The sequence below is a fragment of the uncultured Gemella sp. genome, from assembly GCF_963525165.1.
Lineage (GTDB): Bacteria > Bacillota > Bacilli > Staphylococcales > Gemellaceae > Gemella.
The window spans coordinates 1-41,366 of sequence record NZ_CAURJN010000014.1 but is presented as its reverse complement, the minus strand read 5'-3'; the positions used below and the strand labels follow the sequence as shown (position 1 = coordinate 41,366).

Annotated in this window: 30 protein-coding genes, 1 pseudogene and 1 riboswitch; of the genes and pseudogenes, 22 read left to right on the top strand and 9 right to left on the bottom strand. The window is 28.8% G+C overall.

The window, feature by feature from the left end; translation table 11 throughout:
• Positions 1-182 precede the first annotated feature (182 nt).
• The 7 genes and pseudogenes from RWQ74_RS04215 to RWQ74_RS04185 form a co-directional block, all read right to left on the bottom strand.
• Positions 183-412 (bottom strand): annotated as a pseudogene (locus tag RWQ74_RS04215) (transposase); the annotation flags it as partial.
• Between the two features lie 445 nt (positions 413-857).
• A complete protein-coding gene (locus tag RWQ74_RS04210) occupies positions 858-1,622 on the bottom strand; it encodes an ABC transporter ATP-binding protein (protein ID WP_314397044.1) in 765 nt (254 codons plus the stop codon).
• On the bottom strand, positions 1,622-2,596 hold the full coding sequence (locus RWQ74_RS04205) for an iron ABC transporter permease (RefSeq protein WP_314397043.1): 975 nt from the start codon (positions 2,594-2,596) through the stop codon (positions 1,622-1,624). The genes RWQ74_RS04210 and RWQ74_RS04205 overlap by 1 nt, the downstream gene beginning before the upstream one ends.
• 105 nt (positions 2,597-2,701) lie before the next feature.
• Positions 2,702-3,661 carry a heme ABC transporter substrate-binding protein IsdE gene (gene isdE / locus RWQ74_RS04200; RefSeq protein WP_314397042.1) on the bottom strand — a complete coding sequence of 320 codons (960 nt, stop codon included), beginning with the start codon at positions 3,659-3,661 and terminating at the stop codon, positions 2,702-2,704.
• A gap of 10 nt (positions 3,662-3,671) precedes the next feature.
• The gene (locus RWQ74_RS04195) at positions 3,672-4,991 is read right to left on the bottom strand and encodes a heme-binding Shp domain-containing protein (RefSeq protein ID WP_314397041.1); all 1,320 of its coding nucleotides are present in this window, start codon (positions 4,989-4,991) and stop codon (positions 3,672-3,674) included.
• A 117-nt stretch (positions 4,992-5,108) separates the two neighbouring features.
• Entirely contained in the window at positions 5,109-7,073 is a 1,965-nt protein-coding gene (locus RWQ74_RS04190) for an NEAT domain-containing protein (RefSeq protein WP_314397040.1), read from the bottom strand.
• 85 nt (positions 7,074-7,158) lie between these two features.
• Complete coding sequence (locus RWQ74_RS04185; RefSeq protein ID WP_314397039.1) at positions 7,159-11,409, bottom strand: NEAT domain-containing protein; 4,251 nt, start codon at positions 11,407-11,409, stop codon at positions 7,159-7,161.
• Positions 11,410-11,754: 345 nt separating this feature from the next.
• Positions 11,755-11,852: riboswitch (TPP riboswitch) on the top strand.
• 143 nt (positions 11,853-11,995) lie between these two features.
• Between RWQ74_RS04185 and tenA the strand changes: the two genes are divergently transcribed.
• The 6 genes from tenA (at position 11,996) to RWQ74_RS04155 (ending at position 17,223) form a co-directional block, all read left to right on the top strand.
• A complete protein-coding gene (gene tenA / locus RWQ74_RS04180) occupies positions 11,996-12,676 on the top strand; it encodes a thiaminase II (RefSeq protein ID WP_314397038.1) in 681 nt (226 codons plus the stop codon).
• Positions 12,677-12,679: 3 nt separating this feature from the next.
• The gene (gene thiD / locus RWQ74_RS04175) at positions 12,680-13,477 is read left to right on the top strand and encodes a bifunctional hydroxymethylpyrimidine kinase/phosphomethylpyrimidine kinase (protein ID WP_314397037.1); all 798 of its coding nucleotides are present in this window, start codon (positions 12,680-12,682) and stop codon (positions 13,475-13,477) included.
• A gap of 2 nt (positions 13,478-13,479) precedes the next feature.
• Positions 13,480-14,262 (top strand): hydroxyethylthiazole kinase, encoded by a 783-nt coding sequence (thiM, locus tag RWQ74_RS04170; protein ID WP_314397036.1) that lies wholly within the window; start codon positions 13,480-13,482, stop codon positions 14,260-14,262.
• 1 nt (position 14,263) lies between these two features.
• Positions 14,264-14,896, top strand: coding sequence for a thiamine phosphate synthase (thiE, locus tag RWQ74_RS04165; protein WP_314397035.1), 633 nt, complete (start codon positions 14,264-14,266; stop codon positions 14,894-14,896).
• 220 nt (positions 14,897-15,116) lie between these two features.
• Positions 15,117-15,881 carry an alpha/beta hydrolase gene (locus RWQ74_RS04160; protein ID WP_314397034.1) on the top strand — a complete coding sequence of 255 codons (765 nt, stop codon included), beginning with the start codon at positions 15,117-15,119 and terminating at the stop codon, positions 15,879-15,881.
• 484 nt (positions 15,882-16,365) lie between these two features.
• Positions 16,366-17,223 (top strand): MetQ/NlpA family ABC transporter substrate-binding protein, encoded by an 858-nt coding sequence (locus RWQ74_RS04155; RefSeq protein ID WP_314397033.1) that lies wholly within the window; start codon positions 16,366-16,368, stop codon positions 17,221-17,223.
• 138 nt (positions 17,224-17,361) lie between these two features.
• Here RWQ74_RS04155 and RWQ74_RS04150 read toward each other — a convergent pair whose 3' ends face one another.
• Positions 17,362-18,723, bottom strand: coding sequence for an Nramp family divalent metal transporter (locus RWQ74_RS04150; protein ID WP_060914464.1), 1,362 nt, complete (start codon positions 18,721-18,723; stop codon positions 17,362-17,364).
• A 372-nt stretch (positions 18,724-19,095) separates the two neighbouring features.
• Here RWQ74_RS04150 and RWQ74_RS04145 point away from each other — a divergent pair, with 372 nt between their 5' ends.
• The 4 genes from RWQ74_RS04145 to RWQ74_RS04130 all read left to right on the top strand — a co-directional run bounded on the left by RWQ74_RS04145 (position 19,096) and on the right by RWQ74_RS04130 (position 23,362).
• Positions 19,096-19,815, top strand: a complete 720-nt coding sequence (locus tag RWQ74_RS04145; RefSeq protein ID WP_060914463.1) for an A24 family peptidase — start codon at positions 19,096-19,098, stop codon at positions 19,813-19,815.
• The gene (radC, locus tag RWQ74_RS04140; RefSeq protein WP_314397032.1) at positions 19,809-20,582 is read left to right on the top strand and encodes a DNA repair protein RadC; all 774 of its coding nucleotides are present in this window, start codon (positions 19,809-19,811) and stop codon (positions 20,580-20,582) included. Before RWQ74_RS04145 ends, radC begins: the two co-directional genes overlap by 7 nt.
• A 533-nt stretch (positions 20,583-21,115) precedes the next feature.
• A complete protein-coding gene (locus tag RWQ74_RS04135; RefSeq protein WP_314397031.1) occupies positions 21,116-22,693 on the top strand; it encodes an ABC transporter ATP-binding protein in 1,578 nt (525 codons plus the stop codon).
• Between the two features lie 279 nt (positions 22,694-22,972).
• The gene (locus RWQ74_RS04130) at positions 22,973-23,362 is read left to right on the top strand and encodes a hypothetical protein (protein ID WP_314397030.1); all 390 of its coding nucleotides are present in this window, start codon (positions 22,973-22,975) and stop codon (positions 23,360-23,362) included.
• A gap of 210 nt (positions 23,363-23,572) precedes the next feature.
• Here the strand turns inward: RWQ74_RS04130 and RWQ74_RS04125 are convergent, their stop codons facing one another.
• A complete protein-coding gene (locus RWQ74_RS04125) occupies positions 23,573-25,171 on the bottom strand; it encodes an ABC transporter ATP-binding protein (protein WP_314397029.1) in 1,599 nt (532 codons plus the stop codon).
• Positions 25,172-25,847: 676 nt separating this feature from the next.
• Between RWQ74_RS04125 and RWQ74_RS04120 the strand changes: the two genes are divergently transcribed.
• The 12 genes from RWQ74_RS04120 to RWQ74_RS04065 all read left to right on the top strand — a co-directional run bounded on the left by RWQ74_RS04120 (position 25,848) and on the right by RWQ74_RS04065 (position 41,309).
• Positions 25,848-26,591, top strand: coding sequence for an ABC transporter ATP-binding protein (locus RWQ74_RS04120; protein WP_314397028.1), 744 nt, complete (start codon positions 25,848-25,850; stop codon positions 26,589-26,591).
• 17 nt (positions 26,592-26,608) lie between these two features.
• Complete coding sequence (locus tag RWQ74_RS04115) at positions 26,609-29,017, top strand: FtsX-like permease family protein (protein WP_314397027.1); 2,409 nt, start codon at positions 26,609-26,611, stop codon at positions 29,015-29,017.
• A 602-nt stretch (positions 29,018-29,619) separates the two neighbouring features.
• Positions 29,620-31,200 carry an ABC transporter ATP-binding protein gene (locus RWQ74_RS04110; RefSeq protein ID WP_314397026.1) on the top strand — a complete coding sequence of 527 codons (1,581 nt, stop codon included), beginning with the start codon at positions 29,620-29,622 and terminating at the stop codon, positions 31,198-31,200.
• Positions 31,201-31,324: 124 nt separating this feature from the next.
• Positions 31,325-32,140, top strand: coding sequence for an AAC(3) family N-acetyltransferase (locus tag RWQ74_RS04105; RefSeq protein ID WP_314397025.1), 816 nt, complete (start codon positions 31,325-31,327; stop codon positions 32,138-32,140).
• Between the two features lie 198 nt (positions 32,141-32,338).
• Positions 32,339-33,544 (top strand): MFS transporter, encoded by a 1,206-nt coding sequence (locus tag RWQ74_RS04100; protein WP_314397024.1) that lies wholly within the window; start codon positions 32,339-32,341, stop codon positions 33,542-33,544.
• 168 nt (positions 33,545-33,712) lie between these two features.
• Positions 33,713-34,885 carry an Abi family protein gene (locus RWQ74_RS04095; RefSeq protein ID WP_314397023.1) on the top strand — a complete coding sequence of 391 codons (1,173 nt, stop codon included), beginning with the start codon at positions 33,713-33,715 and terminating at the stop codon, positions 34,883-34,885.
• A gap of 309 nt (positions 34,886-35,194) precedes the next feature.
• Complete coding sequence (locus RWQ74_RS04090; protein WP_314397022.1) at positions 35,195-36,151, top strand: ATP-binding cassette domain-containing protein; 957 nt, start codon at positions 35,195-35,197, stop codon at positions 36,149-36,151.
• Positions 36,144-36,932, top strand: coding sequence for an ABC transporter permease (locus RWQ74_RS04085; protein WP_314397021.1), 789 nt, complete (start codon positions 36,144-36,146; stop codon positions 36,930-36,932). The genes RWQ74_RS04090 and RWQ74_RS04085 overlap by 8 nt, the downstream gene beginning before the upstream one ends.
• Position 36,933: 1 nt before the next feature.
• A complete protein-coding gene (locus RWQ74_RS04080) occupies positions 36,934-37,725 on the top strand; it encodes an ABC-2 family transporter protein (RefSeq protein WP_314397020.1) in 792 nt (263 codons plus the stop codon).
• 467 nt (positions 37,726-38,192) lie between these two features.
• Positions 38,193-38,891 (top strand): hypothetical protein, encoded by a 699-nt coding sequence (locus RWQ74_RS04075; RefSeq protein ID WP_314397019.1) that lies wholly within the window; start codon positions 38,193-38,195, stop codon positions 38,889-38,891.
• A 758-nt stretch (positions 38,892-39,649) separates the two neighbouring features.
• On the top strand, positions 39,650-40,534 hold the full coding sequence (locus RWQ74_RS04070) for an ABC transporter ATP-binding protein (protein WP_314397018.1): 885 nt from the start codon (positions 39,650-39,652) through the stop codon (positions 40,532-40,534).
• Positions 40,535-40,538: 4 nt separating this feature from the next.
• Positions 40,539-41,309: an ABC transporter permease gene (locus tag RWQ74_RS04065; RefSeq protein ID WP_314397017.1), complete on the top strand. Its 771-nt coding sequence runs from the start codon at positions 40,539-40,541 to the stop codon at positions 41,307-41,309.
• Positions 41,310-41,366 lie beyond the last annotated feature (57 nt).

Below are 41,366 nucleotides of genomic sequence, written 5' to 3'. Positions count from 1 at the left end.
GAGGAAATCAGAGATTTTTTTAATCAACTAGGATAACAACTATTTTTACTACTTTACCATGATTATATATAGGACTTATCTATGAAATTTTTTGATGAAATTTATTCACAAGAAATACCTACTTGTATCATGTTGATGCTGTCAATAAGTATGTGAAAACACTCAAGTAGAGTTACGGAGTATTAATCAAATAAGCTTTCGAGTGTGTCATAACATTGGCCAAACCCTTTATGGATTCGTTGACTTTGCTTGAAATTATAATCTTCAAACAAAGTAACTAAGTAACGTTCCAGAGACTTCTCGTTAGGAAAAAAACCTTCTTTTTCGTTTGACGTTTGATTTCTTTATTAAGAGACTCAATGAAGTTTGTCGAATAAATGCTGTGCCAAATCTGGTAATGAAACTGATAATATGCACTATTATAACCTATTTGTACATTCTTATTTTATCATTTTCAATTAGTAAGTCTAGGATTACCAGATTATGGTTTTCATTTGTTCCGACACACTCATGATTCAATGTTGCTTAATGCAGGCACAAATTGGAAAGAACTCCAAGTCAGAATGAGGTATAAGTCAATGTCAACTACTGTGGATACTTACGCAGAGTTAGCACCTCAAAGAAAGCTAGAAACAGTCAGCATTTATTTAGATAAGATTGCTGAATTAACTTATTAACTACTCTAGTTTTTGCTCTACCTTTTAAAGGGTAAATTCTCATAAACGTTGATATAACAGTATTTAAAGATTTCTGAAATAACATTAACAACCTTTACAGATATAAAATTATCGCTATATCAAAATATTAATATTCTGATATAGCGATTGATTTAATTTTTTCATATATTGTCAGTAAAGTTACCAACTAATTACTTTTCCATCTTCTATTTTAATATCAGCATCATAAAGTTTATTTAGCAGCTCTTCATCAAAGAAGTTCTCAGCTTTATCATTTTTAATTACTTTTCCATCAAGAAGAGCAATAATATTATCACTATAAGCTAGAGCTTGATTAATATCATGCAATACCATGATAATAGTAATTCCTAGAGATTTATTAAGCTCTCTTACAAGCTGCATTATAGATTTTTGATATTTTATATCAAGGAAAGTTGTAGGCTCGTCTAGTATAATAATATCAGTACTTTGTGCTAATGCCATTGCGATGTAAACACGTTGAAGCTGACCTCCCGATAACTCATCCACACGCTTATCTCTATATGTTTGTAAATTAGTTTTTTCAAGAGCAAATTCAATTTTTTCAATATCACTAGCGTTAGGTTTGTAAAAGAAAATATTTTGATAAGGAAGTCTAGCGAAACTAACCATATCATAGACGGTAATTTCTCTTGGAGTTTCATTTTTTTGATAAACAATCGCAAGAATACTCGCAAGCTCTTTTAATGAATATGAATTTAATTCCTTATTTTCGATTTTTATGCTTCCAGAATTATAGTTTAAATTTTTTGCTAATATTTTTATAAGAGTACTTTTACCACAACCATTTTTACCAAGTAGGGTAGTAATTTTACCTTTTTCAATGCTAACATTTAGACCTTCAAAAAGTGCATTTTTATTATCATACTTAAACGTAAGGTTATTAATTTCTATTATATTTTCCATTAACTTACTCCTTTCTTAACTAAAATAATAAATGCAGGTCCACCTATAATCATCATTATTAAATCAGCAGGTATTTCTATTGGTGCGAAAATAACACGACCTATCGTATCGAATAAAAGAAGTATAAATGCTCCTAGTAGAGCACTAAATGGGATAGTGTAAATATGATTTCGTCCAATTATAATCTTAGCGATATGAGGTGTAATAAGAGCTAAGAACACCATTACTCCTGCCACTGCTGTAGAAACAGATGCAAGAGCTACTGCAACAAATGAAATTAGCAGGCGAATCATATTAATATTAATACCAAGTGAACTAATAATATTATCATCTAAAGCGAAGATATTACATAGTTTAGCTAAGAAGAAACTAATAACTAGTAGTATAGGAATCCAACTTAGTAATAATGCAACATCATCCCAGTTTTTAGTACCTAAACCAACAGTTTTGAATGCAGATGACGTTGTAGAGTTAGCTGCATTGAAGTACTGCATAGAACTTAGTATCCCTGTGAAGAAATAACTTATCGCAATACCGATTAAAATAATTTTAACATTATTTTTTGTTCTACCAGCTAGGTAATAAATGATTAAGAAACCAAGGACACCACCGATGATAGAAAATACAGACTTAAATATCATAAATTGTGGGAATATTCCTAATCCTAGGTATAAAAATAGGTTGGCTCCACTAGAAACACCAATAATACTAGGATCGACAAGCGGGTTCTTTAATACTGTTTGTAATAATAAACCACTAACTCCAAGAGCAGCACCAACCAAAATAGTGATGATAATTCTTGGAAAACGAACGTCGATAATTGCATTTACATTGGCATATTCTCCGGTAAAGATACCAACAGCTAATTGCCCGACGCTAGCTTTTATACTACCACTGTTTGCTGCAAAAAATATTGTACTTAATAAGAGTAAAATAAGAACAGAAAAAGTGATTATTTTTTTGTCTTTAAACATCAAGAACCTCCTTATATAGTTTTTATATTTAGTATATCACATTGTTTTAAAATTGTATCATTTAAAAAACCAGAGGTAGCAATTTGCTACTTCTGGTTTTAAGTATTAGTTACTATAGAAAATGCTGTACAGACTTTCTAATCCTTTTTGGTAATCATATGTAGCCGTCATACCAAATATAGAGCTGTCTAAATCGATAACTTTATTATTTTTTACCGCATCAAAGTGTGACCAACTCTTATTATTTTCAAATTCTTTTTTAAACATTTCAGTCACTGTCTCTGGCATAGCATGAGCAGTACGTAAAATGAAATCTGGTTTATCGTTTAAAGCAGTTTCTAAGTTTAGATTTTTAAACTCCTCATTACCTTTAACGATATTTTCACCACCGGCTAATTTAACAAGGTTACCTACATAAGATTTTTCAGTAGCTGCCATATAACTTCCAGGTAGTCCCATTAGAACTAAAACTTTTGGTTTCTTTTTATTTGCGATTTTTTCGTTGAATTTAGCGAAGAATTCATCGTGTTCTTTCTTTAACTCTTTGAATTTTTCAGTTTTACCAAATTCTTTTGCAAGATCTTCTGTAATAGCGTATAATCCATTAACACTACGAATATCTACAAATTTGTAAGGTATTTTATTCTTCTCGAAACCTTCTTTTATCCAGTCTTGCAAACTATCTGGAGCATAGACGATAGAAGGATTAATCGACTTGATAACTTCCATATTTGGATTCATAGGAAGTCCGATTTGAACAGTATTGTTATACTTTTTAGGCATACGTCCTAATTTTGTAGTAGGGACACCTGCTAATTTAATATCAAGAACATTAGCGACTTGAGCAAGAGCTACAGAATCCATTATTACACGTTTACCATTTTCTTCTTCAGATTTTTTATCTTTATTTACACCTGTTAAATCTATAGTCTCATTAAAAGCTTTATCAGCTAGATTAGGATCAGCTCCAGTTGTGTTACCGGCTTTGTTTTGTGATGAACAAGCAGTAAGTACTAAAATACTAGCTAGAAGTAGTGTAAATAGTAGGGATAGTTTTCTTTTCATGAATTATCTCCTAGTTATTTTTTCTTTTTTTACGAGGAAAGTAAAGTCCAGCAGCTATAGCAAGAACTCCAATACCACCAAAATAGTATGGTTGGTAGTTTGTTTCTTTGATAGTTTCCATATCTAAGCCATCATTTCCGTTTTTAATAGTATCAGTATTAACTTCCACGAAATAACGAACAGGACGATTCATAGGCTCTACATACATTTGCACCATAGCTAAGAAGTTTTCATTTGGTACTTCAAAACGATAGTCAACATAACTATCTTTATATTGTTCGATGTTAACTTTTGTTTCAGTAGCTTCCACTTGTTTGAACTCTCCATCTTTTTGAAGAACTTTAATGAAAGGACCTTGTTCTTTACTACGTTGAACCCAGTTCATAAGGTGAATACGGACAGTTGCGTATAATTTACCATCTTTTGTACGTTGAAGCATAGCTTTAGACCAACGTTTTTCACCATTAGATTTTTGATTTTTAAGAGCTTCATTAAGGTCTCCACCTGCATTAATAGGTGAGATTACACCTTGAACCATACCTTCACCGATAGCAGTGTTTTTAGTCCCACCATCAGCTGTAACTCCAGTAAGGGGATTTAGGTATGAACCTGTGATATCAAGATTATAAAGACCAGGATTTTTTGTTTTTTGATCATCTTTGAAGTAATCTTCTAATTTTTTAGCAACAAATCCTTCTGGTGCCTTATTTTCATCTTTTTTGTCTTTGTTTTCTTCTTCTTTTTTCTTATCGTCTTCTTTTTTATCTTTATCTTTGTCTTTAGAAGAATCTTCAGAACCAGATACTAGATTAGCAGCAGCCCAGTTAAATTTAATAATAGCATTTTGAGATGCATCTCCCCCCATAATTTGGTTCATAGCATCAACAGCAACTCTAACACCGACTTTATCAGGTTTAGCCTCACCAAAGTTAAAGCTTAGTGTTCCAGGGTAAGTACTAGTACCACCATCTAAGTTAGTATCATTATAAGTGCTTGTTACTGAAGCGGCAGTAAGACTTCCTGAGAAAATAGGAGATGAGTAGATGCTAAGTGATAATAAGTGACCGTGCATATTACTGAAATCCATCGGGGTGAATTGAACAGTAATAGTAGAAGTGTTATTATCATGAACATTTACTGTAGCATGTGTAGCTAATGCATTATTCCCCATAGAAAGACGACCACTATTTTCAGCATGCCATAGTTCCACAGGAACACTGTATACCTTATCAGCTGCATGTACATTTTTAACGAATGGTACATTACTAGATGTAACTATAAACGTCAATGTAGCGATAACTATTGTTAACAGTTTTAAAATTCGTTTCATTGTATAAACTCACTTTCTTTTATATTATTTAATTTTTAATTAAGAAAGACGGGAAATATTCCCGCCTTTCAGAGTAGATAATATTATAGTTATTTAGCGAGATATTATCTTACTATTTTATTTCTGTTTTCTTCTACCAACCATGAAGGCACTCATTAGAGTAAGAGCTCCTGCAAGAATAGATGATGATGTTTCTAATCCAGTGTTAGATAGGCGACCATTGTTTAGACGTCCACCTTTTGGAGTTAAAGCACCAGCGCCATTACCAGCAGCACTTGCTCCTGGTTGACCACCATCAATAACTGCAGTTCCTTGTCTTTCAGTAGCATTAGACCAGTTAAGGCTAAGGATTGCATCTTTTTTACCAGCACCTGGCATAATGCTTTCCATTGTTGGAACGAATACTGAAACAGGAATATTAGTTAATTTTTCAGGCGATGTAAAGTGGATTTCCACTTGGTTCATAGCGCCACCTGTTTTTACAACAGGATATTCAGTTCCATTAACCCAGAAACGAGTAATACCGTCTGTAAGAGTTCCTACTTTGATATCGTGGAAACGAACTTTGTAGTGATAAGTATCACCATGTTTGAATACAGTGATTCCATCTAATGCGGCATTCCCCATAGACGCACGACCTGATTCATAAGCATTTAATAGAGAAGCAGTTACGTTATCGTAGAATGTAACTGGCACTTCTACACCTTGCCCTTGTGAAGCAGCAGGAAGAGGTGTAGTTGGTGTAATAGGTGAAGTAGGTCGCTCTCCTTGATTTTCTCCTGGATTAGACGGTCCTGGAGTATAACCACTGTTACCTGGTTTTCCACCAGCTATAGGTATCCCTTGTTTCTCAGTTACATTAGACCAATCAAATGATAAAGTAGCATTTTGTTTTCCACCACCTGTCATAATAGTTTCCATAGCTTGAACAAATACAGAAACAGGAACTGATAACAGTTTTTGAGAAGAAGTGAAGTGGACTTCTACTTGGTTATTAGCACCGCGAGTTGGGTTAACAGGGTACTCTGTACCATTTACCCAGAATTTAGAGATTCCACCAGTGAAACCATAAATAGATAAATCGTGGAATCTTACGATGTAGTGATAAGTACTTCCTTCTTTAAATACAGTAACATTACTATTTTCTAAAGCTGCATCTCCCATAGATTTTCTACCAGGCTGGTAAGCATTTAGTAATGTTGCTTTCACTCCTTGATAGAAAGTAGCAGTAGCTGAAGATGTAGGTTTAGGAGTTTCTACAGGTTTAACAGGTTTAGCTGGTTCTGTAGATTTAGGAGTTTCTGCTGGTTTAACAGTTCCTGAATCAGTTGGTTTATCTGCAGGCTCAGTATTTTCAGGTGTTTCAGGTTTTGGTGTAGGTTGAGTTACAGTAGTCGTAGTTTCAGCAGGTTTAGCTGGAGTTGGTTGAGTATTCGCTACCACTTTTAATGCATTACTTAAATCGAACTTTAGAATCATATTTTGTGTTCCAGAACCAGCTGATCCTGACTCCATAACAGGAACGAAAACTTGTGTATATGTCTCTAGCATATTTTCTGAGTCAATTTTATTTTTATCTACTCTATAAGAGAGTGTTTTTGGATATGCAGTACGTTCAGGGAATTTCTCTTTATATATTTTTACAAAATTATCTGTTTCATTAGTGCCGTAATTTTCAACTATAGTAGTATCTTTAAATTCACTGTTTTCGATTTCAAAACGATTTTTATGAGTTTTATTACCGTCATAATATTTTAAATCACCTAAGTAACCATTTAAACCACCTAATGCAATTGGTTTAAAAGATACATTTACAAAATATTGACCATCTCTCACGATTAATTTAGTTTTAGTTGTATCTAAACCAGCGGCAGCCATAGAAGGATTTTTCCCATTACCGAAGTTAATAGCTTCAGCAGTAATTTTATATTCTCCATCAGGAAGATTTTTTATATCTTTTGCTCCAATGGCATTATTTTCTACAGCAAAGGTAGAGGTACTTTGTGTAGTATTTTCTACCACAGCAACTGTAGAGATAATCGTTGCTGCTGATAGAACTTTTAATAATTTATTAGTTTTCATGTTTTTGTTAATCCTCCTTAAAAATTCTCTATACATGACTTTATACAAAGAGGTAATTTACCCCTTTGTATAAAGATTTTAATATTTATTTATTAAATTTTCTACGTAATACTAAAGCAGATAGTAGTGCTAATACACCTAATCCAGCAGTAGTAGTAGTAGCTAATCCAGTATTAGCAAGTCCTTTTTTAACAGTACTTACAGGAGTTGCAGATGTTACTTGATTATTAGTTTTAACTACATCAAGGCTACCTTTATCTTTACTATTGTTGTTATCATTTTGTCCAAAGATATTTAGAGGGTCTTTTTGAGTAGTTTCATTTAAAACTTTATTTAAATCAAAAGCAGGTAGTTCTTCTTGAACTAAAGCTTCACCGTTTTTATTTGTAGGAGCAGGTGCTACAGGAGTGTTTTGATTCGAAGGTACTGTTTTCCCTTCTTTTACGATAGTGTATTTACTGAAGTGACTAGTGAAGAATGTAAGTTTTCCATCTTTATAAACACTAGGAACTTTTTCTAACTTGTCTCCATTTACTTTGTCTTCATTTACGTAGTAAACTTCTAGTTGTTCACCTTCATTAGCTACTACAGCAACAGTAACTGTACGAGTTTCACCTTGTTTGTTAATTTTATTTCCATTAGCATCTGTGAAGTAAAGATCGATTGTTTTAACAACATTTAGATTTTCATCAGCTTTTTTAGCTAGTTCTTCTACTTTTGCAACTGTTTCTGTATCAGCTTTTTTAACAACTAAGTTAGACGCTTTTACAGCTGTATTGTCGAATGAAACTTTGATTTCTTCTGTAGTTCCTTCTACTTTGGCTACTAGAGTATCTTTAAGAGATGCAGTTTTTACAATTGCTTCTAATTGTTTAGCTTCTTCTTTAGTTAAAGATTTATCATTAGCAATGTCTTTTACAGCTTCTTCTTTAACTTCTTCTAATTTTTTGATTTCTTCAACTTTGTTTTCAAGTTTAGCTGCTTTTTCAGTTTCAGTTTTTAATTCAGTTACTTTTGCTGTAAGTTCTTTTTCAGCTGTAGCTTTTTCTGTAGCTAATTTTTCTTTTTCAGCTTCAGTTGTAGCGTTGTTTATAGCTTCTTCTTTCTCTTTAACTAGTTTTTCTAATTGAGCTTTAGAAGTTTCTAAATTAGTTACTGTATCTTTAGCAGCTTTAGCTTGTTCTTCAGTTTTTTTGTTTTCAGCTTGAACTTTTTCAATAGCTTCTTTCAGAGCTTTTTCTCTTTCAGCTTTTTCTTTAGCTAGTCTGTCAGCTTCGGCTTTTTCTCTTTCAGCTTTTTCTTTAGCTAGTCTGTCAGCTTCAGCTTTTTCTCTTTCAGCTTTTTCTTTAGCTAGTCTGTCAGCTTCAGCTTTTTCTCTTTCAGCTTTCTCTTTAGCTAGTCTGTCGGCTTCGGCTTTTTCTTTTTCAAGTTTTTCTTTTTCAGCTTGAGCTTTAGCAGCAGCCTCTTTCTCTAATCTTTCTTTTTCAAGACGATCAGCTTCAGCTTTTTCTTTTTCAAGACGAGCAGTTTCGGCTTGAGCCTTTTTAGTTTCTTCTTGGTGTGCTACAGTAACTTGATCTGTTGTTAATGGTGTAGCAGCATTCCAATTAAAGTTTAATGTGGCAGGAACATTTGAATGTCCTACTAATGGTTTGCCATTAGCTAATACAGCGAAATTGATAGTTTTTTCTGTTAATTTTTCAGCACTTGTGAAGTGGAATAGTTTTTCATTACCTTCACCACCAAGATCTGTTCTTTCAGCAGTTTTACCATCAACGCTTATTGAATCAACAGTTCCAACAAGTGCTCCGAATTGTAAGTTTTTAAATGTTAAGTAGTAGTGATAAGTATCGTTTACTTTTTCTACACGAGTTTTTTCGTGAACTAGTGCACCGTCAGCCATTGATAACTTATTAGCAACATGAGCATCATAAATTTTAGCTGAAACTAGATTATTAGCAGCTTCCTCTTTTGCTTTTTCTACAGTAGGGAAGTCCAAAGCTATTGTACTTTCAGCAGCACGTTCTTCAAATCTAGGTTTAGCTCCGCCTTTAGTTTGGACGCTAATTACAGTATCAACTTGGATTTTATCTAGAAGAGAATCAGTTAAGATTTTACCTTCTTTTAGTTTAGTTGCTGCATCAACTTCAGTAAAGTTAACTTCATTTCCTTTATATGTAAGTTTAGAAACTGTAAATGGTTTATTACGTAGTAAGTAAGTAGAAGATTTTCCTTCTTTAACTTGAATAGTGTATTGGTATTTATCTCCAACTTTTTCTACTTTTACATCTTTAACAAACGCATTTTCGTAGATTGAACTTGAATTTGTTGTTCTACCATTTAATTCAGCTTTCACTGTAGTAGGGAAAGTAGCTGGTACTTTATTAGCTTCTACTTCATGATCTGGTACAGTAGGTTTAGCAGGGACAACTTCTTTAGGTTTTTCAACTTTAGGGAAGTTTACTGCTATTGTGCTTTCAGCAGCTCTTTCTTCATATCTTGGTTTAGCTCCACCTTTTGTTTGCACGCTCATAACAGCATCTACTTGAATTTTGTCTAATAAAGAATCAGTTAAGATTTTACCTTCTTTTAGTTTAGTAGCTGCATCAACTTCAGTAAAGTTGATTTCAGTTCCTTTGTATGTAAGTTTAGAAACTGTGAATGGCTTGTTACGTAGTAAGAAGTTAGAAGTAGATTTACCTTCTTTAACACGGATAGTGTATTGATATTTATCGCCAATTTTTTCAACTTTTACATCTTTAACAAATGAGTCTTCATAGATTGAAGCAGTACCAGTTGTTCTACCATTTAATTCAGCTTTCACTGTAGCAGGGAAAGTATTTGGAACTCTATCTGCATCAGCTACATGATCTGAAGCTGTTGGTGTAGCAGGTTTAGGCTCTTCTTTAGGTTTCACCGGTGCAGGTTTAGGTGTAACTGGTTTTGGTTTAGCAGGAGCTACTACTTCTTCAATTTTAGCAGGTCTTTCTTTATATGGGGTTGCAGTTATATAGTATAGTTGCAATGTAACAAAGTGCGACATTAAAGCACCGTTAGGATATGGAGCAGTACCATCTAATTGAATTTTTTCTAAAAGTTTATCAGTAGTGATAGATCCTTCTTTTACAGAAGAATTTCCATTTGATGCTAGAGTAGTTAATGGAATATCTTTACCTTGGTATGCTACTTTATGTAATTCGAATGGATAGAATTCTCCACCTACATCAGCAAGACCTTTTTTGAATCTAAGAGTATATTTGTATTTATCTCCAACTTTTTCAACTTTAACGTAGCTATCTAATGCAGAACCGTATAATGATTCTTCATCATTGTTATTAGCATTTCTAAAATGTCCTTGAACGTGAATAGGGAATGGTTTACTAATAGTACCTTTATATTCTACATCTTTATTAGGATTGTCATAAGTAGCAGCTTGATAGTTATCTGCAGTTACTTTTTTTCTAGAAAGTGAAGTTAAGTCAAATTTTAAAGTCATTTTTTGAGTTCCGAAAGCTGGATTAATTGAAGCCATAACAGGAACAAACACTTCAGTATATGTTTCTAGTTTATTATTTGAATCGATTTTATTTTTATCTACATTATAGTTAACTGTTTTTGGATAAACAGTACGATTTGGGAATTGTTTTTTGTATGCATCTACAAAATTGTCAGTTTCATTAGCACTATAATTCTCAACTATAGTTGAGTCTTTAAACTCATTTTTTTGAATATCTTTACGATTTTCATGAGTTTTATCACCATCATAGTATTTTAAGTCTCCTAAGTAACCTGTAAGACCGCCAAATGTGATAGGTTTAAATGAAACATTTACAGAATATTGACCATTTTTTACAATTAATTTTGTTTTATCATTGTCGATTGCAGCTGCAGCCATAGAAGGTTGACCTTCTTCATAGAATTTTAAGGCTTCAGCAGTAATCTTATATTCACCATCTTTTAATGCTTTAACATCTTGTGCTACAGTAGCTGGTTCTTCAGCGTTATGAGCTGGAGTAGTTGGAGCAACTGAAGTTGTAGGTGCAGTTGTAGATTTTTCTCTTTCAAGTTTTTCTTTTTCGGCTTTTTCAGCTTCAAGTTTTTCTCTTTCAGCTTTTTCGGCTTCAAGTTTTTCTCTTTCAGCTTTTTCGGCTTCAAGTTTTTCTCTTTCAGCTTTTTCAGCTTCATCTGTAGAAGCAGTAGCTGTTGCCGGATTGCTTGCAACAACAGGTGTTTCTGCTGCAAAAGCGAAGTTATCTTGATCATAAGATTCAATAGCTGCAATTGCTGAGAATATAGCAGTCGCAGACAAAACTTTTAATAATGTTGTATTTTTCATATTAGGAAATTTCTCCTTTATTTTGTATTTAAATTAGATTTTATTATTTTGATTAGATATTAAATCGTTATCACTATTATATTACAAAAAAAAAAGAAAATAAAGATAAAAGTGATAATCACCATCGGTTACAACCTAAAATAGGCAAAATTTACAATAAACTTTCAAATTTAGTTCACAAATTGGACATATTCCCTAAGTTGGTTATTTTGAAGAATGTAAAAATATTACTATTAAAAATAAAAGTGTTTTATTACAATATCATTTATATTAATCTTGTAAACCTTTAAACTAAATTGTTGACATTTTATTTTTTCTATGCTACGATTTAAAAAGTAAATAGAGTAAAATCACTGGGGGAGCCTTTAGGCTGAGATAACATAGTTAGACCCTTTGACCTGATCTAGATAATGCTAGCGTAGGAAACGTGAATATTTTCAAAATAGAATTAATCCAACATTATTGGAAAATATACTATGAGTAATATATGTTTCAGAGTTCTCTTACGTTAGTAAGGGGACTTTTTTATTTATCATAAGTGATATTATTTTATACTAAAATTAAATATACTGAGGGGGATATACCTATGAAGCTTATTACTGAAATTATGGAAGAGAAGGCATTGCCAATTGTAGATAAAATATATAATGATGGCTTTATTCAAGGATTAATTCATGCCGATTTATCAGAGAAAGCAGTAGAGCACTATCTGAAAGCTGATGCACTTTATTTAGAGAATTTTAGTGATATTTATGCCATTCTTTTAGCAAAAAGTAATGATAAGGTTGAAAAAAACTTTTTCTTAGGTCAGATTAATTTTGTATTAAACGAAGAAATTGCTGCTCACAAGAACTTAGCAGATTATATAGGGAGAGACTATCAAGATATAATTAAAGGTGGGGAATGGTATCCATCGGCAGACCATTATATAAAACATATGTATTATAATGTATTTGCTTTTGGTATGGCAGAAGCGTTAAGTGCAATGGCACCATGTCCATGGATTTATAAAATGGTAGCTAGAAAAATTCTTGCTAATCATAATTTAGCAGATGATCATCCTTTAAAATTCTGGGTAGAGTTTTATGCAGATGGATTGGTTGATGAAGTACTTACTGAGTACTATAAAATTATTAATCGTGAAGCTAAGTTTATGAGTGAAGAAGGTAAACAAAGACTTATTAAAAACTTCTTAGAAAGTTGTGAACATGAACGTCGTTTCTTCAATATGGCTTATACACAAGAACGTTGGGATTTAGAGGTATAGAGTATGAGTAAACTAAATATTGCATTAACTATTGCAGGAACTGATCCAACTGGTGGAGCAGGAATTATGGCTGACCTGAAAAGCTTCCAGGCACGTGAAGTGTATGGAATGGCTGTAGTTACTAGTGTCGTTGCACAAAATACGTTAGGTGTTCAAATGATAAGAAACTTGGATCTAGATATATTAGAAGCACAATTAAAAAGTGTGTTTGATGATATAACACCTGATAGTATAAAAACTGGAATGATAGCAAATGCTGACATGATGAAATTAATTAAGAGATATTTGCCTAAAGATGTTCCTTATGTTGTTGATCCAGTTATGGTCGCGACAAGTGGTGATAAATTAATAGATGATATTGCAAGAAAACATCTAAAAGAAGAAATATTACCACTAGCAACTATTATTACACCAAATGTACCAGAAGCAGAAGAAATTGTTAATTTTAAAATATTAACAGAGGACGATGTTAATCGTGCAGGAAAGTTCATTATCGATGAAGTTGGATGTAAATCAGTAGTTATAAAAGGTGGACATCTAACTGGAGAAGCAAAAGATTATTTATTTTTAAATGATGGTACTAAAAAAGTATGGACTAGTGAAAGATTTAAGACTAATCATACACATGGAACAGGCTGTACATTCTCAGCTGTTATTGCTGCAGAATTAGCAAAAGGTAAAAGTATAATTGAAGCTGTAGATATTGGGAAAAAATTCATAACAGCAGCGATAAAACACACACCAGAGCTAGGTCATGGTAACGGACCTGTAAATCATATTGCGTTTAAAGGAGATTTATAAATATGACAAGTTTAAAATTATTAAAAGAGAAGGCACCACTAGTGATTTGTATCACGAATGATGTAGTTAAAAATTTCACAGCAAACGGATTAGTAGCGTTGGGAGCATCACCAGCGATGAGTGAATATCCAGAAGACCTAGAAGATTTATTAAAATATGCTGGAGGATTATTAATTAATATCGGTACATTAACAGATGAAACTTGGAAGTTATACCAAGAGGCACTTAAAATAGCTGAAAAATATAATGTACCTGCAGTATTAGATCCTGTAGCCTGTGGAGCGGGAGCGTATAGAAAAAAAGTATCAGAAGATTTAATTAATAATTACAAACTATCGGCTATTAGAGGAAATGCTGGCGAGATTGCATCTTTAGTTGGCATAAATGTAGCTTCTAAGGGAGTAGACAGTGCTGGAGTAGATAATATTGATGAAATCGCCTTAGCGGCAAATGCTAAGTTTAATATTCCAATAGTAGTAACTGGGGAAGTTGATGCTATTGCAGTTAATGGACAAGTAATAACTATACATAACGGAAGTGCAATGATGCCTAAAGTTATTGGAACAGGATGCTTATTAGGAGCAGTTCTAGCAAGCTTTATTGGACTAGAGAAAGGTGAAGAATTAAAATCACTAGAGACAGCTATGTTAGCATATAATATTGCCGGGGAAATGGCAGAAAAACGTCCTAATGGACATTTACCAGGAACATTTAAAGTTGAATTTATTAATGCATTATATGAAATTACAGATCAAGATATAAAAGCATTTAAAAAGGTGAAATAAGATGTTTAATAAAGAACTATTAAAATTATATTTTATTTGTGGAACTACTACTTGCTTAGGTAAGGACTTATATACAGTAGTTGAAGATGCTTTAAAAGGTGGAATAACTTTATTTCAATTTCGTGAAAAAGGTGAAGGAGCCTTAGAAGGTAGAGAAAAAGTAGAATTAGCAATAAAACTACAGGATCTTTGTAAAAAATACAGTGTTCCATTTATTGTTAATGATGATATAGAATTGGCATTAGAAATCGATGCTGATGGGGTACATGTAGGGCAAGATGACCTTGGTGTTGATGAAATAAGAAAATTAATGCCAGATAAAATAATAGGTCTCTCTATAGGAAATGAAGAAGAATTTAAACAATCCAAAGTTGAATATGTAGATTATGTTGGTGTAGGACCTGTATATGTCACACAATCAAAAGATGATGCTGGTGGTGCTATAGGTTATGAAGGTCTAGAATTAATGAGAAGATTTTTACCACAAATGCCATTAGTCGCAATCGGCGGTATTCAGACACAACATATTAAAGATGTTATGAAAACAAATGTCGATGGTGTGTCTATTATATCAGCAATCTCATATTCAGATAATATTGAAAAAACAGTTCGCGAAATGATCGAACAATTCTAAAATTAGCCTCCAAAGTTTAATTCACCTTTTGATAACTTTCAAGTGGTGATGTAAAGAGTAGAGCAAAAATCCTTACCAGTTTTTGAGTCTACTCTTTTTTGTTTGGCTTTTATAATAAATATTATGGAGCATTTTCACGTGATTATTTGATTAATAAGAGATTTAAGTGTATAATTAGTGTAGAAAAAATAATACTAATAGTGTGGTAGGAGGAATTTTTATGACGAATATAGTATTGATACATGGTACGTGGTGTGATGGAACTGTTTGGGGAGAGTTTGTTGATGAACTAGAAAAATTAGGTTTAAAAGTATATACTCCAACTTTAAGATATCATGATTTACCTTACGAAGAAGTTGAAAAAAAGGTAGCAGAAGTTAGTTTAGATGAGTTTACGGATGATATTGTAGAGTTAATAGAAACTTTAGATGAAACTCCAATAGTACTAGGACATTCATTAGGAGGGCTTCTTGCTCAGAAGGTTGCTATGAGAACAAAAGTCAAAGGTTTGGTATTAATGGGAACTGCCCCAGCAGCAGGAATTTTTGCTTTTTATCCAAGTATGGTAATTTGTTTCTATAAACATTTTCTACGTTGGGGATTTTGGAAAAAATCTATGCCACCGTATAAACATGCATTCTATGATTATTGTATGAATAATCAAGAAGAAGCGGATAAAGAAAGAGAATTTTCTAAACTAGTTCCGGAATCAGGTTTTACTTATTTTCAAATGGCACTTCCGTTTTTAGACAAACAAAAAGGAGCATATATCAATTTTGAGAAAGTAAGTGAACCTGTGCTTGTTATAACAGGTAGCGAGGATAAAATGGTACATCCAAATATAGCCAAAGCAACAGCTAAGAAATATAAAAATTCGACATTAAGTATTATAGAAGGATCAGATCACATGTATGAGGCTCCGAAATATAGAGATAAAACTGTAGAAGTAATAGAGCAATGGTTAAAAAATAATAATCTTAACTAGCGGTTTTTTTAAAAAAATAGTATTTTATGTAAACGAAAAAGTAAATATTCGTGAATTTTCAAAAAACTTTTTAAAAAAATTCAAAAAAAGTGTTGACAATTTTATCTGCTAATGATAATATAGAGTCAAGTTAAAAATTACCGATATTCAAATAAGTACTTTATAGTAACTTTTACAGAGAGTGTGAGTAGGTGAAAGCACACAATGCAGATGATAAAGGAAAATGGTTTGAATGGTAAAAAAAGTGAGTTTTAAAACACAAGCTTTTTTCGTAGGCGTTACGTTACAAACGCACACTATATCAGATATATTCTAGATGCATAAATGATGTAGTGAGAAAGTTCGTAGTATACGAAAAAGTAAGGTGGTACCGTGAAATTAGTTTTCGCCCTTATTCTCTTAGGAGAGTAAGGGTGATTTTTTTTGCATAAAATTCATAAAACCTAAATATTAATAATAAAAAATCAAAAGGAGAAAATTATAAATGAAAAAACTATTATTTTTAGTAACAAGTTTCATACTTGGAATCGTATTAATTGGATGCTCAAGTGCATCAAAAACTGAGAAAAAGGGTATCGAAGTTGATAAACTAGATCCTAGTAAACCTGTAACAGTTAAAGTTGGGGCTACTAACGTACCTCACGCTGTATTATTAGAGCACGTTGCTCCTCAACTTGAAAAAGAAGGAATCAAATTAGACATCGTTACATACCAAGACTACTATGTACCAAACAAAACGTTAAACGATAAAGAAATCGACATTAACTACTTCCAACACGTACCATTCTTAAAAAATGCTATTAAAGAAAATGGATACAAAATTGAAGACGCTGGTGCAATTCACTTAGAGCCAATCGGATTATACTCTAAAAAAGTTAAAAACGTTAAAGATCTTAAAGAAGGTGCTAAAGTATTAGTAAGTAACAACAAATCTGAATGGGGACGCGTAATTAAATTACTAGCTTCTGAAGGATTAGTAAAAGTTAAAGATGGTGTAGATCCAGTAACAGCTACTTTCGATGATATCGCTGAAAACCCTAAAAAATTACAATTCAGCTACGAAAATGATCCAGCTTTAATGGTTAAATTCTACCAAAATGGTGAAGGTGACCTAGTTTCAATCAACGCTAACTTCGCTGTTGACGCAGGATTAAATGCAGCAACTGAACCAGTTTTAGTTGAAAAAGCTACAGATGACAACCCATACGCTAACATTATCGTTGTTCGTGAAGGTGACAAAGACAAACCTGTTGTTAAAAAACTTGTTGCAGCTTTAAAATCTGAAGATACTCAAAAATTCATTAAAGAAAAATGGAATGGAGCAGTATTACCTGTTAAATAATTTCATTAAAAAGGCAGTTCATAAGAGCTGTCTTTTTGTTGTTTAAGTACAATTTAAATATATTAAGAAATGAAAAAAGGGGTGACTCTATAAAATCGATTTTTTAGTAATCACGATTTTTGAGTCACTCCTATTATTTTATATGAATGTTGATATTATTAACCAGAAATTTAAGATTATCAATACGACTGTACAGATCCATGCAACAATTTTCATCCATGTTTTAATAACAAACTCTCCCATAAGTTTTTTATCTGATGTATAGAGTGTTAATGGGATAATGGATATTGGTAGAGCAATACTTAAAAATACTTGTGTATAAATCAGTAAGCTTTCAATTGCTTGTTCACTATCACCAAAAATTATTAAACAAATGACAACAGGCATTACCGCAATTACACGAGTCAGCATTCTTCTAATCCACATAGGAAGTCTCATGTGGATGAAACCTTCCATAACTATTTGTCCTGATAATGTTCCGGTAATAGTAGAATTTTGACCAGAGGCCAATAGAGCTACGGCGAATAGTGTACTAAGGAGTGGTGAAGCAATAACTCCAACAATGCTGCTATCTTGTAAAGCGTTATAAAGGTCTGTAAAGCGTCCAAGACTATCACCATGACCATAAAACAAAGAAGCACCTAGAACTAATAGTAAGCAGTTAATAACAAATGCGATTGAAAGTTGAATATTAGAATCTATAGTAGAAAATCTAATAGCTTCTTTTTTAACTTTGTTGTCCTTTCTATCGTATCTTCTTGCTTGAACAATAGAAGAATGTAGGTACAGATTGTGAGGCATAACTGTAGCTCCCACGATACCTAAGGCAATAAATAATGCACCTTTATTATTAATTACATCCTTGTTCGGAATAAAACCTTTAATTAATTCGCCGGTATTAGGGTTAGCTAATAAAACTTCATAGAAGAATATTATTAGAATTGTAAATATCAAGGTAGCTACAATAGCTTCGATTTTTCTAAATCCAAAATGTGCTAATAATAGGAGTAAGAATACATCAAAGATAGTTATTATAACCCCTATTAGTAAAGGAATACCGAATAATAATTTTAAAGCTACAGCACTACCAATAATTTCTGCAATATCGGTAGCCATAATAGCTAGTTCGGTAATTATCCAGAGAACAAATCCCATTTTTTTACCAGTATGCTTTCTAGTTGCTTGAGCTAGGTCCATACCAGTTACAATACCTAATCTTACAGACATTGATTGAAGCAACATCGCGATAAGATTCGATATAAGTATAACGAATAGTAAGCTATACGCATATTGAGCACCACCAGCGATAGAGGTAATCCAGTTACCAGGATCCATATAACCGACTGCTACTAATGCTCCCGGTCCACTATAAGCCAGGACTTTCTTTAAAAAGCTTCCTTCTTTTGGAACATCAACTGTATTGTTAATTTCTTGAAGAGAAAGCTGATTCGCAGCTTCTAACTCTTCTTGACTTTTTCTCAAAAATTTTTTAAAAATCATTTAATCACCTTCTATAAAAATAATAGTGTAGAATAAGAATATAAAACTACTTTCCTTAAGGCGGAAATCTTGCCTTCGGAAAACTATAAACAATATTATACTACAAAAATGAAAAAATGTAAATTTTTTTGAAAATAGATATTACTATGAGTGGACTAGAATGATAATAGAAATTGAAAATGAGTATGATTTCTTGTGAAAATCTATTCAAGAGGAAAAGTTGTATACAGAATTCCGAAGAGATTTTTAAAAAATATTACGAATAAAAAAATATTATTTAATAGCTAAAACATCAGTAAGGATAAAGTTGGTTAGGTAAATATACTTATGATAAAATATAATTGAAGGGTTATAAAGTGAGGGGAGATATTTATGGAAAGATACATATTTATTGTTATTGTAAGTCTTATATTTGCTAGTGCAATCAAATGTTTAGTAGATAGTGAAAATAAAAAAGAGTTCCTATTTAGACGAAGTCGTTGTTCAAGTTGCCATAAAGAATTAAGGGGGAGCGACTTAATTCCAATCTTTAGCTATTTGTTTAAAAAAGGACGATGTAGTTACTGTAATCAAAAAATTCCATTAGATGTATTTTTATACGAAATTTTTACTTTTATTACTATTGTATTATTTATTATTTTCCAAAATCATTTTATTTTTATTAGTTATCTTGAAGTCAGTATATTTATTATTCTCATTTTTTTAGGAATAGAAGATATAAAATCATTTGAAGTTAATGATGAGTTGTTTTATCTTCTAATTATATTAAATTTTTCTTCTATATATATTCACTATTATTTATTCAATTTTTTAGATTTTATTTATCTTGTTATTATTTTTCATATATTATATATTTTCACAAGAGGTGGTTTAGGTTATGGCGACATAAAAGTATTTTGTGTATTAGCTTTAAATTTAAATTTATTTGAGGGAGTGTATTTGTTAATTTTCACATTTTTATATGCAGGATTCTTCGCTATTGGATTAATTATTTTGAAAAAAGTTAAAAGAAAAACGAAACTACCACTAGTACCATTCATAGCACTCAGCTATTTAACAATAATATTAATAAGGGAGGGATTATTATGGTAGCATACACTATTAAAGAGTTTAGTGAAGAAGATCGTCCGAGGGAGAAATTCAAAAAATTAGGTGCTTTAGCTCTCAGTGATAAAGAGATTCTAGCAATATTATTAAGAACAGGTACAAAAAATCAAAATGTAATTGAGCTTTCCGACATGATTCTAAAAGATATGGGTGGCATTACAAAGTTAAGAGATGCAACTTTAACAGAACTTATGAAACATAAAGGGATAGGTCAGGAGAAGGCGATACATATTCTAGCGAATATAGAGTTTGCAAGAAGAATATATGCGACGAATGTTTTAGATGTGAAGTGTGATAGCCCGCAGTCAATAGCCAATTATTTAAAATCATCTTTAGAGAATTTAACGCAAGAAGTTTTCGTAGTATTAGATATTGATACGAAAGGTAAAATAATCGAAAAAAGAGAAGTATTCAAAGGTAGTTTATCTATGTCAGTAGTGCATCCAAGAGAAGTATTTAAACTAGCAATAAAAAATAGTGCTTCGAGCATCGTCTGTGTACATAACCACCCGAGTGGAGACGCAACTCCTTCTATAGAAGATATTAAAACAACGATAAATCTAATGGAAGTTGGTGAAATAGTTGGTATTGAAATGCTAGATCATATCGTGGTTGCAAAAAAAGGATATGTTAGCATTAGGAAAGTATTGAACTATCTAGCAGTAGAAAATATAGATTATAAATACGAAGATGTTACGGATGAACAATTAAAATATATACTGAGAAAATACAAAGTTGTAGGAGAGTATTAAAGAAGTAAAAGGTCTAAAACGAAATAAAAAAATTGATTTTCTAGTAGAAATATAGTAGTATAAAGGAAGGTGATTCACTACCTATATTTCAAGTGTGAATGTTAAGCTAGGAATTTTTCCTAGCTTTTTTGTATGGAATATTTTTTAATTTACTAGAAAAGAGAAGACATGTATTTTTTTAGTTTCAGTTAAAAGATTAGTTTTAGGTTAAATTCCTATTTATTATTTGAATTGAAATTTAATTTGCGAATTGACAAATTCTAAAAACTATCTTGAATTTTCAGAAATAACATTGACTAGCAATTTTTTATTTGATATAATTTCTATAATTTAACAAACGTTAATTGGATTTTATGTTGAGTGGAAAGTTAATCTATAGATTGAATTATTTTAGAATATCAAATATTAAGAAAGAAATTGATTAGCTTCTATGAGCAATTGATTTCTTTTTATTGTATTTAGATTTTAAAAGGATATTTATAAAATAAAAACTGTACTTTTAAATAGAAGAACTCAAATTAGGAGTGAGAAATATGAGGAAATTATTATTTGCGGTAGTTTTATTTCTTATTACAGTAGTTTCAGGAATTAATATTTATTTTTCATATCAAATTAAATATGTTGTCGATGCCCTTACTACTAATAATGAGCAATTATTCTACAATCAAATTATCTATTTATCTGTAATTATTATACTAATGCTTATATGTGAATATTCACGTCAGATTTTAGATACTATTTATCTAAATAAAGTTGGGTTTAATATTCATAGAACCCTTGTGGGAAGCTTACTTAGGAATAAACTAGATACAAAGAGTAAAAATTTATTATCTACTATAAATAATGATATTGAAATGGTAAAAGATCAATATTATAATACGATTTTTTCTTTGTATCAGGGAATGGTTTATTTTATTTTTGCTACTATAGCGTTGTTCAAATTAGATGTAACAACAGCTTTTTGGGTTATAGGATTGTCACTATTTCCGATTGTAATTCCTAATATATTTAAAGCATATTTGAAAAATGTTCAAAATAGTATTTCAAAACAAAAGGCTAGATATAATGATAAACTTGAAGATTTCTTAGAGGGATTATTAGTTATTAAGAACAGCGATTCGGCTAATATATTTTATGAAAAATTACTTAATGAATATAAAAAAATTAATAAACTTGTTAATAGAAAAAATGTTTTAGTATCACTTGTAAATGTCTTAACTGGATTAGTATTTTACGCTACTATTATTGCTATTTTATACATAGGGGGTCGTCAAGCTCTATTAGGAAATACGAGTGTAGGGGATATAGTATCTATTTTTACTATTTCTACAGAGTTAGTAATGCCTGTTAATTTGATAACAGCTTCTATAGCTAATATAACATCGGTAAAAGATATAAAGAGAGAATTAGATTCTAAAGAGAAGTTTGAATATCTAGATAGTTATGATATTATCGATTTTGAAAACATAGAAGTTCGAAATGAAAGTTATAAATTTAATAATAGAGAAATTTTTAGTGATTTTTCAGCTAGTTTTGAAAAAGGTAAAAAGTATTTAATTCAAGGAGATAGTGGCAGTGGAAAATCGACATTAGCATTACTATTAACGAAAAACCTTGAAGGATGTAATATATTTTTAAACGGAAAAAATATTAACAGTTGTGAATACAACACAATTCAGAAAATAATAACTTATGTTCCTCAAGATAGCTTTATATTTGTAGGTAAGGTTATCGATAATCTTACTTTTTATAAAAACATAGAAGCGGATAAAATAATGACTTTAATAAAAGAAACTAAATTAGATGAAAAATTTAAAGAAGCTTCAGATTTAATTAATATTAAGTACGATAAGAGCAAATCTAATTTATCTGGTGGACAAAAACAAAGATTAGCGTTAATCAGGGCTATATTACAGGAAAAACAGGTTATAGTTTTAGATGAAACATTATCAGGATTGGATAAAGATACATACATCTTGGTTGAAAAATTATTATTAAGTATGAAAGATAAGACTGTAATTCATATTTCACACAGATCTTATCCAGAAACTTTGAAAATGTATGATGAGGTATATGTAATGGGGAGTAACTCAAAAAGCACGATTTCGTAGAAATCGATTTTGACGAGTCGCTCCTGTAAAGTTTATTAGATATCTAAAAAGCTTTTATAAAGCAAATTTAGATATCAATAAACAACTGTGTCTATGAGTTTTTATATAAACTTCGTTAAATTTTAGGATTTCTTAGTCACTCTCATAAAAAAATACACGTAACATTTCATCACAAATATTTTAAATACGTTTTATAAAGTGGTATAATAAAATCGAATAAGTATAAGTAATTATATTGTATTAGTTAATAAAATAATTTTAAAAGGGAGGAGGAGAAAAATGAATAAGCTTAAAGATTTAGGTTTGTTGGTATTGCAAGTTGAAATAGTAGGTTTCTTATTTATAGCAATGAATAAATATTTAACAAACACTACAAGCTTTTTACCTGAGGCTTTTACTCAGGATAAAACAGACATTAAGGCATATAGTTTAGCTGCATTGGCGTTTATGATATTAGGTATTACTCAATATTATGTGGTTGACTTATATGACAAAATCAACTGGAAAAAAGCGAGTGTAATTGAATACTTGGTAGAGGTAGCAGGAGTTTTACTAGTATTTATCTATTTACAATTTATAGATAATCTAGTTAAGTTTGCATTTCTATTCGTGTTAGTTTCATTTCTATTTATAATGAGATATTTATACTTTTATAAGAAATTCTCATAAGTTCATACTTTTGAACAAAGTCTGGAGGAAAACACTGTTCAAAGTGTAGAAATTTTTAGTTTAAAATTTTAATTTGGAATGTAGGTATTCAATATAATTATTATACTGCTGTTGCTAGATTATATAGGGGAAAATAAAAAAACGGGAGTGACTCAAAAATCGTGATTTTTGAGTCACTCCCATTTTGTTTAAACCATTTAATAAATAATATTACTGTGCTTTTAATTCTACACATTCCGTTAGTTGTTTTTTGATTTCTTCTTGTATATGGTGAGAAATCATTATTAAAGTTAACTTATCGTCTGCTAAGATATTGTTTTCTATATGTACTGCTGTTTTTTCATCTAATGCTGAGGTTGCTTCATCAAGAATTAAAATTGGATAATTTCTAATTAAAACTCTCGCAAGAACTAACCTTTGTTTTTCTCCTCCTGATAGGATTTCTCCCATATTAGATAAGTTATGATCTAAGCCATCAGGTAAAGCTCTAACTCTATCAGCTAAACAAACTTTTTCTAGCGTATTCCATATTTCTTTATCTGAATAACTATCATCTAAAGTGATGTTATATCGGATTGAACCGCTAAAAATAGATGTTTGTTGACTTACATATCCAATTTCTTTAGAGAAGTTAATATCATCCTGTATTTCAAGGGGATTTCCATCGATTAATACTTTATCTTGGTTGGATTGTAATTTCCCTAGTAGCAACTTGATTATAGTAGATTTTCCAGAACCACTTTTACCGATTACGGCATATTTTCCACCTTTATTTATATTAAAGTTGAAATTTTTAATGACATGGTTATCTCCGAAACTATAATTAAAGTCTTTAAATTCAATGTTTTCTTCAACATGTGGATAAATAGTTTCTTTAGAGGTTGCTTTAGTTATAACGCTATTTAATATTTCTTTTGTACCGATTACCTTAATATACAAATCAACCAATTGATTGATAGAAGTAAGGTAAATTCCTAGTATAGTAGATACAGAAGCTATTGTACCTATAGTTAATTCATTTTTTAAAACTAAGTAAATCGCAAAGATGAAAATTAATAATTCAAGTAGCTTCTCAATACTTTGTAAAGTTAATTCACCGAATGCCATTAATTTAGAAATACTATACTGTTGATCTTCTTTTTGAATCTGACTAGCCTTAACATTTTTTGAGAATAAATTTATCTTACCGATATTTTTCAAATCTTCATAACCTGTTAAATATTCCTTTAAAACTCCAGAGAATTTCCCTGATAAAATTGATAAATTTGTATATCCTACACTAATTTTATTACCAAACTTACCGCTTATTAAAAACATAGCGACTGATGATAATAGGGCGAATACAACAAATTTCCAATTAATAAGCCATAAAAATACTATTGATGAGATAAATAATACAATAGCACTAAGTAAACCAGTTAATGGTGAGAATAAATACGCAGATAATAATTCAAGTTGATAAGTATATTTAGTCATATGCTCACCAGAATCAACCTTATTAAATTCTGATTGAGACATAGTTTCTATGTTTTTACTAATTCTATCACCTAGATATATTTTCCATTGTTTAACTAATTGTGCAATTATAATTTTTAACCACGCTCTAAGTAATTCCACTATTATTAAAATACAAATAATAACGCCAACTTTTGTCCAAAGAGATCCTGTTTTGTATATTACAGAATCAACAATATCAACACGAGCGTATACAACATAAACAGTCCCTATTGATACTATTAGTGTCAAAATAAACATAATGCATAACTTTAATTTGTTCAATGTTATAACTTCTAAAATATTTTTAATCATATTGCTCTCCTTTGTATAGATTATATTTCTATAGAAGTCACTCAAAAATAGCGACTTCCGAGACATCGATTCGTCAATTTCTCCATGAAGTTTCTTAGATCTCTAAAAAGCTTTTATAAGATGATTTTAGACTATGAATATAAGTTCTCATATAAACTTTTTTAAGATTTAGTTATTTTTGAATCCCCTATAGTATTTATGTAACTTTAATTATACTGACTTTTTTTTTCGTGTCAAGATAATTAGAAGAAGTTTTCTGAAAATTATAATTAACTAAAACACAAAAAAGATAAAAAATTTATTGCTAATATAGAAAAAAATAATATAGAGGAGAAAGAGAGGAGAAATATTATTGTATTTAAATCAATTTTTAAATAAAAAAATGTTGATTCTATTATGCGTAAATATGAGTTGTTAATTCTTTAAATAAGATAAATATTTTTATTTGAAGAAACTAAGTTTTATATGTTGAAATATTCACTTTCTATGCTCATTGTGATAAAATACAATTAAAGTAAACGATTACTTTCTATTTTTAAAAAATTCAAATATTAAAGATAAAACAAAAGTACGGTTACATAAATAGTTTAATAAAGGGAAGACTGATATATTTTATAAAATTTAGTTTATTTTTATGTGATATGAAATATATTGGAGTAATGAATGGGTGAAAAATATGATAAATTTATTAAATATTAATAAAGAAATTAAAAACAGAAAAATCATAGATAACTTAAATTTATTCGTGGAAAAAGGTGAATTTATTGTTATTATGGGTAAGAGTGGATCAGGGAAAAGTACCTTATTAAAAATCATTGCAGGTTTGTTAAAGTTAGATAGTGGTAAAGTAGTAATTGATAATAAAAATATTACTAGTCTTAACAATGAGAAACTTGCAGAATATAGATTAAAGAATATAGGGATAGTATTCCAAGATTATCAACTCCTAGATATCTTTACTGCGTATGAAAATATTATTTTTCCTGCTAGAGTGTTAAAAAAGGAAGACATAAAAACAATTAGAAATAAAGCAAATTATTTTATAGAAATGGCGAATTTGGAGAATGAAAAGGATAAAAATATAACTGAATTATCAGGAGGAGAAAAACAAAGAGTAGCATTTGCTAGGGCATTTATGAATACCCCTAAAGTTATCTTAGCGGATGAACCTACAGGAGCATTAGATTCTAAAAACGCAGCTAATTTGATAAAATTTATTCGTGAATCTATAAAAAAATTAGGGCAGACGATGATAATGGTTAGTCATGATTCTTATGTTGCTGCATATGCGGATAAAGTATATTTTTTAAAAGATGGCAACATCATTTCAAATTTATCTTTTGACAGGGATAATGTAGATATTGATTTAAGTAATCGAGTAGATCTGATACAAAGAGAGTTATTAAAAATTAATATTTAGTTTATGGGGGAGAAGATATGATAAAGAAATATATTTTAAATTCAATAAAATTTAATAGAAATAAAAGCAAAATTCTATTAATATCTTCATGTATAAGTCTAGTATTATTGCTAGTTTTTACTCTTATATTTTTTAGTGTAAGTACTGGATTAAAAAATAAAAATAATCAGAAATTTGGAGAATATGATCTACAATTTGGATACATCGAAAAAAATGTGTTTTTTGATAATGATAAGATAGGGGAGATTCCTATTCCTTACGAAAAGCTTAATAAATTATTAGTTTTAGAACTAGAGGACAAAACAACAATTTATGGGCTTGAAAATAATTCTATGGAACTTGCAAAATACCAAACATTAAATGGAAATAAAGAGTTGAAGACTGGCGAAACTGTTATTAATAAAAATTATGCTGATAGGTATAAATTAGAAGTAGGAGATACTATGACTATATATAATAATAGTTATAAAATATCTGCAATTGTTTCTAGTAATATTCAGGATAGTTTATCGTTGAAAATATTTATTAATTTATCTGATTTACAGAAAAATAATAAATATAAAGACAAAGTTAATTTGCTTCAGCTGAAAACAAAAGCAAATAAAGAAGCTATAAAACAAATGTTAGAACAATATTTTAATGATAAAAAATTAAAATATGATAGTATGAAAAATAAAGAATTAGATTATAAAAAAATAAGAATATATACTCCTTTATTTTATATTATGGTAACAGGTATGCTTCTGACATATATAATATCATTGTTTGGAATTTTTAAAATGAGAATAAGATCTCGTTTTTTTGAAATGACAGTTTTAAAGAGAATAGGAATTAGTCATAAGCATCTGAATAAAATATTTATAGGTGAAAATTTAATCTTAGCAATGGTAGGATCTGTATTAGGAATATTTTTATCAGGTGGTGTATATTTACTTTCTAATAGTATTTTTAAGAAGTTAGATGTATCTTTTGAAATACTTTCATTTTCAACATTTATTTTTTATGCAGTTGTATATTTACTGTTAAATCAACTAATAGTTTTATTAGTAACATATCTGTTGCTTAGAAAAGAGAAAGATAAATATGTAGATGATATTGAGGTTATTCATAAAAAAGATAGTATTATCAATACAAGATTAAGGGGAAAAACTTTATCCTTATTAATAATAAATTTATTATTTTTTGCATTGTCTAATGTATTAGATAATGAAAATTTCAAATATTTAACTGTAGCTATTTCAATAGTATCATTTTTTATAGTGTTTAAGTACTGTTTTGTTGGATTGTATAAGTTGTCTGAAAGAGAAAAGTTCTTTGATATTTCATATCCAGTTAAATCATTTGCTAATAATTATAAGAAATATGCTATGATAATGAAATTGATGGTCTTATCAATTGTCTTATTATTATTTAGTTTTAATTTTTTATCTATATTTTCTAATAAGGTTAAAGAAAATACTTTAAATCAGCTACCTGCTGATTATATAATAACAAATGCTGATCAGAATAAAAGTGAGAATTTTGTTAATAATAATGATTTAAAATATATAGAGGAAAAAATACGAAGCAATGATATAGTAGAAATATTATATACAAAAGACTATAGAATAGCTTCAAATGTTCCTTATAGTGATGATTGGAAAAGATTAAGTGAAAAATCAAAGGTTGATATAAATGAAATAGAAATTATTAAATTAGACATAGAAAAAAGAGATAAACTGAGAACTTTTAATGTGATTTCAGGGAAAAAATTAAATAATAATTTTTTAGATAATGAATTGATTCTGAATGAAAAGCTTAGGGGATTATTGAATTTACAGTTAGGTGATACTTTAGATTTAAAAGATTCTAGGACAGGAAAATTGGAGAAGTATGTTATATCCACAATAATAGATAATCAATTTTATCCTTATAATTTAGTAGCTATTGCACCTAAAACATCAAAAATAGAAACTTCTAATATCTTATCAGTAGAAGTCTATAATACTGACAACAATACTGATACTATTAAGAATTACGTGAATTCTAATAGACATTTAGAAGGTCTATATACAAGAGATGTAATAAGTGAAAATTTACAGTTTTATAACTTTGTTTATTTTGGTTTGTTATTTTTAAATATCTTTATTTTAATTATATTTGTAATAAATCTATTTAATTCGATGATATTAAGTTTAGAAGAAAGAAAAGCTGAAATTAAGATATTAAAAAACATGGGAATATCTCTAGATAAAATAAGAACTTTTGTAATTGGAGAAATCTATATGAATTTCATAGGAGTTCTATTATTTTCATTACTAATTATTATATATATTTCATTAGTATTATCTTTGGCGATAGAAGTAAAACTTGTCTTAATGATTTATGGACTGTTATTAGCAAGTTTTATTATATTATTGATATTATCTAGAAGAATTGTAAAATAATAATATAAATTTTGAATATTATTTTGTTGACGAATCTTATGTAGAAGAAATTAATACGGACTTTATAATAGAATTTCTTAGTTATTTGTTTTATAATAAGTGGAAAAATAAAGGCAGGAGAGAAGTTAAACTGTTCAGGTGCGTTTGGGAGTGACTCAAAAATCGTGATTTCAAAGAAATCGATTTTTTAGAGTCACCTCCACAAAGTTTATTAGATATCTAAAAAACTTTCATAAAGCAAATTTAGATATCAATAAACCACTACGTCTATGTGTTCTCATATGAACTTTGTTAAATTTTAAGGCTTTTTGGGCAACCCTGCATTTTGGGTGTTATCTGTGCTATACAGGTGACATCCTTTTTCAGTAATTTTTATAAAAATTCTTGAAATTATCTTTTTAGTAAAATATAATGTTTTTAATGATATATGCGTTATTTAGAAAAGAAAGATAAATTGGTAGTAACAAAATAGTTAAGGGTTGTGTGAAATTATTAGGTTAGTAATTTAAGGTATTTGAATATTTATAGAATTTATATATTTCTCAAAATTTTCCTTAATAGCATGTTATTAAATTAAGTGGAATTAAAAGTAGGAGGTATTTATGAAAAAATATATTTTAAAATTTAAATATAGGTTCTTATTAATTTGTTTTCTTATATTGTTAAGACAGTTATTTCTTATGAAAAGTAACTTTTTAAATGCAGATGCTATAACTGTGCTTACTGATAGAAATCTACATAGTTTCTTTGAAATTATCTTATTCTTATCAGTTACGTGGATTTTTATTATAGTAATTGATAGAGTGGTAAAGGTAAGAGAGGAGATTTTTATTCAAGATATTGGAATAGATGTTAAGGATAATCTGTCTAGTAGCCTTATAGAATTAGATATTGAAAAGTATAAAGATAACTCATCTGGTGTTTATCAATCTTGGTTTAACAATGATATTCAAATGATTCAAGAAAAAGGTTTGAGGAATATATTTGCTATAATATACAGTCTTTCTGGTGTGGTATTTTCTCTTTATGCTCTATTGAAATACCACTGGATCATTTCTTTAATTACTATTTTAGGAACAGGAATATTAATTTATCTTCCAAAAGTTTTTAATAAAAAACTTCATAATATGGGAACAGAAGTTACTAAAGAAAATGAAAACTATGTTGCTTCGTTAGAGGAGACGATTCTAGGTTATGATACGTATTTCTCTCTTAATAAATTACAAATAATTCCTAAAAGAATAGCTTATATAAGTAGAATTTTGAAAAATGTATTTGTTAAACAAAGTAAATTGGAAAGTAATTATTATATGCTTAACTTTGGCTTAAATGTCTTTTTCCAAGTGTTATTAGTTTTTGTTACAGGGTATTTAGTTGTTAAAGATAACTTGGAAATTGGTGCAGTTGCAGCTGTAGGAATGTTTGCCAATCTTGTATTTGATGGTATGAGCCAAGTAGGCTATAGGATAGCATTTGTTAAAGGGACAAAACCTATTTTCACTAAGCATGATGAATTTATGTTAAATAATAAGGATACTTATTCATCTGTTGAATATTCTTTAAGAGAAACATTATTTAAAATTAAAAACTTACATTTCAGTTATGGTGATAAAGAAATTCTAAATAATGTGAATCTTGATATAAAAGAGGGGAATAAGTATTTAATAAGCGGAGATAGTGGAGTAGGAAAATCAACATTATTTAAAATAATTACAGGGCAATTAAGAAATTATAAAGGTAGTGTAGAATATTGTAGTGTTGATTTGAAAAAATTATCTACTAAACAAATACTAGAAAAACTGACTATAATTCAGCAAGAAAATTTTGTATTTTCAGGTACTGTTAAAGACAATATAACTATGGGAGAAGTAGTAGAGGATAGTGAAGTAGCAGAGTATTTAGAAAAAGTGGGCTTAATACAGAAAGACTTCTTATATTCAGAAGTAGAGGTTCATGGAAAGAATCTTTCAGGAGGGCAACGCCAAAGATTGACTATAGCTAGAGCGTTATTTAATGGTAAAAAAATACTTTTAATTGATGAAGGAACATCAGCTTTAGACAAAGAATCAGCGAAAAGTTTAGTAGAAATGCTGTTAGGAAATAAAGAATTAACTATAATAATGATTAGCCATGATATAAGTGATGAACTAAGAGGAAAATTTGATAATATTATAAAATTGTGATACAAGTGAAAGTTAGTAAAAAATGATATAGATTAAATAGAAGAATGAAAATAGGGGAGTGCTTAAAAATCGATTTTCCGAAAATAAGATTTTAAGTCACTCCCATTTAATAAGGAGGACAAGCATGAGTTATAAGTTTATGAGTGATGCTTTATATAATAATTTAATGCCAATAGGTAAAAGTGATTTTTTAAATTTATTTAAAGATTTAGAAATAGGAGAAGGCGATATCTTGATTGCACATGTTTCTCTTAGTAAATTCGGTTATATAATCGGCGGTGCAAGATGTATTTATGAAGCACTTATGGAAAGATTAGGAGAAAGTGGAACACTCGTTGTTCCAACACAATCTTTAGAAAATATGTCTCCAGAGTATTGGGAATATCCTAAAGTTCCTAAGGAGTGGATAGAAAAAATAAAACAAGAGAGTTTATCTTATGATGTTGATCTGTCTAGTACACAAGGTATGGGAAAATTTAGCGAGTTTGTTATGAATCTAAAACATTCTGTTAGAAGTTCACATCCACTATATTCTTTTTCAGCAGTAGGAGAAAAAGTACAGGAAATTATAAAAGAGCATCCATTAGATGATGGCTTAGGATACAATTCACCATTAGGGAGATTGTATAATCAAAATGCCAAGATTTTGTTATTAGGAACTGATTTTGAATCTAATACAGCATTGCATCTTGCAGAGTACTCACTAAATCGAAAAACAATAAAAGAAAGTGCTAATGTGGATGGTGAGTGGTTAGAATTTTCTAATATCGAATTAGATATATATGATGATTTTTTAACAGTACAGAAAGAATTCTTGGAGAATTGTAAGGAAAGTTATCGAATAAAAGAGATTCAGAAAACATCAGTTCTTTGTATAGATTTAAAAAGTTGCGTAGATTTTGCGAAAGAATATTATAAGAAAAAGGGAGAAGTGAAGTAGAGGGTGCATGATTTTATATTAAAATTTTCAAATTGTTACCATTTTATTTTCATATTATAATAAATATAGTAATTATTTATATGTTATGAAAAATAAGGGAAAAATTTTTAGAAGATATATTTAAAATTTATAAATTCACATATTATTAAAATTTTAGAATAAGACATGAAAGAGTATGGAATAAAAAGGAATTAATTTATGAATAAATATATGAGTGTTTTAAAAAATGTTGATTTTATAAAGTATTTTTTTTCGATTAATTTTACAACATTAGCGCAATCATTTGTTAGTATAAGTATTATCTGGTTGATTTATGAAGAAACTAAAAACCCATTATTGATAGCTATTTTTGGTGTATTGACTCAATTGCCAGCTATAGTTTTTGGACCATTAATATCAAAAGTGTTAGATAGGTTTAATATTGGAAGAGCAATGTTCTTGTTTTTACTATTAAGAGCTAGTATTTTTCTGATTATTTTTTTATTGCCGTTTAATGATAAGATATCTTTAAGTATTATAGGATTATTGATAGGTTTGAATAGCGTCATAGGAATTCCTTTATCAGCAGGAGGAGATATAATAATAAAAGAGGTGTGTGATGATGAACAATTAGTAACAGCTAATGCATTGATGATAATATTTTTCGACATCTCTTATATCTTTGGTTCGATTTCTGTGGCAATAATGGGAGTGCTAGGTAATAATAGTATAGCTTTTATAATAGGTGCTGTATTATTTTTCATTTCAGCGATAATAATAAGTACAATAAAAAGTGACGAGATATTTAGTAACAGTGAAAACAGACAGGAAAAATATACAATATTTAGTTCTATGAAGTATATTGTAAAAAATAGTGAGATATTTCTTATGACAATTAATACGACATTGTGGAATATGTTCACTTGGGGAAGTTTTATCGTTTTATTGCCAATATATGTAGAACAAAATTTAAATAATGATAGTGTAGCGTATGGAATATTAAATTCTTTACAATCTGTTGGTATTATACTAGCTTCACTTATAATAGGTTTACAATTTATATCAAAAATTAAAATAGAAAAATTAATTTGCCTAGGTATTATAGTGCATTGTTTATTATTGATACTGTTTTATTTTAGTACGAATATTATTTTTTCAGTAATTATACTTATTATAGCAGGAGTTGCTTCAGCACCAGTACTAATTTATAAAGCAACATTCTTCCAAAGAAAAATTTCTAGAAAAATAATGGGGCAAGTATTATCATTAATTCTAGTTTTAGGAAGTGTCTTGTATTCTCTAGGAGGTATAATAATAGCGTTTCTGATAGAAAAATTAGGAAAAGAATATTTTTCGTACATAAATTTATATTCTTTAATTATCATTATAGTAATATCACTAATGAGTCTTAAAAAAATATCGTAGATTTATCTGCTATAAATTAAAATATATTTTTTCGAAGTGAATTAAAGATATTTATTTATTTTTATTGTAGTTTCAGTTAATTTATGATATACTGAATGTACAGATCGAATAGAAGCCCCTGCTGTGTACACAGTGGGGGCTTTTCTAATAAGAGGAGAATGGTAATTTATGGAGAAAATATATAAAACTCAAACAGAGAGAATAGATTTATTAGTCAAAAGAGGTATGACTATAGAGAAATCTAGTAAAAAAATACTTGAAAAATATAGTCATTATAATCTAATAAATGCTTATAAAAATCCATTTTTGGAGAATAGAGGTAATTATCCAGCAGGAGCTAATACAAATGAGGACTACTATATTTTAGGAACTACACCAGAACATTTTGAGGCGTTATATCAATTTGATAGGAAATTAAGATTAATTTTTTTAGAAGAAATATTAATTATTGAGGAAAAATTAAAACACGCTATAATTCAATCTTTTTATGATGTTCATACTAATTATGGTCAGAACAAAGCAATTGCTGAAACTTTGCACAAGGAGAATGAGTATTTACGAAGAATTTATTATAATAGGGAAACTTTTAGTATCGAAGAAATAGAAGAAAAAAGTGGTCATAGATATACAGTGACAGCTGGAACAGAGTATGACGCAGCTACTCTTAAATACATGAAGCCTAAGAAAAAGAGATATACAAATGACACTGTCTATGATGAGATTATGACAATGATATATTCAAATATAGGAAGGCAAAGGAAAAAGAAAGCATATATAAAAAAATATATAGATGAACACACATATCTCCCAATGTGGGTTTTAATGAATATTATGACATTTGGAAGTGTTGGTAAATATTTTAATATACAAATAAATGAAGTTAAAGAAAAAATATTAGAAAAATTTAATATAGCAGGGGATGGAGGATTGCTTATAAACAGTGTTAATTTTTCTAGAATATTAGAAATTCTGGGTATTTATAGGAATATTACAGCACATAATGAGAGATTTTATTGCACTAGTACCTCGATTCCAATAGATGATAATTTTATGAAATTCATAGATAAATTGCCGTATTCAGAAGATGTTAAGAGACTAGCTGGAACAAACCATCATATTAATAAAACAAGAGGGAAAAAACTATCTAGTGTAAGGAAGAGTATATATTCATTAATGTTTTCTATATCTATATTTCAAGAAGTTGATGAATTGACATTATTTAAGGACAAAATTAAAGTGGAGTTGGAGAAACTACGTTCATCATTACCAGAAAGGTCCTATGAATTTATAAAAAAAGAGATGGGGTTAAATTTTGATTGGTATAATAGATTAGTAAAATAAGAGGAAATATTATGAAAAAGAGTTAAAAGACAAAAGAAATAAATTACTAAGTATCAACCTTATCTCCTGATTTAGTGAGATGGGGTTGTTTTTTTATTGTTTCAAAAATAACCGAATTCGCTAGCGAAAATAATTTCCTTATCGCAAATTAAAAGAAAAATCGATATAATATTCAGAAAATATTGACTTTAAGAGAAAAACACGTTAATATAGTAAAAAACAAAAGAACAGGTTCTAGAAAATAGTAGAATTTGATGAAGAAAATTATCGTAAATCGGATAATAAATTAGGAAAATAAGAGGAAATATTATGAAAGAGATAATTAGTGTTGAGAGTCTTAGTAAAGATTATATAATAAAAAATAGAGTTGGCTTTTTTAATACAGAGAAGATAGTTAAACAAGCGTTGAAGGACATAAATTTTAGTATTAAAGAAGGAGAAATTGTAGGATACATAGGAAATAATGGAGCCGGGAAATCCACAACAATAAAATTACTGTTAGGAATACTAACTACTACAAAAGGTTCGATAAAAGTATTCGGTAAAGATCCATTTGTAAATAGGCAAAAAAATGCTAAAAACATAGGTGCACTATTCGGACAAAAATCACATTTATGGTGGGATTTACCACTAATTGATTCTTTTGAGTATTTATCAAAAATCTATGAAGTAGATAATAAAGAATGGTTAGACTATTTAATAACAGAATTAAATGTAACAGAGTACTTATATCAACCAGTAAGGCAACTATCTTTAGGACAAAGAATGCGTGGGGAGTTTATAGCTAGTATTATTCATAAACCTCAACTGGTGTTCTTAGATGAACCGACTATCGGTTTAGATATAGAAACAAAGAAGAAAATTATGGAACTAATACTAAAAATAAATGAGAAGTATAATACTACTATCATACTAACAACTCATGAGATTTCTGATATTGAAAAAGTATGTAAGAGAATGATTTTGATAAGTGATGGCGAAATTAATTATGATGGTGAAGTGAAGAGCTTCAAGCAAATTTTTAATAAATATAAAAAATTAAAAATGTACGGAGAGAATATAGTAGATTTAGCTAAAGAAGGAATATTGCCTTTACGTACAAATATTGATTCTAAAGAATTTGTTTTTGATGAAACTAAATTTAATGTGTTAGATATAATAAAACTACTACCCAATGAAAGTATTATTACACAAACTGAAGTATTGGACTTAAATCTACAAGAAGTATTGCTTGTGAAAGATAAGACGGGTGATAAATATGAATAGATTTTTTGCTTATACTTTATATCAATACAAAAGTTTATTACAATACAAATTTAATACGATAATGCAGATAATTGCATCACTTTCTATGGTATTAATACAGTATAGTATCTGGTTATATGTTGAAAAATACAATTCTAAAAATATTGATGAAATAATAACTTATGTACTGTTTGCGATTATTTTACAAATAGTTTTACCTATAAAAATAACTACCAATTTTGTATCTGAGAAGATTTTAAAAGGTACTATTATTAATTATTTGAATAAGCCTAATAGATTAATAGTTATAACGTTTTTCACTACTTTAGGCAGTTTTTTCTATAAATTAAAATTTCAAGTACTGCCGATTTTAGTTATTTATATTTTACTGTTTTATAATTTAATATTTAGAACCATATCTCTTAAGAGATTTGTACTTTTTATATTCGTGTATATTTTGAGTTATATTGTTGCTTTTTTATTAGGTTATATTATTGCATTGTTATCAACAGTATTTATAAGAATAAACGGTGTATCTGAATTAGTTAATGCTCTTCTTATTATTTTCGGTGGAGGATTGCTACCTTTAGATTTATATCCGAAACTATTATTAAGAATATCAGAGGTAACTCCATTTTACGCTGTAATGTATGCACCTATTTCTATTATTGTACATGATAATGATTTAGGAAAAGTCTTATTTATTCTTGGTGTACAGATATTTTGGTTAATCATATTATTGATAATTTCAAAAAGATTATCACAATATGTATTTAACAAGTTTGATATAATGGGAGGTTAATATGAAGAAACATTTATATTTATATGCAGAGTTTTTTAAAATGGATGTAAAAAGGATATTGAGTTATAAACTAGATTTTATTATAGGAAATTTTGGTTATTTACTAGATACTCTTACAACATTATTTGTATTACTTATTACGCTTAATTATACAGAATTAATCGGTGGCTTTTCTTTATATCAATTGTTGTTTTTATATGGTTTTCTAACATTAACATCGGCGTTATGGGAATTTTTCTTCGTGACAACTTTAGAAGTTCCATATTTAATTCAAACTGGAGAACTTGATTTATTTTTATTAAGACCGCTTAATATACTTTATCAATTTATTATTTTCCAATTAGATGAGGAAGCTTTATTTGAGTTAATTACAGGTATAGTAATTGTGATTTTTTCATTGTATAACTTAGATATTGATGTAAATTATTTATTTATAATAAAATTCATTTTATTTACAATATCTGCAGTTTTAGTAAGAGAGGCTATATACTTAGCACTAGTATCAATTAGCTTCTTTTCGATAACAAATGATGGTATAAAATCAGTTTTATGGCAATTGTATCAATTGGCAAATTATCCAGTTAATATTTATCCGTTTTTCATTAAAGTAGTACTAATAATTATTCCATTCGCATTTGTGGGATATTTCCCAGTGGTAAATTTAATAAATTCACATGATAGTTTTAATTTAGAAACATGGCTTTTAATATTATTTGGACCGCTTCTACTTATACTAATCTATAAAACAATATGGAATTTCGGATTAAAAAAATATCAAAGTACAGGATCATAATAGTTAATAAGGTAAGAGAGTTATAAGAAATAAGAACAAAGTGAATCATATAGGAGGTGTTCTTTATAGAATTTAATGTTAAATTAGCGAGAAGTTTATATTTATGTTTGAACTTAATTTTGAGTGTTTTATATTCATACATAACGGTGAAATTTATATCAGTATATAATTTTCCTATATATTTTATTTTGTTAATAACGACTTTGATAGAAATATTTATTTTTTTAGACACTAGTTATTTCAGGATTTTAACTAGTATAAAAACAAAGTATTTATATTATATTTTAATAGTTTTTTCAGTAGTAGTATTTATTCTTAAGAATAACATAAATTTATATTATGTCTTAACATTTTATTTTGTTTATTACTTATTAATATCGATAGTGCTACTTAATTATAATTTATTTGTAATAGAGAAAAGTAAGTCTATCAAAGCTGGAGTAACAGATATATCCTTATATAGCAACTTGTCTAAATTACTTGGTTTTTCTTTAGGTAGTTATATTTATAAGGTAAATATTGATGAATATTTAATAGTATTTATAATTATGTTTGTTTTATTTTCAAGTTTCAAAATAAATAATTTTAAAAATGAAACTGAGAAAAATTCTGAGAGATTAGTTTTTAATAAGTTGAAAAGAAAATATATTATTATCAATACAGCGTTATTGTCAGGAGCAGCAGTATTTTTTATACCGTTGTTTATAAAACAATTAGCGGCTAGGAATTTAATACAGTATTCTAGTATTATATTTTTTATACCAGGACTAACAGTAGTTTTATTTTTAATACTTACTAAGAAATATGATATAAATTTAAATAAGATACTTATGTCTTACATAATTTTTGATATAGTATTCTTCATATTGGTTATATGTGAGGTATTTTTACCATTACAAGTGATATTATTATCTTTAATAGTTGCACTCGGGGTATCAATCAGTATAAAATTAAGGACTAATTTTATAAAAGTTAATGATAAGGATTATAGAAAAAGTATAGTACAAATTTTTCGAATAAGTGCACCTGTATTTACTATTATTTTAAGTTTTGTAGGATTATATGTAGAAAACATTGCTTATTATATTTTATTAATAAATGCAATTTCGGCTATTCATGTGTTGTATGTGAATTTAAGAAATAGAGAGAGGACTTTATTAGATTAAGGAAGAGTTTTTAGAAAAAATTAAAAAAATGAAAAATTAATGAAACAATGTACACTTAGTTTTTTTAGAAATAGTTAGGTGTACATTTTTTGGTTCAATTTGAGAAGTAATACTATGTTATATTACTACGAAAACCAGTATTTATTAACTAGAAATAACAGGTGATATTTTTGAAAGCGTTTTTTTCTTTTCATATTGCTTTCATATCGTTTTTATATTACAATAAAACTATAAAGCTTTATAACCTCATAAAATAAGGAGGACAAAAAAATGGTATTAGATATTGGAATTTTATAGTTTATAATGTAAATAATAATAAAGAGAATCATCATTATTTTTTGAGTTTCTTATGATCTTAAAAAATTGTTGTTTCTCATTATAATTTGGATAGAGGAGAGGAGTCAGCTATTTTAACAGATGATAATGATTTTATAGTATTTGTTAAAGTAGACACTCGATTAATAAGCCACTCATTCAAGAAGATGCACTTTATTGTGTAAGCTACATGTAAACTACATATTAAAGAGTTAAAGGGGCTGACAAAAAGGTCCTAAAATTTAACAAAGTGTCTATGAGAACTCATAGACGCAGTGGTTTATTGATATCTAAAGTCGCTTTATAAAAGCTTTTTAGATATCTAATAAACTGTGCGGGGGTGACTCGACAAAATCGATTTCTACGAAATCACGATTTTTGAGTCACTCCCTTTTCTAAAAAGTAATTAGAAGTAAAACGTAATATCGAGAGGAGGGAGTTAAATGGTAAAACTTTTAACAGTAAAAGATTTAGCATATAAATATAAAAATTCTAGTGATTACGCGATTAAAAATATTTCTTTTTCTGTGGAAAAAGGAGATATGATTGCACTTATAGGTAAAAGTGGTTCAGGGAAAACTACGATAATTAATTCTACATTAGGATTGTTTTCTAATATCGAAGGAAAGGTATCTTTCGGTGAAGGAGTGTCTGTTCGAGATGTGGACTACTGTATGCAAAATCAATCAGTAGATTGGTACTTAAATGTATACGACAATATTTATATGGGGCTATTATATTCTCAAAATACTATTAGTAGGAAAAGTGTAGATGAGATTATTGATGTTCTAGGTTTAAAAGGTAAGGAAAAATCTGATTTAACAGAATTATCTGGAGGGCAATTGCAGAGAGTACAAATAGCAAGGAGTCTAGTATCTAATTCAAAAATATTATTTTTAGATGAACCTACTACAGGATTAGATGTAGTATTATCAAAAAATATATTAGAATACATAAAAAATAATAATAAAGAACATGCTGTTTTTATATCTTCTCATGACTTAGATCTTATAGAAAAGTATTGCAATAAGATAATTTATATAAACGACGGGGAATGTTTATACTTTGGCGAAATGAGAACTTTCTTAAGAGAATATAATAAAGAAATAGTATACAATATTTCTTACAATGGTGAATTAAGTAAAGATATAGTAGGAAAATATAAAGATATTATTACAATTGTTGATGATAAAAATTTAAAAATTTTCTTGGAAAAAGAAGAGGAAATTTCAAATGTATTAAAACTATTATTGGCAGAAAATATTACAATAGGAAACTTGCAGAAAGAAGAAATTACCTTGAAGAGAATATTGGAATTGGAGGAGTAATTATATGAAAAATGCTATAAAGAATTTTTGGGCAACATCGTATATAGAATATAAGGCGATTGAAAATAATAAGCAGATTATATATACTCAGCTTATGGTTCCAATTTTGTACTTTGTATTCTTTGGCTTGGGAATAGGGAACTCTTTTTCAAGTTTAGCTTTTAAAGGAGAAAATGTTAGCTATATTGAATATATTTTTGTTGGAATAATTGGAGTAATACTAAATTCTCAGATGAATCAGTCGGTTTATAGGGTGAATTTAGATAAAAAATGGGGACTTTTAGCGTATAAAAGAATAAAAGGAACATCAGCTATTTCTTATTTTCTAGGAAAATTAGTATTTCCATTAGGAATCACAATAGTCCAAGTATTACTAATTTACTTTTTATCGTTCTTTTTAGGAATAAAAATACAGATAGTTCCTTTCTTAAAAGTATTAATTATTGTAATTATTAGTCTAGTGTTTTGGTTTTCTCTTGGGGTTATTATCTCATTAGGAACTGTATCATATAGAACCAGAGATCTTATCCTAGGAACATTATTACTACCGATAATTTTTGCTGCACCGACTTTTTATAGTTTAGACAATTCTAAGGTGCTATATTATATATCAAAACTTAATCCATTAACTTACCAATTAACGAGTATGAGAACTGTAATTTTTGATATGGATCTTGATATAAATACTTATGTTACAATATTCTTAAGTCTAATAATGTTTGTTTTAGCAATAAGCGTGATAATAAGATCAGAATTATTAGGTGATGAGAGATAAAAGGGTTCTCCAAAATTTAGGACTGATGAGAAGGGTCATGAGCTTAAAGCTCATGAT

Bases quoted from the DNA above. Each gene is read 5' to 3' on its own strand.
- RWQ74_RS04210 (WP_314397044.1), bottom strand. From the start codon at position 1,622: ATGGAAAATATAATAGAAATTAATAACCTTACGTTTAAGTATGATAAT.
- RWQ74_RS04205 (WP_314397043.1), bottom strand. From the start codon at position 2,596: ATGTTTAAAGACAAAAAAATAATCACTTTTTCTGTTCTTATTTTACTC.
- isdE (WP_314397042.1), bottom strand. From the start codon at position 3,661: ATGAAAAGAAAACTATCCCTACTATTTACACTACTTCTAGCTAGTATT.
- RWQ74_RS04195 (WP_314397041.1), bottom strand. From the start codon at position 4,991: ATGAAACGAATTTTAAAACTGTTAACAATAGTTATCGCTACATTGACG.
- RWQ74_RS04190 (WP_314397040.1), bottom strand. From the start codon at position 7,073: ATGAAAACTAATAAATTATTAAAAGTTCTATCAGCAGCAACGATTATC.
- RWQ74_RS04185 (WP_314397039.1), bottom strand. From the start codon at position 11,409: ATGAAAAATACAACATTATTAAAAGTTTTGTCTGCGACTGCTATATTC.
- tenA (WP_314397038.1), top strand. From the start codon at position 11,996: ATGAAGCTTATTACTGAAATTATGGAAGAGAAGGCATTGCCAATTGTA.
- thiD (WP_314397037.1), top strand. From the start codon at position 12,680: ATGAGTAAACTAAATATTGCATTAACTATTGCAGGAACTGATCCAACT.
- thiM (WP_314397036.1), top strand. From the start codon at position 13,480: ATGACAAGTTTAAAATTATTAAAAGAGAAGGCACCACTAGTGATTTGT.
- thiE (WP_314397035.1), top strand. From the start codon at position 14,264: ATGTTTAATAAAGAACTATTAAAATTATATTTTATTTGTGGAACTACT.
- RWQ74_RS04160 (WP_314397034.1), top strand. From the start codon at position 15,117: ATGACGAATATAGTATTGATACATGGTACGTGGTGTGATGGAACTGTT.
- RWQ74_RS04155 (WP_314397033.1), top strand. From the start codon at position 16,366: ATGAAAAAACTATTATTTTTAGTAACAAGTTTCATACTTGGAATCGTA.
- RWQ74_RS04150 (WP_060914464.1), bottom strand. From the start codon at position 18,723: ATGATTTTTAAAAAATTTTTGAGAAAAAGTCAAGAAGAGTTAGAAGCT.
- RWQ74_RS04145 (WP_060914463.1), top strand. From the start codon at position 19,096: ATGGAAAGATACATATTTATTGTTATTGTAAGTCTTATATTTGCTAGT.
- radC (WP_314397032.1), top strand. From the start codon at position 19,809: ATGGTAGCATACACTATTAAAGAGTTTAGTGAAGAAGATCGTCCGAGG.
- RWQ74_RS04135 (WP_314397031.1), top strand. From the start codon at position 21,116: ATGAGGAAATTATTATTTGCGGTAGTTTTATTTCTTATTACAGTAGTT.
- RWQ74_RS04130 (WP_314397030.1), top strand. From the start codon at position 22,973: ATGAATAAGCTTAAAGATTTAGGTTTGTTGGTATTGCAAGTTGAAATA.
- RWQ74_RS04125 (WP_314397029.1), bottom strand. From the start codon at position 25,171: ATGATTAAAAATATTTTAGAAGTTATAACATTGAACAAATTAAAGTTA.
- RWQ74_RS04120 (WP_314397028.1), top strand. From the start codon at position 25,848: ATGATAAATTTATTAAATATTAATAAAGAAATTAAAAACAGAAAAATC.
- RWQ74_RS04115 (WP_314397027.1), top strand. From the start codon at position 26,609: ATGATAAAGAAATATATTTTAAATTCAATAAAATTTAATAGAAATAAA.
- RWQ74_RS04110 (WP_314397026.1), top strand. From the start codon at position 29,620: ATGAAAAAATATATTTTAAAATTTAAATATAGGTTCTTATTAATTTGT.
- RWQ74_RS04105 (WP_314397025.1), top strand. From the start codon at position 31,325: ATGAGTTATAAGTTTATGAGTGATGCTTTATATAATAATTTAATGCCA.
- RWQ74_RS04100 (WP_314397024.1), top strand. From the start codon at position 32,339: ATGAATAAATATATGAGTGTTTTAAAAAATGTTGATTTTATAAAGTAT.
- RWQ74_RS04095 (WP_314397023.1), top strand. From the start codon at position 33,713: ATGGAGAAAATATATAAAACTCAAACAGAGAGAATAGATTTATTAGTC.
- RWQ74_RS04090 (WP_314397022.1), top strand. From the start codon at position 35,195: ATGAAAGAGATAATTAGTGTTGAGAGTCTTAGTAAAGATTATATAATA.
- RWQ74_RS04085 (WP_314397021.1), top strand. From the start codon at position 36,144: ATGAATAGATTTTTTGCTTATACTTTATATCAATACAAAAGTTTATTA.
- RWQ74_RS04080 (WP_314397020.1), top strand. From the start codon at position 36,934: ATGAAGAAACATTTATATTTATATGCAGAGTTTTTTAAAATGGATGTA.
- RWQ74_RS04070 (WP_314397018.1), top strand. From the start codon at position 39,650: ATGGTAAAACTTTTAACAGTAAAAGATTTAGCATATAAATATAAAAAT.
- RWQ74_RS04065 (WP_314397017.1), top strand. From the start codon at position 40,539: ATGAAAAATGCTATAAAGAATTTTTGGGCAACATCGTATATAGAATAT.